General features: G+C 70.0%; 43 protein-coding genes and 3 pseudogenes (2 of these 46 cut by a window edge). 14 read left to right on the forward strand and 32 right to left on the reverse strand.

Translation table 11 applies throughout. The features are described 5' to 3' along the window. The 4 genes and pseudogenes from G6045_RS41070 to G6045_RS00475 all read right to left on the reverse strand — a co-directional run. Window positions 1–269 (reverse strand): annotated as a pseudogene (locus tag G6045_RS41070) (SulP family inorganic anion transporter); its annotated part reaches 121 nt to the left of the window's first position; the annotation flags it as partial. Between the two features lie 118 nt (window positions 270–387). Continuing rightward, window positions 388–1,302, reverse strand: a pseudogene (locus G6045_RS41075) (SulP family inorganic anion transporter); the annotation flags it as partial. Window positions 1,303–1,391: 89 nt separating this feature from the next. After that, window positions 1,392–2,069 carry a GAP family protein gene (locus G6045_RS00470; protein WP_165329687.1) on the reverse strand — a complete coding sequence of 226 codons (678 nt, stop codon included), beginning with the start codon at window positions 2,067–2,069 and terminating at the stop codon, window positions 1,392–1,394. A 191-nt stretch (window positions 2,070–2,260) separates the two neighbouring features. Then, window positions 2,261–2,731 (reverse strand): FxLYD domain-containing protein, encoded by a 471-nt coding sequence (locus G6045_RS00475; RefSeq protein ID WP_328707609.1) that lies wholly within the window; start codon window positions 2,729–2,731, stop codon window positions 2,261–2,263. 314 nt (window positions 2,732–3,045) lie between these two features. On the opposite strand from G6045_RS00475, the gene G6045_RS00480 reads away from it, so the two are divergent. After that, the gene (locus tag G6045_RS00480; RefSeq protein WP_165329689.1) at window positions 3,046–3,471 is read left to right on the forward strand and encodes a hypothetical protein; all 426 of its coding nucleotides are present in this window, start codon (window positions 3,046–3,048) and stop codon (window positions 3,469–3,471) included. Window positions 3,472–3,572: 101 nt separating this feature from the next. Here G6045_RS00480 and G6045_RS00485 read toward each other — a convergent pair whose 3' ends face one another. The 5 genes from G6045_RS00485 to G6045_RS00505 are packed head-to-tail and all read right to left on the reverse strand — an operon-like array spanning window position 3,573 to window position 9,247. After that, window positions 3,573–5,330, reverse strand: coding sequence for an acetyl/propionyl/methylcrotonyl-CoA carboxylase subunit alpha (locus G6045_RS00485; protein ID WP_165329749.1), 1,758 nt, complete (start codon window positions 5,328–5,330; stop codon window positions 3,573–3,575). After that, window positions 5,327–5,791 carry a cobalamin B12-binding domain-containing protein gene (locus G6045_RS00490; protein ID WP_206343124.1) on the reverse strand — a complete coding sequence of 155 codons (465 nt, stop codon included), beginning with the start codon at window positions 5,789–5,791 and terminating at the stop codon, window positions 5,327–5,329. Before G6045_RS00490 ends, G6045_RS00485 begins: the two co-directional genes overlap by 4 nt. 41 nt (window positions 5,792–5,832) lie before the next feature. Then, window positions 5,833–6,042, reverse strand: coding sequence for an acyl-CoA carboxylase epsilon subunit (locus tag G6045_RS00495; protein WP_165329751.1), 210 nt, complete (start codon window positions 6,040–6,042; stop codon window positions 5,833–5,835). Between the two features lie 14 nt (window positions 6,043–6,056). Continuing rightward, complete coding sequence (locus tag G6045_RS00500) at window positions 6,057–7,631, reverse strand: acyl-CoA carboxylase subunit beta (protein WP_165329690.1); 1,575 nt, start codon at window positions 7,629–7,631, stop codon at window positions 6,057–6,059. A 29-nt stretch (window positions 7,632–7,660) separates the two neighbouring features. Further along, a complete protein-coding gene (locus G6045_RS00505; RefSeq protein ID WP_165329691.1) occupies window positions 7,661–9,247 on the reverse strand; it encodes an acyl-CoA mutase large subunit family protein in 1,587 nt (528 codons plus the stop codon). Between the two features lie 100 nt (window positions 9,248–9,347). On the opposite strand from G6045_RS00505, the gene G6045_RS00510 reads away from it, so the two are divergent. Then, window positions 9,348–10,028 carry a TetR family transcriptional regulator gene (locus G6045_RS00510; RefSeq protein WP_165329692.1) on the forward strand — a complete coding sequence of 227 codons (681 nt, stop codon included), beginning with the start codon at window positions 9,348–9,350 and terminating at the stop codon, window positions 10,026–10,028. 154 nt (window positions 10,029–10,182) lie between these two features. Next, window positions 10,183–12,090, forward strand: a complete 1,908-nt coding sequence (locus G6045_RS00515; RefSeq protein ID WP_165329693.1) for an alkyl/aryl-sulfatase — start codon at window positions 10,183–10,185, stop codon at window positions 12,088–12,090. A gap of 318 nt (window positions 12,091–12,408) precedes the next feature. Here the strand turns inward: G6045_RS00515 and G6045_RS00520 are convergent, their stop codons facing one another. The 5 genes and pseudogenes from G6045_RS00520 to G6045_RS42095 all read right to left on the reverse strand — a co-directional run. Then, a complete protein-coding gene (locus tag G6045_RS00520; RefSeq protein WP_165329694.1) occupies window positions 12,409–13,488 on the reverse strand; it encodes a zinc-binding dehydrogenase in 1,080 nt (359 codons plus the stop codon). A 28-nt stretch (window positions 13,489–13,516) separates the two neighbouring features. Next, window positions 13,517–14,974, reverse strand: coding sequence for an aldehyde dehydrogenase (locus tag G6045_RS00525; protein WP_165329695.1), 1,458 nt, complete (start codon window positions 14,972–14,974; stop codon window positions 13,517–13,519). A gap of 179 nt (window positions 14,975–15,153) precedes the next feature. Then, window positions 15,154–16,017, reverse strand: coding sequence for a 3-hydroxybutyryl-CoA dehydrogenase (locus G6045_RS00530; protein WP_165329696.1), 864 nt, complete (start codon window positions 16,015–16,017; stop codon window positions 15,154–15,156). 17 nt (window positions 16,018–16,034) lie between these two features. Further along, window positions 16,035–16,238 (reverse strand): hypothetical protein, encoded by a 204-nt coding sequence (locus tag G6045_RS42090; protein ID WP_328707614.1) that lies wholly within the window; start codon window positions 16,236–16,238, stop codon window positions 16,035–16,037. Window positions 16,239–16,316: 78 nt separating this feature from the next. Continuing rightward, a pseudogene (locus G6045_RS42095) lies at window positions 16,317–16,400 on the reverse strand (zinc ribbon domain-containing protein); the annotation flags it as partial. 198 nt (window positions 16,401–16,598) lie between these two features. Here G6045_RS42095 and G6045_RS00540 point away from each other — a divergent pair. The 5 genes from G6045_RS00540 to G6045_RS00560 all read left to right on the forward strand — a co-directional run bounded on the left by G6045_RS00540 (window position 16,599) and on the right by G6045_RS00560 (window position 22,469). After that, window positions 16,599–17,756: an acyl-CoA dehydrogenase family protein gene (locus G6045_RS00540; protein ID WP_165329698.1), complete on the forward strand. Its 1,158-nt coding sequence runs from the start codon at window positions 16,599–16,601 to the stop codon at window positions 17,754–17,756. Window positions 17,757–17,789: 33 nt separating this feature from the next. Continuing rightward, window positions 17,790–18,956 carry a thiolase family protein gene (locus G6045_RS00545; RefSeq protein ID WP_165329699.1) on the forward strand — a complete coding sequence of 389 codons (1,167 nt, stop codon included), beginning with the start codon at window positions 17,790–17,792 and terminating at the stop codon, window positions 18,954–18,956. A gap of 12 nt (window positions 18,957–18,968) precedes the next feature. Beyond that, complete coding sequence (locus G6045_RS00550; RefSeq protein WP_165329700.1) at window positions 18,969–19,859, forward strand: acyl-CoA thioesterase; 891 nt, start codon at window positions 18,969–18,971, stop codon at window positions 19,857–19,859. 33 nt (window positions 19,860–19,892) lie between these two features. Then, window positions 19,893–20,657 (forward strand): crotonase/enoyl-CoA hydratase family protein, encoded by a 765-nt coding sequence (locus G6045_RS00555; protein ID WP_165329701.1) that lies wholly within the window; start codon window positions 19,893–19,895, stop codon window positions 20,655–20,657. A gap of 120 nt (window positions 20,658–20,777) precedes the next feature. Further along, window positions 20,778–22,469, forward strand: coding sequence for a class I adenylate-forming enzyme family protein (locus tag G6045_RS00560; RefSeq protein ID WP_165329702.1), 1,692 nt, complete (start codon window positions 20,778–20,780; stop codon window positions 22,467–22,469). A 72-nt stretch (window positions 22,470–22,541) separates the two neighbouring features. On the opposite strand, the gene G6045_RS00565 is transcribed toward G6045_RS00560, so the two are convergent. Genes G6045_RS00565 through G6045_RS00580 form a run of 4 tightly spaced genes read right to left on the reverse strand, consistent with a single transcriptional unit; the run spans window position 22,542 to window position 29,174 of the window. Continuing rightward, window positions 22,542–24,176: an allophanate hydrolase gene (locus G6045_RS00565; protein WP_408056284.1), complete on the reverse strand. Its 1,635-nt coding sequence runs from the start codon at window positions 24,174–24,176 to the stop codon at window positions 22,542–22,544. Between the two features lie 47 nt (window positions 24,177–24,223). Then, a complete protein-coding gene (locus G6045_RS00570; RefSeq protein WP_165329703.1) occupies window positions 24,224–27,754 on the reverse strand; it encodes a 5-oxoprolinase/urea amidolyase family protein in 3,531 nt (1,176 codons plus the stop codon). Then, window positions 27,751–28,353 carry an urea amidolyase associated protein UAAP2 gene (locus tag G6045_RS00575; protein WP_165329704.1) on the reverse strand — a complete coding sequence of 201 codons (603 nt, stop codon included), beginning with the start codon at window positions 28,351–28,353 and terminating at the stop codon, window positions 27,751–27,753. The genes G6045_RS00570 and G6045_RS00575 overlap by 4 nt, the downstream gene beginning before the upstream one ends. Next, complete coding sequence (locus G6045_RS00580) at window positions 28,350–29,174, reverse strand: urea amidolyase associated protein UAAP1 (RefSeq protein WP_165329705.1); 825 nt, start codon at window positions 29,172–29,174, stop codon at window positions 28,350–28,352. Before G6045_RS00580 ends, G6045_RS00575 begins: the two co-directional genes overlap by 4 nt. Window positions 29,175–29,361: 187 nt before the next feature. On the opposite strand from G6045_RS00580, the gene G6045_RS00585 reads away from it, so the two are divergent. Then, window positions 29,362–29,997 carry a TetR/AcrR family transcriptional regulator gene (locus tag G6045_RS00585; RefSeq protein ID WP_165329706.1) on the forward strand — a complete coding sequence of 212 codons (636 nt, stop codon included), beginning with the start codon at window positions 29,362–29,364 and terminating at the stop codon, window positions 29,995–29,997. A 62-nt stretch (window positions 29,998–30,059) separates the two neighbouring features. On the opposite strand, the gene G6045_RS00590 is transcribed toward G6045_RS00585, so the two are convergent. From G6045_RS00590 to G6045_RS00625, 9 genes are all read right to left on the reverse strand, one after another. After that, window positions 30,060–31,601 carry an amino acid permease gene (locus G6045_RS00590; RefSeq protein ID WP_165329707.1) on the reverse strand — a complete coding sequence of 514 codons (1,542 nt, stop codon included), beginning with the start codon at window positions 31,599–31,601 and terminating at the stop codon, window positions 30,060–30,062. A gap of 184 nt (window positions 31,602–31,785) precedes the next feature. Next, the gene (locus G6045_RS00595) at window positions 31,786–33,657 is read right to left on the reverse strand and encodes an alkyl/aryl-sulfatase (protein ID WP_165329708.1); all 1,872 of its coding nucleotides are present in this window, start codon (window positions 33,655–33,657) and stop codon (window positions 31,786–31,788) included. 6 nt (window positions 33,658–33,663) lie between these two features. After that, window positions 33,664–34,644, reverse strand: coding sequence for an acyl-CoA dehydrogenase family protein (locus G6045_RS40815; protein ID WP_206343111.1), 981 nt, complete (start codon window positions 34,642–34,644; stop codon window positions 33,664–33,666). Beyond that, complete coding sequence (locus G6045_RS40820) at window positions 34,641–35,762, reverse strand: acyl-CoA dehydrogenase family protein (RefSeq protein ID WP_206343112.1); 1,122 nt, start codon at window positions 35,760–35,762, stop codon at window positions 34,641–34,643. The genes G6045_RS40815 and G6045_RS40820 overlap by 4 nt, the downstream gene beginning before the upstream one ends. 57 nt (window positions 35,763–35,819) lie before the next feature. After that, window positions 35,820–36,602: an enoyl-CoA hydratase/isomerase family protein gene (locus G6045_RS00605; protein WP_165329709.1), complete on the reverse strand. Its 783-nt coding sequence runs from the start codon at window positions 36,600–36,602 to the stop codon at window positions 35,820–35,822. A gap of 23 nt (window positions 36,603–36,625) precedes the next feature. Next, on the reverse strand, window positions 36,626–38,167 hold the full coding sequence (locus G6045_RS00610; RefSeq protein ID WP_165329710.1) for an AMP-binding protein: 1,542 nt from the start codon (window positions 38,165–38,167) through the stop codon (window positions 36,626–36,628). 78 nt (window positions 38,168–38,245) lie between these two features. Beyond that, window positions 38,246–39,013, reverse strand: coding sequence for a 3-oxoacyl-ACP reductase FabG (gene fabG / locus G6045_RS00615; RefSeq protein WP_328707610.1), 768 nt, complete (start codon window positions 39,011–39,013; stop codon window positions 38,246–38,248). 32 nt (window positions 39,014–39,045) lie between these two features. Then, a complete protein-coding gene (locus tag G6045_RS00620) occupies window positions 39,046–39,810 on the reverse strand; it encodes an SDR family NAD(P)-dependent oxidoreductase (protein ID WP_165329712.1) in 765 nt (254 codons plus the stop codon). 38 nt (window positions 39,811–39,848) lie between these two features. Beyond that, the gene (locus tag G6045_RS00625) at window positions 39,849–41,006 is read right to left on the reverse strand and encodes an acyl-CoA dehydrogenase family protein (RefSeq protein ID WP_165329713.1); all 1,158 of its coding nucleotides are present in this window, start codon (window positions 41,004–41,006) and stop codon (window positions 39,849–39,851) included. A gap of 176 nt (window positions 41,007–41,182) precedes the next feature. Between G6045_RS00625 and G6045_RS00630 the strand changes: the two genes are divergently transcribed. After that, on the forward strand, window positions 41,183–42,358 hold the full coding sequence (locus G6045_RS00630; RefSeq protein ID WP_165329714.1) for a thiolase family protein: 1,176 nt from the start codon (window positions 41,183–41,185) through the stop codon (window positions 42,356–42,358). Between the two features lie 84 nt (window positions 42,359–42,442). On the opposite strand, the gene G6045_RS00635 is transcribed toward G6045_RS00630, so the two are convergent. The 3 genes from G6045_RS00635 to G6045_RS00645 form a co-directional block, all read right to left on the reverse strand. After that, complete coding sequence (locus G6045_RS00635) at window positions 42,443–43,576, reverse strand: CaiB/BaiF CoA transferase family protein (protein ID WP_165329715.1); 1,134 nt, start codon at window positions 43,574–43,576, stop codon at window positions 42,443–42,445. Between the two features lie 129 nt (window positions 43,577–43,705). Further along, window positions 43,706–44,863: an acyl-CoA dehydrogenase family protein gene (locus G6045_RS00640; protein ID WP_165329716.1), complete on the reverse strand. Its 1,158-nt coding sequence runs from the start codon at window positions 44,861–44,863 to the stop codon at window positions 43,706–43,708. A 129-nt stretch (window positions 44,864–44,992) separates the two neighbouring features. Then, window positions 44,993–46,255 carry an MFS transporter gene (locus G6045_RS00645; RefSeq protein ID WP_165329717.1) on the reverse strand — a complete coding sequence of 421 codons (1,263 nt, stop codon included), beginning with the start codon at window positions 46,253–46,255 and terminating at the stop codon, window positions 44,993–44,995. Between the two features lie 420 nt (window positions 46,256–46,675). Between G6045_RS00645 and G6045_RS00650 the strand changes: the two genes are divergently transcribed. Further along, on the forward strand, window positions 46,676–47,899 hold the full coding sequence (locus G6045_RS00650; protein WP_165329718.1) for a TetR/AcrR family transcriptional regulator: 1,224 nt from the start codon (window positions 46,676–46,678) through the stop codon (window positions 47,897–47,899). A gap of 14 nt (window positions 47,900–47,913) precedes the next feature. Here G6045_RS00650 and G6045_RS00655 read toward each other — a convergent pair whose 3' ends face one another. Then, window positions 47,914–49,818, reverse strand: a complete 1,905-nt coding sequence (locus G6045_RS00655) for an alkyl/aryl-sulfatase (RefSeq protein ID WP_328707611.1) — start codon at window positions 49,816–49,818, stop codon at window positions 47,914–47,916. Between the two features lie 291 nt (window positions 49,819–50,109). Here G6045_RS00655 and G6045_RS00660 point away from each other — a divergent pair, with 291 nt between their 5' ends. Both G6045_RS00660 and G6045_RS00665 read left to right on the forward strand, forming a co-directional pair. Further along, window positions 50,110–53,028, forward strand: a complete 2,919-nt coding sequence (locus tag G6045_RS00660) for an FG-GAP repeat domain-containing protein (RefSeq protein WP_165329719.1) — start codon at window positions 50,110–50,112, stop codon at window positions 53,026–53,028. 208 nt (window positions 53,029–53,236) lie between these two features. Then, window positions 53,237–56,491: an ATP-binding protein gene (locus G6045_RS00665; RefSeq protein WP_165329720.1), complete on the forward strand. Its 3,255-nt coding sequence runs from the start codon at window positions 53,237–53,239 to the stop codon at window positions 56,489–56,491. Between the two features lie 133 nt (window positions 56,492–56,624). On the opposite strand, the gene G6045_RS00670 is transcribed toward G6045_RS00665, so the two are convergent. Next, complete coding sequence (locus tag G6045_RS00670; RefSeq protein WP_165329721.1) at window positions 56,625–57,056, reverse strand: hypothetical protein; 432 nt, start codon at window positions 57,054–57,056, stop codon at window positions 56,625–56,627. Window positions 57,057–57,326: 270 nt separating this feature from the next. Between G6045_RS00670 and G6045_RS00675 the strand changes: the two genes are divergently transcribed. Continuing rightward, a protein-coding gene (locus tag G6045_RS00675; RefSeq protein WP_165329722.1) for a DUF389 domain-containing protein crosses the window boundary here: on the forward strand, window positions 57,327–57,671 show its 5' portion. It continues 606 nt past the right edge of the window; 345 of the gene's 951 nt are visible here — the first part of the coding sequence; the start codon lies at window positions 57,327–57,329; its stop codon lies off the right edge, out of view.

The following is a 57,671-nucleotide window of genomic DNA, read 5'->3' on the forward strand; positions in this document are numbered from 1 at the left end:
GCGTCGCGGGTGTCGGGCCACTGCTCGTCGAGCCGGGGCGCCTCCGCGAACAGGGACGTGCCGCCGTAGTACAGGACCGTGACGGTGCCGGGCTCGATGCGGGCGGGGACCGACGTGACCCGCCACCTCCCGTCGTTGGTCTCGACCAGGGCGTGCAGATCGCTCTGGCGGGCCGCCTGCACGCAGTAAAGGACCAGGGAGAGCACCGCGCCGATCACGATGGCTTGCTGGAGCGGTAGTTGGGTGGTGGCGAGGAAGGTCACGGCCATCGCGGTTGCCGACAGCCAGGACGTCCGCAGGACGAAGACGATGTTCCGGGATGCGGCCGATGATCAGTTCGCAGCCGATAACGATGATCAGGCCGCCGATCACCGGCATCGGGATGCGTTCGGCGAGCGAGCCGAGCGTGAGAACGAGCAGGGCCAGCCACAGGCCGGCGAAGATACCGGTCCAGCGGGTGCGGGCCCCGGCGCTGACCGCGATGCCGGTGCGGGACATCGACCCGCCGGCCGGCAGCGCCCCGAACAGGCCGCCGCCGATGTTGCCGAGGCCCTGTGCGACGAAGTCGCCGTTCACGGAGGACTTGCGGCCGTCGGGATTGGGCACGGTCGGCCCGATGGAGGCGGCCTGGGCGAGACCGACCAACGCGACCGCGAAGGCGCCGGGAAGCAGGGTGGCGACGGCGGAGAGATCGGGGGCGGTGAACGAGGGCAGCGCGGCGGGGATATGCGCGATGTCGCGGGCCAGCTCCACGTGTGTGCCGAGGATGCCGACGCCCACGCTGACCAGGAGCAGGGCGATCAGGATCGCCACCGGCTTCAGCCTTCCCATCATCCGTACGAGGGCCCAGACGGCGACCGCGGCCAGGGCGGTGAGGGTGGCGGCGGGCTTCCAGTCGCCCAAGTGCCAGAGCCAGCCGGTGAGTTGGGTGAGCTTGTTATGGCCGACCGGTTTGTAGCCGGTGGCGTCCTTGAGCGACCCGGTGATGATCTGGAGGGCGATCCCGACGGAGAAACCGGTCATGACCGCGTTCGACACGAAGGACATGACGACACCGAGCCGCACCACCCCGAGGAGCACCATCACCGCCCCGGCCAGCACCGCGAGCGTGGCGACGTTACCCGCGTCGGTGCCGTCGAGGCCGGCCTCCGCGAGCACGCTCTGGGAGGTGAGGGCGATGGCGGAGGTGAGGGTGGTGACCATCAGGACCGTACGGGCGAAGAGCGAGCTCAGGATGGTCGGCACGACGCCCGCGTAGATGCCGGCCACCGGGTTGAAGCCGCCGATCGCCGCGTAAGCCATGCCCTCCGGGATGGAGAACAGGCCCGTCACGAGACCGGCGGACACATCCGACGGCTTCGGCCTGCCAAGACGCGGGCGCGGCAGCCCCACTAGGAGGCCAGTCCGCTGATCGCGTCTCCGACGTACTTGGCGCCCAGCACCACCAGAACGACTGTCATGATCGCCCCGTTGTGTGCCCCCATCCACCCCTTCCAGCTCTCCAGCACGCGCTCCGCCTTGGCTCCCCCGAAGACGTACACGAGCAGCGGGAGCAGCACGCACAGCGAGCCGATCAGGACGAACAGGACGCCCGCCACGGCCTTGCCGCCGCCACTGGCCGGACTGCTCGCGATGGAGGCCGCTCCGCCGACGGCCAGCACCAGGTTCTTCGGGTTGGCGCCGGACAACAGGGCGGCGAGCCCGGCCGCCTTACCGGGGGTGAAGGTGTCGATCGCCCGCATCCACCCGGGCAGTTGATGCTCCTCGCCCTCCTTCGGCCGCCCCTTCCACTGCTTGACGCCCATGAGGAGGAAGAGGACGCCGAGAGCGAGCTTGAGCCAGTACGTCCAGGAGGCGGGCGTTCCTCCGTCATCGGCTCCGGCTCCCGACCCCACCAGGACCACCACCGTGGTGATCGCCCCGAGCGTGACCAGCCAACCCACCGCGAACGCGGTGCCGTTCACCTTGCCGCGTGGGGTCGCCAGCATCAGCACCACGGCGATCAGCGGCACGGGGCTGATGGCGATACCGACCGCCGACGCCAGCATCTGTCCGATGGCATCGCCCATCAGAAGCCTCCTAGTCCGAACGGTGAGCGCGGGCAGCGGCCAGTTGCCGTCCAGGACGGGAGCTTGTGGCCCGTACAGGCGGATGACCACCGAGAAGGGCCCCGTCGGGCGTGGGCAGCCAGTTCGCCGCCCGCTCCGGTTCAGCGGGCGGGTGAAGTGCGGGCGCCGACTGAGTACCGGCGGGTGCTCTCTCAGTACCGCAGTGCAGTGGCGACCTCGGCCTTCACTTCGCCGCTCAGCTTGTGGGTGCTGCGCGCGGTGGCGTCCGCGGACTCGCCGCCGGCCACGTCCGGAACAGTGGTCACGACGGTGTCGAGCAGGTTGCCGCCGTCGTCCTTGAAGCTGACCTGGACGGCGAAGGACTTCGCCGAGTCCGCGGTGTTGTCGACCGTCACCTTCACGGTGGTCCGGCCCTCCGAGTCCGTCGCCTGATCGGACAGCTCCACCTGGGCCTTCGCGTCGGCCCCGCCCTTGATCTCGTCCAGCTTCTGCTGTGCGGCCGCGGTCGCCGATGCGACGGCCTCGGATGCCTGTGAGGCAGCCGAGGAAGCTGCGTCGCGCGCTTCGGCGCCCACGGAAGAGGCCGCCGAAGCGGCTCGGGAGGCGGTATCGGACGCACTGCCGTCACCGGAGCAGCCCGCCACACCTACGGCTACCAGCACCGCGACCGCCCCGCCTGAAACTCGCCGTATCCAACGTCCACGCATGTCGGAGCCTCCTTGGCCTTGCAGTTCGGGTGTCTGTTCCAGGGAAGGGTCAGAGGAGGACGGCCGAGTCGCTTGCGCAGTTCCGCGGCCTTGTGCGGGCCGCGCTCCTTCGCCACCTCGACCCATGCCTAGAGAGTGCTGGCGTGAGCCGCAGCCCGCGATCGGCGTGGGCCATTCCAGTGACCGGTTTCCACGGGTGCGCGATTCACTCCCTTATGCGATCTTTAGCACCGTATAGGCCGGTTGGCGGCCTTGAGAGGACAGGTTCCATGAAACGCCTGCTCATTTCGGCCGCCGCATGTGCTGCGCTGGCTCTCACCGTGACGTCCTGCTCGGATGACGAGTCCCCCAAGGACGAGGCCACCCAAGCGGCGAGCGAACTCTGCAGCGACCTGTCCGAGCTCAAGGCGGACAACGCCAAGTTGAAGGCACTGGACGCCTCGGCCACCAAAGAACAGTTCCAGGACGCCTACAACGACGTCGTCGACGACTGGGACGACGTGTCGGAGCACCTGAACGAACTGGATTCCGCGAAGAAGGACGCCGTGCAGGGCGCCGCCGACGACCTCAAGCAGGCCTACGGCGACCTCCCGGGCGACACGACGGGCGCGCAGGGGGTGGCGAAGCTGAAGCCGCAGATCGAAAAGCTCGACGAGACAGTTGCCGCTGCTTCGACCGGCCTCAAGTGCCCCTGACCTTCACCCTCATGTTCCGCACGGCCCAGGATCCGACGCGAAGCGCCCGCTGAACCATCTGTTGTCCAACGGGCGCTTCATGTCGGAGGTCGGGGCCGGAATCAGTCCTTGATCTCGCAGATCAGCGCACCCGAGGTGAGCGAGGCGCCGACCTCGGCGGCCAGGCCCTTGATGGTGCCGGCGCGGTGGGCGTTGATGGGCTGTTCCATCTTCATGGCTTCCAGGACCACGATCAGATCGCCCTCGGCGACCTCCTGGCCCTCCTCGACGGCGACCTTGACGATGGTGCCCTGCATCGGCGAGGCGAGAGAGTCGCCGGAGACCGCCGGGCCTGACTTCTTCGCCGCGCGGCGCTTCGGCTTGGCGCCGGCCGCGAGGCCCGTGCGGGCGAGCGTCATGCCGAGCGACGAGGGCAGCGAGACCTCCAGGCGCTTGCCGCCGACCTCGACGACGATCGTTTCGCGGCCCGCCTCGTCCTCGTCCTCGGACGCGTCCGGGGTGAGCGTGAAGGGCTTGATCTCGTTGACGAACTCGGTCTCGATCCAGCGGGTGTGGACCGTGAACGGCGAGGCGGTGAACGCCTCGTCGACCACGACCGCCTGGTGGAACGGGATGGCCGTGGCCATGCCCTCGACCTTGAACTCCGCCAGCGCACGCGCCGCGCGCTGCAGCGCCTGCTCACGGGTCGCACCGGTCACGATCAGCTTGGCGAGCAGCGAGTCCCAGGCCGGGCCGATCACGCTGCCGGACTCGACGCCCGCGTCCAGGCGGACACCGGGGCCGGTCGGCGGCGCAAACAAGGTCACGGTGCCGGGCGCGGGCAGGAAGTTGCGCCCCGGGTCCTCGCCGTTGATACGGAACTCGAAGGAGTGGCCGCGGATCTCCGGGTCCCCGTAGCCGAGCTCCTCCCCGTCCGCGATACGGAACATCTCGCGCACCAGGTCGATGCCGGTGACCTCTTCGGTGACCGGGTGCTCCACCTGGAGGCGGGTGTTGACCTCGAGGAAGGAGATCGTGCCGTCGGCGCCGACGAGGAACTCGACGGTGCCGGCGCCGACGTAGCCGGCCTCCTTGAGGATCGCCTTGGAGGCCGCGTACAGCTGCTTGTTCTGCTCCTCGGTCAGGAACGGCGCGGGCGCCTCCTCGACGAGCTTTTGGTGGCGGCGCTGCAGCGAGCAGTCACGGGTGGAGACGACGACCACATTGCCGTGGGAGTCGGCCAGGCACTGGGTCTCCACATGGCGCGGCTTGTCCAGGTAGCGCTCGACGAAGCACTCGCCGCGGCCGAAGGCGGCGACCGCCTCGCGCACGGCCGAGTCGTAGAGCTCCGGGACCTCTTCGAGGGTGCGGGCGACCTTCAGACCACGGCCGCCGCCACCGAAGGCGGCCTTGATCGCGATCGGCAGACCGTGCTCCTCGGCGAACGCCACCACCTCGTCCGCGCCCGACACCGGATCCGGCGTACCGGCCACCAGCGGGGCACCCGCGCGCTGCGCGATATGCCGCGCGGCAACCTTGTCACCCAGGTCGCGGATCGCCTGCGGCGGCGGGCCGATCCAGATCAGACCCGCGTCCAGGACCGCAGCCGCGAACTCGGCGTTCTCGGACAGGAAGCCATACCCGGGGTGAACGGCGTCCGCGCCGGACTCACGGGCGGCCTTGAGGACCTTGTCCATGTCCAGGTAGCTGGTCGCCGGGGTGTCACCGCCCAGGGCGAACGCCTCGTCCGCGGCCCGCACATGCAGAGCGTCCCGGTCCGGATCGGCGTAGACGGCTACGCTCGCGATCCCCGCGTCCCGGCACGCCCGGGCCACACGGACAGCAATTTCGCCACGGTTGGCGATCAGGACTTTGGTCAGCATGCAGGCTCCAGCGCATCGTTCAGGTGAGTGGTGAGACGGTGGACCGTCTCGACGATCCCCGCGATCCCGGCTCCGGGGGTGAAGACGGCATCGACGCCCATCGCCTCGAGCGCCCGGACGTCGGCATCGGGGATGATCCCGCCGACCAGCAGCTTCGTGTCCGCGGCGTCCTGCCGCTCCAGCAGCGCCAACACCCGCTCCACAATGGACAGATGGGCGCCTGACAGCACCGACAGGCCGAGCAGCGGCGCGTCCTCCGCGATGACGGTGGCGACGATCTGCTCCGGCGTCTGGTGCAGGCCGGTATAGATGACCTCGTATCCGGCGTCGCGCAGTGCGCGGGCAATGACCTTGGCGCCCCGGTCATGGCCGTCGAGGCCGGGCTTGGCGATCACCACGCGGGCACGCGGCGCGATCGCGCCACCTGGACCCGGCAGCTTCTGGTGCGGGGAATTCATGTTCTCTCCGATCGAAAGTTCAGCAGGCACCGGTGGGCGGCTCAACACGGCCAGCAGGATGTACGCCACGACGTCGGTCCTGGTACGGGCAGCCGGTGTGGCACCCCTGGGCGCACGGCGCGTACCCATGCGTTTGCCACAGCCGCCTGCTCCGGGGCTGGCCTGGCACCGGCCGCGGCGCGCGCCTGGACCACCGCCAGGGCGGCGGCGAGCTCCTCCGGGGTCGGGTTGCCCCGGACGACCTTGATCATCATCGGCGGACCTCCTAGAGGGGGATGTTGCCGTGCTTCTTCGGGGGCAACGACTCGCGCTTCGTACGCAGTTGACGCAGCCCGCGGACGACCTGGCGGCGGGTCTCCGAAGGCATCACCACGGCGTCGATGTAGCCGCGCTCGGCCGCCGTATACGGGTTGAGGAGCGTGTCCTCGTACTCCTGGATCAGCCGGGCCCGCGTGGCCTCCACATCATCGGCGGCGGCGAGGGTCTTGCGGTGCAGGATGTTGACCGCACCCTGCGCGCCCATGACGGCGATCTGGGAGGTCGGCCAGGCCAAGTTGAGGTCGGCGCCCAGGTGCTTGGAGCCCATCACGTCATACGCGCCGCCGAACGCCTTGCGCGTGATGATCGTGATCAGCGGGACCGTGGCCTCCGCATACGCGTAGATCAGCTTGGCGCCGCGCCGGATGATGCCGCCGTACTCCTGGTCCACACCCGGCAAAAAGCCCGGCACGTCCACGAAGGTCAGGACCGGCACATTGAACGCGTCACAGGTGCGCACGAACCGCGCCGCCTTCTCCGAGGCGTTGATGTCCAGACAGCCCGCGAACTGCAGCGGCTGGTTGGCGACAATGCCGACCGGACGGCCCTCGACCCGGCCGAAGCCGGTGAGGATGTTCGGCGCGAACATCGACTGCGTCTCGAAGAACTCACCGTCGTCCAGCACATGCTCGATCACGGTGTGCATGTCGTACGGCTGGTTCGCGCTGTCCGGGATCAGCGAGTCCAACTCGCGGTCCTCATCCGACAGTTCGAGATCCGCCTCCTCCGGGAAGGCCGGCGGCTCGGACAGGTTGTTCGACGGCAGGTAGGACAGCAGCGACTTGACGTACTCGATCGCGTCCTTCTCATCACCCGCCATGTGATGCGCCACACCCGAGGTGGAGTTGTGGGTGCGCGCGCCGCCCAGCTCCTCGAAGCCGACGTCCTCGCCGGTGACCGTCTTGATGACGTCCGGGCCCGTGATGAACATGTGCGAGGTCTGATCCACCATCACCGTGAAATCGGTGATCGCCGGCGAATACACCGCGCCGCCCGCACACGGGCCGACGACCAGCGAGATCTGCGGGATCACACCCGACGCGTGGGTGTTGCGGCGGAAGATCTCGCCGTACATCCCGAGCGCCATCACACCCTCCTGGATGCGCGCGCCGCCCGAGTCGTTGATCCCGATCACCGGACAGCCCGTCTTGAGGGCGAAGTCCATCACCTTCATGATCTTCTGCCCGAAGACCTCGCCGAGCGCCCCGCCGAAGACCGTGAAGTCCTGCGAGAACACCGCCACCGGACGCCCGTCGACGGTCCCGTACCCGGTGACGACACCATCGCCGTACGGCTTGTTGGCATCGAGCCCGAAGTCGGTCGAGCGGTGCCGGGCGAACTCGTCCAGCTCCACGAACGAACCCTCGTCCATGAGCAGCTCGATCCGCTCACGAGCCGTCAACTTGCCCTTCGCGTGCTGCTTTTCCACCGCGCGCGCCGAACCGGCATGGGTCGCTTCATCGATACGGCGCTGCAGATCGGCGATTTTCCCCGCCGTCGTATGGATGTCGATGTCTTCCATGTGGTTGTGCTCCTGCCGTTTCCAGAGAGTCAGAACGTGTCGACGGGGACATGCGCGCCCCATACATCGCGCAGCGCATGGGCGACTTCGCCGCCCGTCGCACGGTGCCGCAGCGCCTCCCGCATCGGGAACAGCACGTTGTCGCTGCCCCGGGCTGCGGTGCGCAGGTCGTCGAGCGCCCGCTCGACCGCATCGCCGTCCCGCTCCTTGCGCAGGAGGGCCAGCCGCTCGCACTGCTCGGCCTCGATCCTCGGATCGACGCGCAGCGGCTCGTAGGGCTCCTCCTCGTCGAGGGCGTACTTGTTCACGCCGACGACGGTCCGCTCCTGATGGTCGATCTCCAGCGCGACGCGGTACGCGGACCGTTCGATCTCGGACTTCTGGAAGCCCTGTTCGATCGCGGCGACGGCGCCGCCGCGGTCCTCCACCGCCTGGATCAACTCCATGGCCGCCGCCTCGATGTCGTCGGTCATCGACTCCACGACGTAGGACCCGGCGAACGGGTCGACGGTGCGCGTGACGTCGGTCTCGTACGCGATGACCTGCTGGGTGCGCAGGGCAAGCCGTGCCGCCTTCTGCGTGGGCAGCGCGATGGCCTCGTCGTAGGAATTGGTGTGCAGGGACTGCGTGCCGCCGAGCACCGCACCGAGTCCTTGCAGCGCGACGCGGACGAGGTTCACCTCGGGCTGCTGCGCGGTGAGCTGCACGCCCGCCGTCTGGGTGTGGAAGCGCAGCATCTGCGACTTGGGGTTCTTCGCTCCGAACTCGTCGCGCATGATGCGCGCCCACATGCGGCGTGCGGCCCGGAACTTGGCGACTTCCTCCAGCAGGGTCGTCCTCGCGACGAAGAAGAACGAAAGGCGCGGCGCGAAGTCGTCCACGTCCAAGCCGGCGGCGATCGCCGTCCGTACGTATTCCTTCGCATTGGCGAGGGTGAACGCGATCTCCTGCACGGGCGTGGCCCCGGCCTCCGCCATGTGATAGCCGGAGATCGAGATGGTGTTCCAGCGCGGCAGCTCGCGGTGGCAGTAGGCGAAAATGTCGCTGATCAGCCGCAGCGACTGCTTCGGCGGGAAGATGTACGTGCCGCGGGCGATGTACTCCTTGAGCACATCGTTCTGGATCGTGCCGGTCAGCCGGCTGCCGCTCACACCCTGTTCGGCCGCGACCAGCTGGTACATCAGGAGCAGGGTCGACGCAGGCGCGTTGATCGTCATCGACGTGGAGACCTTGTCCAGCGGCAGGCCCTGGAACAGGGTGCGCATGTCGTCGAGCGAGTCGATGGCGACACCGACCTTGCCGACCTCGCCCTGCGCCACCGCCTCGTCCGAGTCGTGCCCCATCTGCGTCGGCAGATCGAATGCCACGCTCAGGCCGCCGGTACCGGCATTGACCAGCTCGTGATAGCGCTCGTTGGACTCCTTCGCCGTGCCGAACCCGGCGTACTGGCGCATCGTCCAGGGCCGCCCCGTGTACATCGTGGGATAGACGCCGCGGGTGAACGGATACCGGCCGGGCGCTCCGAGGCGGGCGTCGGCGTCGAATTCCGCCAGGTCCCAGCCGTCGTAGAGCGGCTTGATGGGCAGGCCGGACTCACTGCGCGCAACGGGTTCCACGACAATCTCCCTTGGTACTCGATATCGTCAAGACGGTACTCAGTACCATTCCGGGAGGCAAGTGGCCCTCACATGCCGGGACGAGGAAGGATGGGCGATCATGAGCAAGCCACCTGTGCGGACCCGTCTCGCCGACGCCGCGTTCGCCCTCTTCGACGAGCGCGGGTACGAGCAGACCACCGTCGACGACATCGCCGAACGCGCCGAGGTCGGACGCTCGACGTTCTTCCGGTACTACCGGTCCAAGGAAGAAGTGATCTTCCCGGACCACGACCGGCTCCTCGACCTGATCAGGGACCGGCTGAACACGTCGAGCAGCGGCACCGCCCTGGTCGCCGTCTCCGACGCCGTCCGCCTCGTACTGCTGCACTACTTGGAGGAGGGCGACCTCGCCCGCCGCCGCTACCGCCTCACGAGCAAGGTCTCCGCGCTGCGCGACCGCGAGATCGCGAGCGTGGCCCGTTATCAGCGTCTGTTCCGCGAGTTCATCGCGGACTGGATGGGTGATCCGACCGAAGCAGCGTCTCTGCGCGCCGAGTTGATGGCGGCGAACGTGGTCGCGGCCCACAACCACGTACTGCGCCGATGGCTGCGCGGGGAGTCCTCCGACCCTGCGGCGGAGGTGGACGAGGCGATGCGCGAGGTGCTGGCTCTCTTCCCCGCGCGTTCGTCCGAGTCCGGATCCCTTGGTGACGGCACCACCGTCGTGGCGTTCCGGACCGGCCAGGACCTCGAAGCCCTCCTCCCCCAGTTGCGGCGTCTTGTCGAGGAAGGGCCCTGAGGACATCCACCGAGGCGGTCGGCTAACCCGGGCGAGCGTCCGGCGACCGCGCTCCGCCGTTTGGTCCAGTTGCGGGCCGACATGGCGCGTGTGACGTTTTCCGGAGGGCTACGGAGCGCGTCCGATCGCGCTCGCCCCGGCGACCGGAGGAACCATGTCGTACACGCCGAAGGCCGCCAGTGCGGCCACCGCCGCAGTGAACCGGGCCGCCGTGGCCCTGTATGACTTCGCGGACCGTGAGGACTTCGAGACCTCACGGCGCGGCCTGGTCGCTCCGATCCCCGACGGGAAGATCCCCCTCGCCGACGGCTCCCTCCTCTTCGACGCGAGCAGCACAGCGTTCCTGAACGGGGACGCCGAAGCACCCGACACGGTCAATCCGAGCCTGTGGCGCCAGTCGCAGATCATTCACGAGCCCGGCCTCTACAAAGTCGTGGACCGCCTCTACCAGGTACGGAACACCGACACCGGCAACCTGACGATCGTGGAGGGCGACGACGGGCTGATCGTCATCGACTGCGCCACCTCCGTCGAGGCCGCGAGCGCGGCCATGGCGCTCTTCCGCGAGCACGTGGCCGACAAGCCGGTGGCGGCCGTGATCTACACGCACACACACATCGACCACTACGGCGGGGTCAAGGGCGTCGTGGACGAGGCGGACGTCGCCTCCGGAAAGGTGCCGATCATCGCACCCGGCACGATCGCCTCGTTCGACAAGTACGCGATCGGCGAGAACGTCGTCGCGGGAAACGCCATGTCCCGCCGAGGAAGCTACGCCTTCGGAGTGCTCCTCGACTTCGATCCGCACCAGGTCTGCTCCTGCGGGATCGCGATCGCGAACCCGGGCAAGAAGACCATCACGTACATCTCACCGACCGATCCGATCACCGAGACCGGCCAGCGCCGCACGATCGCCGGGCTCACCTTCGAGTTCCTCTACGCGCCCGACACCGAGGCACCGGAGGAGATGCACATCTGGATCCCCGAGCTGAAGGCCCTGACCTGCGCGGAGAACGCCAACCACTCGCTGCACAACATCCAGACTCTGCGCGGCGCGCGCACCCGCGATGCCCGCAACTTCGCCCGCTACCTCGACGAGACCATCGAGCGCTGGGGCGCGGACGTGGAGGTCCACTACGGACCGCACACCTGGCCGGTGTGGGGAAACTCCAAGGTCGTCGCCTTCCTGGAGTCACAGCGCGACACCTACAAGTACATCCACGACCAGGCGCTGCGGCTCGCCAACCAGGGCTACACCCCGCTGGAGGCCGCCGAAGTCATCCGCCTTCCCGAGGTCCTCGGCCGCAAGTGGTTCAACCGTGACTATCACGGCACGCTCCACCACGACGTGCGGGCGGTGTTCACCAAGGAGCTGGGCATGTGGGACGGGGACCCCGTCTCGTTGCATCCGCTGCCGCCGGTCGAATCCGCCACGAAGTGGGTCCAGTTGGTCGGCGCGGACGCGCTCATCGCCGAGGGCCGGCGCGCGGTCGAGGCCGGTGAGTATCGGTGGGCGGTCGAGGTACTGCACACCGTGGTCTTCGCCGACCCGGAGAACCAGGACGCCAAGGAGCTGCAGGCCGACGCGTACGAGCAGATGGGCTACCAGGTCGAGGGCCCGCAGTGGCGGCACATCTTCCTCACCGCGGCCAAGGAACTGCGTCAGGGCGTCACGCCCGCACGGTTCGCCTCGGCAAGCCCGGACACCGTCCTCGCCATGCCGCTGGACATCCTCTTCGACTACGCGGCCATTCACGTGATCGGCGAGAAGGCGGCCGAGGTGGACGTACGTATCAACTACGCGTTCACCGACCTCGACGAGACCTGGAACATGTGGGTGACCAACGGGGTCCTCAACGCCCGTCGAGGTGCCTCCCCCGATGCGCAGCTCACGGTCACCGGACCAAAGCGCGCACTGGTCGGCGCCGTACTCCAGCCGTCCACGGCAGCGAAGCTCGCAGAGGCCGGCCAGATCAAGCTGGAAGGCGAAGCCGCCGCCCTGGATGCCTATGCGGGGGTGCTCGACGTGTTCGACACCGACTTCGCCATCGTCACGCCGTAGCGGAGCGAATCTCGAGCAGCGTCTGCCACACATGCGGCACTCACTCAGCACCTCCATCGAACCGAACTGACCTGCAGTCGTTCGTCTGTCCAGGAGGTCCCTACACGGGCCCGAGACTGGAGCCCGGTCATGGGTGATGCGATCGGCCAGATGCTGGCCTCGGCCATCGGAATCGCCATCAGCCCTGTTCGACTGCCAGCCGCGCTCCTCGTGAGCGTCCCGGGCCGCGAGACTGGTGGGCCGTTCCGGCGAACGGCAAGGTCCGTCGGCGGGGGTGCCGTGGCGGTCGGACGCGACCGCCATGGCACCCCCGCGGTGTCACTCGGCGATGTCGATGATGGTGCGCAGCGCCTCGCCGGTGTGCATCTGACGGATCGCCTCGTTGATGTCCGTCAGCGGTACGTGGTGGGTGATCATCGACTCCAGGTCGATGCGGCCCGCGCGCCACAGGTCGATAATCGTGGCGTAGGTGCGGCGGATGTCGGCGCCGCCGTAGAACGAGGGCAGGATCGCCTTCTCGTTGAGGACCAGTTCGGCCATGCTGATGTCGGTCATGTCGGTGCGTGCACCGGCGCCGACGAGACAGACCGTGCCGCCGAGCCGGGTGGCGTCGTACGCGGCGCGCAGGGTGCCGGCCTTGCCGACGGCCTCGAAGGCGTAGTCGAAGCCGAAGCCTCCGGTCAGCCGCTTGACGGTGTCCGGCAGTTCCTCGGGGGCGATGGCCTCGGTGGCGCCGAACTCGAGCGCCCACTCACGGCGGTTGGGCGTCGGGTCCACGGCAATGATCCGCGCCGCGCCCGCGACCTTGGCGCCCTGCAGGATGCTGATGCCGACGCCGCCGAGACCGATCACGACGACCGACGAACCCGGCTTCACCTTGGCGGTGTTGAGAGCCGCTCCGATGCCGGTGGTGACACCGCAGCCGATGAGGGCGGCGATGTCGTACGGCACGTCGTCGGGGATCGGTATCGCCGCATAGGCCGCGATGACGGTCTCCTCGGCGAAGGTGCCGGCACCGAGCATGCCGGGGACGATCGCCTCCCCGCTGCGGAAGTTGGGGTTGGCGAGATTGCGGTGACCGCTGCGGCAGAGATGTCCGTCGCCCGCCTTGCAGGAGGGACACGCGTCGCACGGCGGCATCCAGCAGACGATGACGCGGTCGCCGGGCTTGACGTGCGTGACACCCTCGCCGACCTCGGTTACCTCGCCCGCGCCCTCGTGGCCGGGGACGAACGGCGCGGGGTGCGCGAGCACACCGCTCATGGCCGACAGGTCGGAGTGGCAGAGCCCGGCCTTGTGCATCTTGACCCGGACCCGGCCGGGGCCGAAGGAAACCGGCTCGACGTCGACGACGTCCAGCGTGTCGTCACCGGTCTTGTGCAGTACTGCTGCGTGCATGATGTGCTCCTCGTGGGTGGGACGGGGGTCAGGCCCGGGCCGGGGCGGGCAGGTGGACGGTCTTGGTCTCCTGGTACGCCGCGAAGCCCTCGGGGCCGAACTCACGCCCGATCCCGGAGTTCTTGAAGCCGCCGAACGGACCGGCGACGTCGAAGCGCTGGCAGTTGACGGAGTAGGTGCCAGTACGGATCTGCCGAGCGATCTCGATACCGTGCTCGTCCGTGCCCGCCCAGACGGTGCCGGCCAGGCCGTACGGGGAGTCGTTGGCGATCCGTACGGCGTCGGCCTCGTCCTCGTAGCGGATCAGGCAGATGACGGGGCCGAAGATCTCCTCCTGGGCGATCCGCATCCCGTTGTCGACGTCGCCGAACAGGGTGGGCTCCAGATACCAGCCGGTGTCGAGGCCCTCGGGGATACCGCCGCCGGTGAGGAGCTTGGCGCCTTCTGCCTGTCCGATCGCGATGTAGTCGAGGTTCCGCTGCCGCTGCCGCTCGGTGACCATCGGGCCGATCATCGTGGCCGGGTCCGACGGGTCGCCGACCTTGAGCGAGGAGACGGCCGCCGTGAGTTTCGCGGCGATCTCGTCGTAGCGGCTCGCCGGGGCGAGGATGCGGGTGAGCGCGACGCATGCCTGGCCGCTGTTCGCGAAGGCGCCCATGACGAGGTTCGGCAGGGCGGCGTCGAGGTCCGCGTCCTCCAGGAGGATCGCCGCGGACTTGCCGCCGAGCTCCAGCGTGACGCGGGTGAGGTTCTGGGCGGCGGCGGCCATGATCTGCTTGCCCGCGCCGACCGAGCCCGTGAAGGCGACCTTGTCGACGTCCGGGTGGGCGACCAGGTACGCGCTGGTCTCCCGATCCGCCGGCAGAACGCTGAGCACTCCTTCCGGCAGCCCGGCGGCCTCGCACACCTCGGCCAGGAGGTAGGCGTCCAGGGGCGTTTCCGGGGAGGGCTTGAGGACCACGGTGCAGCCGGCGAGCAGCGCGGGCGCGAGCTTGCCCGCGATGGTCAGCTGGGGCACGTTCCACGGGGTGACGGCGGCGACCACGCCGACCGGCTCACGGCGGATCAGGAGGGGGCCGGTCAGGCCGGTCCGCTCCTCCTCCGCCGGGAGGCCGGCCGCGACGGCAAGGGTGGTGCCGAAGGCGGCGACGGCACTGAGCGCCTGCGCCCGTACGGAGAAGGTGATGGGGCTGCCGTTCTGGAGGGTGATCAGCTCGGCGAGCTCCTGATGGCGGTCGAGGAGACCGTCCTTGATCCGCGTGACGATCTCGATGCGCTCGGCGGGCGTCATCCGGGGCCACGGGCCGTGGTCGAACGCTTCGCGGGCGGCGGCGACCGCGCGGTCCACGTCCTCGGGTGCGGCATGCGGAACGCGTCCGACGACCTGCTCGGTCGCAGGCGAGACCACCTCGATGGTGTCGCGGCCGGCGGGCTCGACCCACCGCCCGCCGATGAAGAGCGTGCGCCGTTCCAGGATGTCGGTCATGTGCGGGGTCCTCGCTGTGGTTGCGCAGGCAGGGCGATGCCGGACGACGGTCCGCCAAGCGATCGGGAGGGTCTGTCGAAGTGAATGGGAGATGCTCAGTGAGTGTCACAGGAACCGCCGTAGAGCGGCCCGATGCAGCCATAAGTTAATTCACACTAACGCGCCTGTCCACAGCGAAGTCAGTTCGCGTAGACGTGGAAGCCGCGCCCCGCCTTTCGGCCCACGGCACCGGCCGCCACCATGCGCCGCAGCAGCGGCGGCGGGGCATACAGCGGCTCCTTGAACTCCTCGTACATCGATTCGGCGATCGACAGCGCCGTGTCGAGACCGATGAGGTCGAGCAGCCGGAGCGGCCCCATCGGGTGGGCGCAGCCGAGCACCATGCCCGCGTCGATGTCCTCGGCCGAGGCCACCCCGGACTCGAGCATCCGCACGGCGGAGACGAGATAGGGAACGAGCAGCGCGTTGACCACGAAGCCTGCGCGGTCCTTGGCCCGGATGACCGTCTTGCCGAGCCTCCGCTCGGCGAAGGCCGCCACCTGGTCCGCGATCTCGGGCGCGGTGAGCTGGGTGGGGATGACCTCGACCAGCCGCTGCACCGGCACGGGGTTGAAGAAGTGGACACCGACGACGTTCTGCGGCCGCGCCGTGACGGCGGCCAGATCGACGATCGGGATCGACGAGGTGTTGGAGGCGATGACCGCGTCACCGTCGGCGAGCACCCGGTCGAGCCGCTCGAACACGAGGGCCTTGGCGTCGCGTCGCTCGGCGACCGCCTCGATGACCAGATCGCGGTCGGCGAAGTCGCCCAGGTCGGAGGTGAAGGCGAGCCTCCGGAGCGTCTCGGCACGCCCTTCCTCGGTGAGCTTGCCGCCGCGCATGCCGCGGTCGAGCGAGGCGACCAGCCGGGACCGGCCTGCGGCCAGCGCCTCCGCGTCGCGCTCGGCGACCACCACGTCGAGGCCGGCGCGTGCGCAGACCTGGGCTATTCCGGAGCCCATGAGGCCGCAGCCCACGACCCCGACTCGTCGGAATTCACGCATGTTTGGGATGTCCTCTCTCACTGTCGCCCGCGCCACCGTTCACGCTCGTCGGTGTCGCGCACTCCGCACACTTCGACGACGAGGTCGCCGACGGCGTCCTGGTCGCTCCCCGTCGCCGGACGCACCGGGGTTCCCTCGCGTACGAGATGCGGCGGGACGCCGATCACCCGGCAGCGGAGCGTGAAGCCCTCGGGGAACCGGACGACCGACTCGCTCCGCATCGTTCTTCGGTAGCGACTCAGCACGTTCGTCCGGACGACGACGCCCCGGCCATCGCTCCGGTGGGAGTCGAGATCGCTCGACGCGCACGCCGGGCACAGCAGCCTCCGGAAAGAGGCCGTGCCGCACCACCGGCAGCGCTGGTAGATGAGTTCCGCTGCCATCGGATCGGTTCCGCCTCTCGCTCGTCGATGCAACTTAGCGTCTGTCACTAACCGGCAAGCGACACATCACATAGGAAGCCATGAAGTCGAATGTTTCCAGGGGGTTGAGCACACCAGCTCTGGACGCACAGGTTATTGCAGATTAACTTATGCGTGTCCGACGGATGCGTCGGACGTGCCAGGAAGGATTGGCTGACCGTGCGTCGTAGCGTGTTCACCGAGGACCACGAGGCTTTCCGGGCGACCGTCCGGGCGTTCATCGCCGAAGAGGTCGTCCCCCACTACGCGGACTGGGAGCGGCAGGGCCACGTGCCCCGCGAGCTGTACCGCAAGCTCGGCGCCCTGGGCGTCCTGGGCATCAACGTGCCGGAGGAGTACGGCGGGGCGGGCGTCACCGACTTCACCTATCAGGCCGTGCTCCGGGAGGAGTGCGGGCGCGCGGGCGTCGGGTTCGGTGCCGAATCGGTGCACACCTGCCTGGTGTTGCCGTACCTCCTCGAGTTCGGTAGCGAGGAGCAGAAGAAGCGCTGGCTGCCCGGCTTCCTGTCCGGCGAGATCATGACGGCCATCGCCATGACCGAGCCCGGTACCGGCTCCGATCTGGCGGGCATCACCACCCGGGCCCGGCTCTCGGGCGACGGCAGCCACTATGTGCTCGACGGCGCCAAGACCTTCATCACCGGCGGCGCGCAGGCCGACCTTGTCCTCGTGGTCTGCCGGACCGCTCCGTACGATCCCGCGGACCGTCGCGGCGGGCTGTCGATCCTGTGCGTGGACACGTCGTCCGAGGGCTTCGCGGTGGGACGCAAGCTCGACAAGATCGGGCTGCGTGCGCAGGACACCGCCGAGTTGTCCTTCACCGGAGTCCGGGTCCCGGCCGAAAACCTCCTCGGGACGCAGGGCGCGGCGTTCACCTACCTCACCCACAACCTGGTGGTGGAGCGTCTCGGCGCGGCGATCAACGCCTATGCCAACGCGGCCGGCGCGATCGGCTTCGCGTCCGCGTACGTGCGTGAGCGAGAGGTCTTCGGCAAGCCGGTGGCCGCGTTCCAGAACACCAAGTTCGTCCTCGCCGAATGCGCCACCGAGGTCGCCGCCGCCCAGGCATTCGTCGACCGCGCGCTCCTCGAGCACGCCGCGGGCGAGCTGACGGCCGCCGACGCCGCCAAGGCCAAGCTCTTCTGCACCGAGGTCGCGGGCCGCGTCATCGACAAGTGCCTGCAGCTGCACGGGGGTTACGGCTACATGCTCGAGTACCCCATCGCCCGGCTCTACGCCGACACCCGCGTCAACCGGATCTACGCCGGGACCAGCGAGGTCATGAAAACGATCATCGCCAAAGATCTCGGGCTCTGAGCCCTCCCCCACCCCTTTTCTCCAGGAGCACCTATGCGCGACGCAGTGATCGTCGATGCTGTCCGTACCGCCGTGGGCAAGCGCGGCGGCTCGCTCTCGCGGCTGCACTCCGCCTCGCTCTCCGCCCATGTGCTGAACGCCCTGGTCGAGCGCAACCATCTCGACCCGGCCCTCGTCGACGACGTGATCTGGGGCTGTGCCTCGGCGGTCGGGATGCAGGCCGGATGCGTCGGCCGGGCCGCCGTCCTCGCGGCCGGCTGGCCCGAGTCCGTGCCCGGCCTGACGATCGACCGCCAGTGCGGCTCCTCGCAGCAGGCCGTCCACCAGGCCGCGGCGGGTGTGATCGCCGGCCAGTACGACGTCGCCGTCGCCGGCGGCGTGGAGATCATGAGCCGGCTCCCACTGGGCACCACGCGGGGCGACGGCACCTTCGGCGAACCCTTCGGCCCGGACGTCTTCGCCCGCTACGACGGCATCCGGTTCAACCAGGGCACCGGCGCCCAGATGATCGCCGACGAGTACGGCATCACCCGCACCGAGATGGACCAGCACGGCCTCGACTCCCACGCCCGCGCTGCCCGCGCCATCGACGAGGGCCGCTTCAAGGATCAGATCGCCCCGATCACGGTCACCGACGAGGACGGCACCACCCGGGTCTTCGACACCGACGAGGGTGTACGCCGCGGCTCCACTCTGGAGAAACTCGCCGCGCTCAAGCCTGCCTTCACCGACGACGGGAGCATCACGGCGGGCAATGCCTCGCAGGTGTCCGACGGCACGGGCGCGCTCCTGGTCACGTCGAGCGAGTTCGCCCGCTCCCAGGGCTGGACCCCGATGGCCCGGATCCACACCGCCGTGGTCACCGGCACCGACCCCGTCACCATGCTCAAGGGCCCGATCCCGGCCACCGCCAAGGCGCTCAAGAAGGCCGGACTGTCGATCGACGACATCGGCACCTTCGAGATCAACGAGGCCTTCGCCTCCGTCACCCTGGCCTGGCTGCGCGAGACAGGCGCGGAGTACGAGCGGATGAACCCGCTCGGCGGGGCCATGGCCCTGGGACATCCCATCGGCGGCTCCGGCGCCCGCATCATGACCACCCTCGTCCACCACATGCGGGACAACGGCATCCGCTACGGCCTGCAGTCCATGTGCGAAGGCGGCGGCATGGCCAACGCCACCATCCTCGAACTCCTGTGAGGACGACCCTCGATGACCGCACCGCCCGCCACTGAACCGGGCCTGGGCAAGGACTTCGCCGGGATCCTGGGCGTGGAGCGCATTGACCGCGACCTGTTCCGCGGCTGGTGCCACGACGGCATCCCCGCACGGGCCTTCGGCGGCCAGGTCGCGGCCCAAGCACTCGCTGCCGCCGGGCGCACGGTGCCCGAGGACCGCGCCGTGCATTCGCTGCACGGCCACTTCCTGCGCCCGGGCGACACCGCCCGCCCCTTCGAGTACGCCGTGAACCGGATCCGCAACGGCTCCTCCTACCTGTCACGGCAGGTCACCGCCGTCCAGGACGGCGTGCCCGTGTTCTCGCTCACCGCGTCGTTCAAACGGCCGGAGTCCGCCCTGGACCGCCAGCCCGCAATGCCGCGGACCGCCGGACCCCGCGCGCTTCCCGACCTGTACGAGACCTGGGCGAGGACCAACCCGGAGGACTTCGCGCAGGCGGAGTTCTGCCGCTTCCTCGACATGCGTTACGTGTCCGGGCCTGCCGAGCCGACCACTCCCGGTCTGACGGAGCAGAAACTCTGGATCCGCGCGAGCGAACGGCTGCCCGACGACCCGGCGTTGCACACCCTCGCCCTGACGTACGCCTCCGACCTCTTCCTCGCTCCGGCCACAGCGCTGGCACACCAGCAACCACGAATGCTGCGCGACGAGCCGTCGTCGGTGTTCCTCACCTCCCTCGACCACGCCGTCTGGTTCCACCGGCCGTTCCGCGCCGACGAGTGGATGCTGTTCGCCCAGCGGAGCCCGACCCTCGCGGATGGCCGCGGCCTCGCGTTCGCGGACGTCTGGAGCATCGACGGCACCCTGATCGCCCATGTGGTGCAGGAGACCGTGGTGCGGCCGGCGCGGGCCCACAAGCCCTGATCCCCCTGTCTACGTCCCACCGGAGGAACTCCTATGTCCGATCTGGTCCTCACCTCGTTCGATGACGGCATCGCCATCGTGACGATCAACCGCCCCGAAGCCCGTAACGCGGTCAACCGGGCCGTGGCGGACGCCGTCGCCGAGGCCATCGACGAGCTCGACGCCCGCGACGACCTCGTCGTCGGGGTGATCACGGGTGCCGGCGGCACCTTCTGCGCCGGCGCCGACCTCAAGGCCCTGGCCGCCGGCGAGCGTTCCGGTATCCCCGGCCGCGGGTTCTGCGGGGTCACGGAGACGCCGCCGGTCAAGCCGCTGATCGCCGCGGTCGAGGGCTACGCACTCGGCGGCGGCACGGAACTGGCGCTGGCCTGCGACATGGTCGTCGCCGCCAGGACCGCGAAGTTCGGCCTCCCGGAGACCAAGCGCGGCCTCATCGCAGCAGGCGGCGGCCTCGTCCGTCTGCCGAGAAAAATCCCGTACAACGTGGCGATGCAGTACGCGCTGACGGGTGCCCTCCTCGGAGCCGAACGCGGCTACGAGCTCGGACTGGTCAACGAGTTGACCGCGCAGGGCGAGGCGCTCGCGGGCGCGATGGCCCTCGCCAAGGAGATCGCCGCCAACGGCCCGCTGGCCGTACGGGCCAGCAAGGGGATCGTCGTGGACTCGGCCGACTGGTCGTCCGACGAGGCGTGGGACCGCAACCGAGCGGCCTGCGCCCCGGTGTTCGCCTCGGCCGACGCCAAGGAGGGCGCGCGGGCCTTCGCCGAGAAGCGGGCCCCCGTCTGGGGCAGTTGCTGACGGCTCCGCCACCGTTCCACGCCCCGGTGCGCCGCACCGTCGAGCCGCACGGCGCCGAGGTGATCCACAGCTACAGTCCCGAGGCAATGCTCGGGCATGACCGGACAAAGGAGTTCCGCCATGACCACCCTCTGGCCGCAGGGGCTGCCCCGCACGCTCGGCTGTCCCGACGGCACGATCGCCGATCTGCTCGCCGGGTCCGCCCACGCCTTCCCCGACCGGGCGGCGCTGATCGACGGCGAAGTGCGGCTCACCTTCGCCGAACTGCACGAGCGGGCCCTGCGGGTGGCCCAGGGACTGCGTGAGCAGGGCATCGTCCCCGGCGAGGCCGTCGCCCTGCACATGCCCAACTCGATCTGGTTCACGGTCGCCTATTACGGCATCCTCCTCTCCGGCGCCGCGGTGGTGCCGGTGAACCCGACGCAGCCGGCCCTCGCCCTGCGCCGTCAGCTCGACGACTCGGGCGCCGTCGCGGCGTTCACCCACCCGGCCGTCGCGGCGCAGATGTCCGAGGCACTGGTGGGATCCGAGTCGGTCCGCCGCATCTGCCTCGCACCGGCGACGGCAGCGGCACCGGCCGGTGACGGGGCGCCGGTCGCGTTCCCCATCGCCACCGTCGCGTTCGACGACCTCATGAAGGCGGAGGCGGCACCGGCCACGGCGGTAAACGGGGACGCGGTCGCCCACCTGGCCTTCACCGGTGGGACGACGGGCGTGCCCAAGGCGGTGCGGGTCCTGCACCGCAATCTCTTCATCAACGTGCTCCAGGTGGGGTGTTGGCGCAGCGCCGCCCTCCCCCACACGGACGAGCAGGGCCGCATCACCCTGCGCCATGTGCCCGAGGCCCGGACCGCACACCACATCCCGATCGGCACCGCGACCGGTATCTCCATCGCCCCGCTCTTCCACGGCATGGGCATGGTCAGCCAGAGCGTGTTCGTCGCCGCCGGGCTGACCGTCGTCGTGTTCGGCCGCTTCGACGCGGTCCGGTACCTGGACACCATCGAGCGGCTCGGCGTCCACGCCATCACCGGCTCCCCCGCGCTGTGCCACGCGATCCTCGCGGTGCCGGACGTGCGGGAGCGCGACCTGTCCTGCGTACGCCTGGTCAGCAGCGGCTCCGCACCCATCAACCCGGCCGCGACCGCCGAACTCGCCGAGATCTTCCCGAACGCGGTGGTCAGCGACGGTTACGGACTGACGGAGGCGACGATGGGCGTCGCGATCAGCCCACTCGACCGCTCGATGCCACGCCCGGAGGGCAGTACCGGTCTGATCCTCTTCGACACCGAGGTGGAGATCCGGGAGTTGGACGGAGTCACACCGGTGGCCACCGGCGGGCGCGGTGAAGTGTGGGTCAAGGGTCCGCAGGTCACCGATGGGTACCACGGGCACCCCGAACTCACTGCCGATCAGTTTGTCGACGGCTGGCTGCGCACCGGCGACCTCGGCACGCTCGACTCCGACGGCTGGCTGTCGCTCGTCGGCCGGGCGAAGGACATGCTGATCTACAAGGGGTACAACGTGTACCCGGGCCCGCTGGAGAACCTCCTGCGCGAGCATCCCGCGGTCGCCCAGGCATCGGTCGTGGGCCGGCCGCACCCCGAGAACGGCGAGATCCCGGTGGCCTTCGTCTCGCTGAAGACCGAGGAGGGCCTGTCCGCTACAGCGGAGGAGCTCATCGCGTACGTGGCCGCGCGCGTCGCCCCGTATCAGCGGGTCCGGGATGTGGTGATCGTGGACGAACTGCCGCTGTCGGCGACGGGGAAGATCCTCAAGACGGAACTGCGGCGGCGGGCGGCGAACGACTGAGTCATTGTCTTGAGGGGTGCTTGCGGCAGACCTGGACGGAGACGACTCTCCGTCCAGGTCTGCCGTTCTGGTTCATTCGCCCTGCGCTGCAAGGTGGGCGCGCCAGCCTCCGGTCGCCGTGATGTCGGCGGCACCGTGAAGTGCGTCCGGTTCGCAGAGGAAGCCGGGTGCCGCGGTCCCGTCGGCGAGGGCGACGCTGCCGATCGTCATCGGGCGCGGGAGCGCGGCGACCAGTGCCCCCAGTCCCTCGGGCGGCAGTTCCCACACCTCCGCTTCGATCGCGGCTCCTCCGTCGCGGGTGTGCACTAGGCCCGGCTTGGGCGGGTCGGTGCGGAGCGCGTGCAGGCGGTACTCGGGCGCGGTGGTCGTGGCTCGTACGAATCTGCCGCCCAGCGCCAGGAGTTGGGCGTTCAGCGGCTGCCCGGTGAGGTGCGCCCCGACCACGGCGAGCGGGACGCGCGGGGTGAGGAGTTCCGCGAGCTGCGCCAGGCGCTCGTCCGTGCCCGCCGGGCCGATCAGCATCGCCCCGAACGGGAGGCCGCCGACCGTGCCCGCCGGGACGGCGACGGCCGCCAGGCCGAAGAGGTTCGTGGAGTTGGTGAACCGGCCGAGGCGCGCGTTCGAACCCAGCGGGTCGGCTGCGACCTCGGCGAGCGTGGGGTGGCCGGGCGTGGTGGGTAGCAGCAGGGCGTCCGCGTCGCCGAGGGCATCAAGGGCCTTTGCCTTCAGGCTGTCCAGGTGTCGCTGGTCGGAGTAGAGGCGGTGTGCCGGGATGTCGCGTGCCCGGGTGATGATTGCCGCGACGGTCGGGTCCAGATCGTCGGTCTGTTTGTCGATGAAGGTGCCCACCGCGGCGTACCGCTCGGCGACGAAGGCGCCCTCGTAGAGCATGGCGGCGGCTTCGAGGAAGGGCGCCGGGTCGATGCTCTGCAGCTCGGCGCCCGCCACCGCGAGCCGGGCCGTCGCCGCTTCGTATGCCTCGCGCCAGCCCGGGTCCATCTCGCCGAGCCCGTCCGGTGTCACGATGGCGATACGCCAGGGACCGGGCTCGCGCCGGGGCGGACGCACCGTCGCGGTGGCCATGTGGGTGAACGCCTCGCGTGCTTCGGGGAGCGTCCGCGCGAAGACCGTCACGCAGTCCAGGCTCGCGCACGCCGGCACCACGCCTTCCGTCGGTACGAGGCCCGGTGTCGGCTTCAGACCGACGATGCCGTTGAATGCCGCCGGTACCCGTCCTGATCCCGCCGTGTCCGTGCCGAGGGCGAGGTCGGCGATGCCCAGCGCCACCGCGACCGCCGAGCCGGAGCTCGAACCCCCCGCTACCCGCGCCGGATCGGCGACGCTGTGCACCGCGCCGTACGGCGAGCGGGTGCCGACCAGGCCGGTAGCGAACTGGTCCAGGTTGGTCGTGCCGAGCACGATCGCGCCGGCCGCACGCAGCGCGGCGACGACGGGGGCGTCGCGCTCCGGTTCGTAGGCGTACGAGGGGCAGCCTGCCGTGGTCGGCAGACCGGCCACGTCGATGTTGCCCTTGACCGCGAGGAGCCGCCCGGCGAGCGGCAGCTGCGGGTCCAACGCCGCTGCCTCGGCCTCCACTTCGGCACGCGGACGCAGGCTGATCCAGATCTCGGGGCGGTCGGTCGCCTGAATGCGGTCGTACGCGGCCCGTACGCGGTGTACGGCGAGTGGCAGGTCGGAAGCGGTCACGTATGGCTCCTCGGATCGGGGGTTCTGCTCTGGCAGGCGTCGGCGGTTCATGCCGTCGGGGCGAGGACGATCAGCGGTGTACCCGCCTGCACCTGATCGCCCGGCTTCGCCAGCACGGAGACGACCACGCCGTCGCGCGGGGCGTGGACGGGCGACTCCATCTTCATCGCCTCCAGCGCGATCAGCTGTTGCCCGGCTCGCACCACGTCTCCTCGGCCGACGTTCACCTGCCATACACAGGCGGCGAGTTCGGCCTCGATCAGATGGCCCCCCGCAGGCACCTCGATGTCCTCGGCGATCGGCGCCGGCTCCGTGATCGCCTCGGCGCGGGCGAACTCGCCGGCCTCCTCCCACGCCTGACGCTCCGCCCCGAACGCCGCGGCCTGACGCTCCCGGAACGCCTCGATCGACTCCGCGTGCTCGTCAAGGAACCGCAAGTGGTCCGCAAGCGAGAACGTGCCCTCCTCCACCCGTGGCGCGAAGCGTCCGGCCGTCATGTCGGCGCGCAGCTCCAGGAGTTCGTCGGCCTCGACCGGATACCACTTGATGCGGTCGAAGAACCGCAGCAGCCACGGCTTGCCCGGCTCATAGCCGCCCCGCTGCTGCCACGGTGACCAGACCTGCGTCGTACGGCCCACGAACTGGTAGCCGCCGGGCCCCTCCATCCCGTAGATGCAGAGGTACGCGCCGCCGATGCCCACGGAGTTCTCCGCCGTCCAGGTGCGGGCGGGGTTGTACTTGGTGGTCACCAGGCGATGGCGCGGGTCGAGCGGTGTGGCGACGGGGGCGCCGAGGTAGACGTCGCCCAGGCCAAGGACCAGGTACTCGGCGTCGAAGACCGTGCGGTAGACGTCCTCCACCGAGTCGAGGCCGTTGACGCGGCGTATGAACTCGATGTTCCACGGACACCACGGCGCGTCGTCGCGCACCCCCGCCATGTAGCGGGCGATGGCCTCGCGGGTCGCCGGATCGTCCCAGGACAGCGGCAGATGCACGGTGCGGGAGGAGACGCGCAGATCGCCGGTGGCGGGCAGCGCGCGGGCGATCCGGCATACCACCGAGAGGAGAGCGGCCTGGGTGAGCCGCGCCGGATCGAATTTGATCTGCAGCGAGCGGATGCCGGGCGTGAGGTCGGTGACGGCGTCCAGTTCGGCCGAGGCGACCGCTTCCATGAGCGCGTGCACCCGCATCCGCAGCGCCAAGTCGAGCTGCATCGGACCGAATTCGACGAGCAGATTGTCGTCACCACTGCGCCGGTACGTCACATCGTCGTCCTGCGCGAGGATCCCCCCGTCCACGAACTCCGGGCGTCCGGCGTTCTCGACGGTCACCGGGAGGAAGCGCACAGTGTCGCCCGGCCGCAGCTGGCCGAGCTTCCAGCGCTCGGAGCTCAGTACGGTCGCCGGGCAGACGAACCCGCCGAGGGAGGGTCCGTCCGGTCCGAGGAGGACCGGCATGTCTCCGGTGTAGTCGACGGCGCCCACCGAGTACGGCGTGTCGTGGATGTTGGACGGATGCAGCCCTGCCTCGCCCCCGTCGGTACGGGCCCAGCGCGGCTTGGGGCCGACGAGCCGTACACCGGTACGGGCCGAGTTGAAGTGGACCTTCCAGTCGGCGGCGTAGAAGTCGCGGATGTCGTCACCGGTGAAGAACTCCGGGCCGGCGTGCGGGCCTTCAACTGCCGCAATGTGCCACGTGGTCGCGAAGGCCGGACGTTCCTCGTACGGGACCGGCGTGCCGGTCGCGACACCCGAGCCGTGCAGCACATCGCCGGTACGCAACGCCCGCCCGCCGTGCCCTCCGAACCCGCCCAGCGTGAACGTCGCCGCGCTGCCGAGGAACGCCGGCACATCGAGGCCACCGCCCGCGAACAGCACGTACGTGCGCAGGCCTGCCCCGTCCGGCGCCCCCACATCCAGCGTCGACCCGCCCGGCACCGTCACCGGCGCCCACTGCGGCACCGGCTCACCGTCCACGGTGACCGGGGTCGGCGCCCCCGTCACACACACCGTCGCCGGATGCGAGAACCTCAGAGACGGACCTTGCAGCGTGCACTCGAGACCCGGCGCGCCCTCGGCATTGCCCAGCGCCCGGTTGCCGAGGCGGAAGGACAGGTCGTCCATCGGTCCGGACGGTGGCACACCGACCTGCCAGTGACCGGTGCGACCCGGCCAGTCCTGGACGGTGGTGAGCGTGCCGCCCGCGCTCACCTCGATGCGCGGCGTCGTATCGGTGATCTGCGCGAGGGTGGCCGTCGAGTGGGTGGCCGCCTGTACGGACGGCTCGGCGAGTGCGGCCCGTACGAGCCCCAGGTTCGTCTCGATGCCGTCGATCCGCGTCAGCGCGAGCGCCGCGTCCAGCTTGGCCAGCGCCTCGGCCCGATCGACCCCGTACGCGATCACCTTGGCCAGCATGGGGTCGTACGCCGTCGTCACCTCCGTCCCCGTCTCCACCCAGCCGTCCACCCGCACCCCGCCGGGGTACGCGACCCGCGTCAGCCGCCCGGCGCTCGGCCGGTGGTCGCGTGAGGGGTCCTCGGCGTACACCCGCGCCTCGACCGCGTGGCCGCGCGGCGCACCGGGATCGCGTACCACCGTCGTGTCGCCCTGGGCCAGGCGCAGCATCCACTCGACGAGGTCGACGCCGTAGATCTCCTCGGTGACCGGATGCTCCACCTGGAGCCGGGTGTTGACCTCCAGGAAGTACGCCTCCTCGCGCGCCGCGTCGTAGACGAACTCGACCGTGCCCGCCGAGCGGTAGCCGACCTGCGCGCACAACTTCTGGGCGGCCGAGGCGAGATGGGCGCGGACGCCAGGCGGCAGTCCGGGCGCCGGCGCCTCCTCAAGGACCTTCTGGTTGCGGCGCTGCAGCGAGCAGTCGCGGTCTCCGAAGGTGACGATCTTGCCCTGCCCGTCACCGAAGACCTGCACCTCCACGTGCCGGGCACGCTCCACCAGCCGCTCCAGGAACACCCCGGCGGAGGAGAACGAGGCCGCCGCCACGCGCTGCACCCGTTCCCAGGCATCGGAGAGCTCCTCGGGCGTGCGGCAGGCGCTCATGCCGATGCCGCCGCCACCGCCCGTCGCCTTCAGCATCACCGGGTAGCCGATCCGCCCGGCCGCCGTCAGCGCTTCGGCCAGGTCGGGCAGCAGTCCGGTGCCGGGTGCGAGGGGCACACCGGCGGCTTCGGCGGCGGCCCGTGCCGTGTGCTTGGCGCCGAACAGCTCCAGCTGCTCGGCGGTCGGCCCGACGAAGACGATGCCCGCGTCGGCGCATCGCCGTGCGAAGTCCGCGTCCTCGGACAGGAATCCGTAGCCGGGATGGATCGCGCCCGCGCCGGTGTCCTTGGCGGCCGCGAGCACCAGATCGGCATCGAGGTAGGACTCCTTGGCGGCCGCGGGCCCGAGCCGTACCGCCTCGTCGGCCAGGCGCACGTGCCGGGCCGAGCGGTCCGGGTCGGAGAAGACGGCCACCGTGCGCAGGCCGAGTTGCCGGGCGGTGCGGATGATGCGGGCGGCGATCTCGCCCCGGTTGGCGACAAGGAGGGTGTCGAAGGCAGGGGGTGTGGTGCTGTTCATCGGGCGGCCTCGGTGATCGTCGTGCGTACGGCGGTCGGCTCGAAGCCGTTGCAGGGGTTGTTGATCTGCGGGCAGTTGGAGATCAGGACGAGGACGTCACGCTCCGCGCGCAGGGTGACGCGCAGGCCGGGGGCGGAGATGCCGTCGACGATGCCGAGGGTGCCGTCCTTCTCCACGGGGACGTTCATGTACCAGTTGATGTTGGACACCAGATCGCGTTTGCCGAGTCCGTGACGGGCGCCCTCGGCGAGGAAGTTGTCGACGCAGGCGTGCTGCCCGTAGGTGTGGTGCCCGTAGCGCAGGGTGTTGGACTCCTTGGAGCAGGCGCCGCCGACGGTGTCGTGGCGCCCGCAGGTGTCCTCGGTGACGGTCATCAGCGGGGTGTGCTCGTTGGAGAGCAGCACGCTGCCGGTTGTGAGGAAGATGCCGCCCTGGGCGTGGATCGTGTCCGGGGCGCTGTAGCGGACGGCGGTGTCGTGGGCGTCGTAGACGAGGAAGTCCACGGCCTGGTTGCCGTGCAGGTCGGTGAGGGTGAGCTGCTCGCCCTCGCGGACGACGGCGGACCAGGCGGCACGGGCGGGTATGTCGAAGCTGGTCATGCGAGCCCCCTGGCGGCGAGGTGTTCGGCGGTGTTGAGGAAGGCGCGCCGGCCTTCGGGGGTGGCGTCCCACAGCGGGTCGCCCCGGCGGGTGGGCGCGGCCCGCCAGGCGAGGACCTCCAGCGGGCTGCTGGTGTAGTCGGTCCGCGGGTCGAGCGGGTGCGGCACGTTGGCGATCAGTACGGTCAGGTCCTGCTCGGCGCGCAGGGTGACGCTGGTGCCGGGGCCCGCGGAGCCGGTGAAGTCCAGGGCGCCGTCCTCGTCGACGGACACGCCCTGGAAGAAGGAGAGCGAGGGCGGCAGATCGCGCGGTTCGAGGCCGTTCTTGAGGGCCGCCAGCTTCAGCAGCTCGCGCCCGGCGGGCGAAGCGGACTGCGGGCTTCCGTCGCCGTACCGCTCGGTGTTGCGTACGAGGGTGGAGGTGCCGCACAGCGCGTCGTGCCGCCCGGAGGTGTCCGTGACGACGGACGCCAGGACGCGCCCCTGGTCGGAGAGGAGCAACCGGCCCTCCCCCAGGTAGGCGTTCCACTGCACCTTCACCGTGTCGGCGGTGTTCAGGCGCTCCCACGGCCGGTCGGCGACGTGCAGCAGCAGATGGGCGCAGGCGTCGCCCCGCAGGTCCGTCAGGCGCAGTTCGGTGCCCCGGGCGAGGACCTTGTGCGTGTAGTTGCCGCCCGCCACGGTCTCCGCCCACACCAGATGGCCTGCTTCACAGGGCGGGGCGGGCCAGTCGGCGGCGGGGACGACGGGCATGGCCTCGGCCCGGGTGCCCTCCTGTGCGCGGGCGTGGGCGCGGGCACCGTGGGTGGTTGCTGTCGCCATGGCGATTCGGCCTCCGGGGTGAGGACTTGACGGCTCGGACATGATTTCTGTCGTCCGACAGAAATTAGGTCCCGACCAGGTCGGCCGGATTGCCCCCGCGTTGCCACCGCGTTACCGCATGCTCACCGCGCACGAGGCCCGGATCGGGCCCGCCGCCCCGCCGGACGGATGTGCGACGATCAGCGACATGAGCACCGCTGCGAGACGAGTCGGCCGGCCGCGCGCCACAACGCGACCGGCCAGCGGCCTGCCGGCGCGCGAGGAACTGCTCGCCGCCGCGGCCGAGTTGTTCACCGAGCACGGCTACGCCGCCACGACCACCCGCGCCGTCGCCGAACGCGCCGGCATGCGACAGGCGACGATGTACCACTACTTCGCGGGCAAGGAAGACCTGCTCGTCGAGCTCCTCGAGGGAACGGTCACCCCGTCGCTCGTCCTGGCCCGCACCCTCCTCGCCGACGACAACTCACCCGCCGAGGAACGCCTTTGGCTACTGTGCCGCGCAGACGTAGAACTCCTCTGCTCCGGCCCGCACAACCTCGGCGCGCTGTATCTCCTGCCGGAGGTCCGCGGCGACCGCTTCGCCGGCTTCCACGCCACCCGCGACGAACTCAAGCAGTTGTACGGCCGGTTGCTCGCCGCCACCGACGCCTGCGCCGCACTCGACGAGAGCGAGCTGGCCCTCCGTACCGACCTGGTCTTCGGCCTGGTCGAGAGCGTGCTGCTGATCCGCCGCTCCGATCCCGCCCGCCCCGCGGCGTCCTTCGCGACGGCGACCGCCGACGCGGCACTCAGGGTCGCGGGTACGGTCGGGCGCGGCTGAAACGCCGAGGCCCGCCCCAGCCGTGGAGAGACGACAGCTGAAGCGGGCCGGGGCTGAACAGATCAAGCGGTTGCCACGGGCGCCGCGGCCCACCGCCGCGCCCGCCACAACCGGTACACAACCCCGACCAGGACCGTGGCCAGCAGGAAGAGCGCGGTGAACCACTGGAAGTACCAGTGCCCGCCCGCCGGGTCATACACCGCCGCACGCGGCCACGCCAGGTTGACGGTCATCGCGAGCCCGTACACCAGCGCCACCACGTTGACGGGCAGCCCCCAACGGCCCAGCGAGAACAGCGGCTTGCCCAGCTCGTCCACGTCCTGACTGCCGCCGATCCCGCCGCGCAGCCGACGTACGAGCATGGGCCCGGTGACCATGGCGTACGCGAGATAGAGCATCGCGATGCACGTCGTACCGATCGCCAGGAAGGCCTCCGGGGAGGCGAGGTTGAGCAGGCCGAGCAGCGCGGCGGCCACCCCGACGACGATCGCGGTGAGGCCCGGCATCCCAGTGCGCGGGGAGACCTTCGCCAGCGCGCGGGAGAACGGCAGCACCCCGTCGCGCGCCATGGAGAACAGCATGCGCGAGCCGGCCGTCTGGATGGCGAGCGTCGCCACCGCGATCGCGATCACCACGACAGCGAGCAGTGCCTTGCCGATTCCGTCGCCGAGGCTGCTGGTCAGCACGTACGAGAGGCCCTCCGTAGCGAGCCGGCCGTCGGTCAGGCTCGGGGCGGCAAGCAGCCCGCCGAGTACGAGCAGTCCGCCGATGACGCCGGCGGAGGCCAGGGCGAGGAGGATCGTGCGGGGCGCCGTACGGCGCGGGGAACGCGTTTCCTCGCTCAACTCCCCCGCGCTGTCGAAGCCGATGAGGACGTAGGCGGCCGTGAACGAGCCGACGAGCAGCGCCCCGATCGCGCCGCCCTGGCCGCCGGTGTGCAGGGTAACGCCCGTGCCGCGCTCGGAGTGCGTGAAGAGGAGCACCACGATCAGTACGGCGCCGATGATCTCGGCGGTGACGCCGACCCGGTTGATCGCCGACATGACCCGGTTGTCCAGGAGGTTCACCGCTGTGGTGAAGGCCAGCAGCACGACGGCCAGGAGCGCCGCATTGGCGGCGCCGGTCGGCGTCGTGGGTGCCGGGTCGCCGCCGAAGAGCTGGAAGCCGGACCAGATGGCGGGCAGAACGACCTGCAGGGCGAGCGCGGCGGCAGCGACCACCACCACTTGGCCGATCACCATGATCCAGCCGGCGAACCACCCGAAGGCCGGGGTGCTCAGCCGCGTCGACCACTGGTAGATGGCGCCCGACAGCGGGTAGCGGGCGGCGAGTTCGGCGAAGCAGCACGCCACGAGCAGCTGGCCGATGAGCACGGCGGGCCAGGTCCAGAAGAACGCGGCGCCACCGAAGGAGTAGCCGAAGGCGAAGAACTGGAAGACCGTCGTGAGGACCGAGATGAACGAGAACCCGGCAGCGAACGACGCGTACCGCCCCATGCTGCGATGCAGCTCCTGCCGGTATCCGAACCGGGTCAGCGAGGCATCGTCGGCCCCCGGGGACTCCGGCGGGTCGGGACGTACATCCGTGGGTGCGGTGGCAGTCATGGCGGGCCCCTGTCATGAATTCCTGTCGGATGACAGAAAGTAGGGACCGGCTGTTTCGGTGCCGTGTCGCGGTGATGTCCACATCGCGCCTAACCCCTCACCTCGACGGCGAGCGAGGCGGGTGACCAACTCGGCGCCAGGACCCGCGTGTTGTGGGTCCCGGCGCCGGGCTGGAAGCCTGCGGCTACGGCAGGACGATCGGGAAGTTGCGCGCGGGCTTCTCCAGCAGGCCGTAGAAGGTCGACAGGACGGTGACGTCGCCCGCCACGGTGACTTCACTCGAACCGATCGCATCGGGGAAGGAGGTGTGCTGCGCCAGGATCCGGTCGAGCGTGGCGCGCCGCAGGCCGAGGGTCAGGTGCGGAGCCTCCCCGCCGGGTGCGTCGCCACGCATCGGGGTGAGGACGCCGTTGCCGACCAGGAGCGTCCACACCTCGTCGGTGTCGGTGAACTCCCAGCGCAGCAGCAGCCGGTGGGCCGCCGCCCGCGGGCCGTCCAGCCGTACGGCCATCGACTCGAAGATCTGCCCGGTGCCCAGCGCCGCCAGCATGTCGACGCTCTCCTTGCCGGGGGCGCCGCTCCGCCGGACCTCCTGACCGGCCTCGCGCAGCTCCTTGGCGCCGGTGAGGTAGATGTTGCGCCAAGTGCCGTTCTCCTGGGCGAAGCCCAGCGTCTCGTATGTCTGCGCCTGCAGTTCCCTGGCCTCGGCGTGCTCGGGCTCGGCGAACAGGACGTGGTTGAGCAGCTCCGCGGCCCAGCGCAGATCGCCGGACGCGAACGCCTCGCGGGCCGAGGTGACGGTGGCGTCCGCGCCGCCGATCGCAGCCACATAGCGCTTGGCCTGCTCGACGGGCGGGTGCTGCCACAGATGCGCCGGGTTGCCGTCGTACCAGCCCATGTAACGCTGGTACACCGCCTTGACGTTGTGGCTGATCGAGCCGTAGTAGCCGCGTGCGTTCCAGGCCGCGCCGAGCTCGCCGGGGAAGGCCTGGATCTCCTCGGCGATCTCGGGGCCGGTCAGGCCCTGGTTCATCAGACGTACGGTCTGGTCGTGCAGGTACGCGTACGCGTCGCGCTGCTGGGTGAGGATGCGCTGTACCGCGTCGCGACCCCACGTCGGCCAGTTGTGGGAGCCGATGAGGATGTCGGTCTCGTCGAAGAGCTGGATCGACTCGGTGATGTACGAGGCCCAGGCGTGGGCGTCGCGGACCTGGGCGCCGCGCAGCGTGAGGACGTTGTGCAGCGAGTGGTTGACGTTCTCGGCGATGAGCAGGACACGGTGGTCCGGCAGGTAGAAGTTCATCTCCGCGGGGGCCTCGGTGTCCGGGGTCAGCTGGAAGACCAGCCGTACTCCGTCCAGGACCAGCTCCTGCCCCGTGGCAGTGATGCTCCGTGTCGGTGCAATCAGGCCGACGGTTCCGGTGGACAGGGCCTGACCGAGGCCGAAGCCGACGGATGCCTCGGGGCCGACGGGCAGCGAGCGGCCGTACATGTAGACGGCGCGGCGCAGCATCGCCGGTCCCGCGAAGACGTTCTCGCTGACGGCGTGGTCCATGAACGCGTCGGGCGCGATGACCGCGCACTCTCCGGCCCCGACCGCCTCGTTGGTGGTGACCCCGAGGACGCCGCCGAAGTGGTCACCGTGGCTGTGCGTGTAGATCACGGCCTTGACCGGGCGCTCACCGCGGTTGCGGGCGTACAGCCCGAGGCCCGCTGCGGCGACCTCCTTGGACGTCAGGGGGTCGACGACGACCACGCCGGTGTCGCCCTCGATGATCGTCATGTTGGATACGTCGAGGCCGCGGACCTGGTAGATGCCGGGCGCGACCTCGAACAGGCCCTGTGCGGTGTTGAGCCGGCTCTGGCGCCACAGGCTCGGGTGCACGGTGTCGGGGCAGTCGTCCTTGGTCAGGAAGTCCCAGCGGTCGTTGTCCCAGACGACCCGGCCCGCCTCATTGCGTACGACGCAGGGCTCCAGCTTGTCGATCAGGCCGCGGGTGGCGTTGGCCTGGTCTGTGGTGTCGTTCCAGTCGAGCGCGTCCGTGGTGGCAGCCATGGAAGGTCATCCCTCTGTGTGGGTGGCGGTTATCCGGGTCCAGACGCCGCTCTCGCCCGCGTCGGCGGCGCGGCGGCCGAGGCTTTCGGCCCAGCGGCGCTCGGAGGCGACGGCGTCGCGCCAGGACCACAGGCGGCGGGTGAGGCGGTGCAGCGGGTACTCCTCGGTGATGCCCATGGCGCCGTGCAACTGGTGGGCGATCTGGGCGATTTCGGTGGCCGCGGCGGCTGTGGTGATACGGGCGATGTCGACCGCGCCGCCCTCGCGGGCCAGCGCCAGCGCGGCGTCGGCCTGGACGAGCTGGACGCGCATGCGGGCGAGGTTCCCGGCGACGGCCGGGATCTTCAGGAGCGGGGCGCCGAACTGCTCGCGCTCGGAGACGTAGGTGCGGGTCAGCCGGTAGGCGCCGTGCGCGGCGCCAAGGACGGCCGCCGACCACAGGAGCGCGAGCCGCTCCCGAACCTCGGCGTATGCGGGCGCGCCCTCGACGGAGGTGACCGGGGTGGCGGTCAGGACCACGGTGTCGCGGGGCTCCCCAGCGATGTTGTCGACGTTCCGTACGGTCACCGAGACATCGCCCAAGTCGACCTGCAGCGGCGCCACTCCGGGCGCGCACAGCACGAGGCGGGCGGCGTCGCGGGCCCACGGCACCGAGGTCAGCTCGGCGGTGAGAGTGCCGGACGCGACGTCGGGCGCCTCGTCGAGCAGCACGACCGTGGCGAGGCCGTCGGCAAGGTCCCCGGCGCGGCTGACGACCCAGTCCGCGGTGGACGCCTCGACGATCGGTACGCCGATGCCGTGACCGGCAAGTGACTCCACGACCACGAGCAGGTCGTACAGGGACCCGCCGGGGCCACCCCGTTCCTCGTCGATGCCGATACGGGGCAGGTCGAGGTCGACCAGGCTGTCCCACAGGTCGGGGCTGCCGGCCGCGGCGAGGCCGTCGACCAGGCTCCGCAGTTCCTCTGCGAACTGGCTGCGGCTCATGAACGGGCCTCCTGACGGGCGATGAGGGAGAGCAGGACCTCGGCCGCGCCGCCGCGCAGGCTGAACGCGGGCGAGGCGAGCAGCGCCTGGCCGAATGCGCCGTCGAAGGACGGCTCCTGGCACAGGTCGGTGCGGCGCAGCGCTTCGATGACGTCGTGCTCGAAGGCGTTGCCGAGGTACTTGAGCGCCGCGGCCTGCTGAACGGGGGCCTCGCCCGCGTCCATGGCCCGGGCGACCTCGAAGCACAGCCGGCGCAGGACGGCCAGGCGGGCCACCAACGAACCGAGCAGCGCGTGCAGTTCGCGGTCGTCGCCCTGCCGGGCGGTCTCGGTGATCAGCTCGATGAGGACGGGATAGCTGGACAGCGACCGCTCGGCGCCACCGCGCTCGAAGGACAGCTGCTCGACGACCTGTTTCCAGCCCTTGCCGACCTCGCCGATGACGCGATGCGCGGGAACGAAGACGTTCTCGAAACGGACCTCGTTGAAGTGGTGTTCACCGGCCAGGTCCACGATCGGCGTGACGGAGACACCCTCGGCGTCCATGTCGACGACGAACTCGGTCAGCCCTTCGTGCTTGCGCTCACCGCGCAAGGTGCGGGCAAGCAGATAGGCGTGGGTGGCGTGGTGAGCCTGAGTGGTCCAGATCTTGTGGCCGTTGACCAGCCATCCGCCGTCCACGGGCTCCGCCGACGTGCGCACGGACGCCAGGTCCGAGCCCGCCTCGGGCTCGCTCATCCCGAGGCAGAAGACCGCCTCGCCGGAGGCGATCCGCGGCACGATCTCCTCCTGTAGTTGACGCGTACCGTGTCGCAGGATCGCCGGTCCGATCTGCCGGTCGCCGATCCAGTGAGCGGCCACCGGGGCGCCGGCGCGCAGCAACTCCTCGGTCACAGCGAGCCGTTCGACGTTGGTGCGCCCGGCGCCGCCGAACTCCTTCGGGTACGTCATCGCGATCAGCCCGCGCGCGGCGAGCTCCTTGCTGAACTCGAGGTCGAAGGAGCGCAGCCAGGAGTCGCTGCGCGGCGTGTAGCGTCCGGCGTCGCGCCATTCGGCGGTCAACTCGCGGACTTGTGCGCGCAGTTCGGCGCAGGAGTCCGGTCCTGGTGTGTGGTCCATGGTGGCCTTTCGGGCGGTACGAGGCGGGTCGGCGGCCGACTGTCGGCGTCCAGTTCGTCAGCGGCCGGTGAAGACGCCGGGGCGCTTCTCCTGGAAGGCCGCGAACGCCTCCTGCGAGTCCTGCGTGGAGGTGATGACCGCCATGTGCGAGGAGATGAGGTCCAGCGCGGTCCGCAGATCGTGGCGGGCGCCCTGGCGGACGGCGCGCTTGATGGTGCGGATGGCGACCGGCGGCCGCTCGGCGAGCCGGGCGGCGTACGCGTACACCGCGTCCATCAGGTCCTCGTCCTCGTGCACTTCGTCCGCCAGGCCGATGCGCAGGGCCTCGTCGGCGCCGACGAAGTCACCGGTCCACAGCATCCGCAGCGCGGTGGAGGTGCCGACGGCGCGGGGCAGCAGCCAGCAGCCGCCGTCGCCGGGGACCAGGCCGACCTTGATGTAGCCCTCGGAGAAGCGCGCGCTGCGGCCGACGAAGCGCAGGTCGCACAGGAGCGCCATGTCCATTCCGGCCCCCACGGCGGGACCGGCGACGGCGGCGATCACAGGCTTGTCCACGTCCTCGAGGGCGAGCGCCACGCGGTGCACGTTCTTCGTGAGAAGTTCCTTCTCCCCCAGTGGCGGCCGGTGTTCGCCCTTGAAGGCGGAGAGGTCGACACCGGAGCAGAACGAGCCGCCGGCACCAGTCACGACGATCACCCGCACCTCAGGATCGCTCTGGGCCTCGATCAGCTTGTCGGCCCAGTCGTTCACCATGTCGATGGTGAAGGCGTTCTTACGCTCGGGGCGGTTGAGCAGGATGGTCGCGATCCCGTCGCGGACCGAGTATTCGAGATCGGCCATCGCCGTCCCTTTCTGTGGTGGATCTAATGGATGCCGGCCCGAAGCTCGCGCTTGAGGACCTTGCCGTTGGGGTTGCGAGGCAATGCGTCGACGAAGTGCACGCGGCGGGGCTTCTTGTACGAGGCGATCCTGTCCCGGGTGAAGTCGATGAGCTCCTGCCCGGTCGGAGCCTCGGCACCCTGGCGCAGGACGACGACGGCTGTGACGGCCTCGCCCCACACCTCGTCGGGAAGGCCGACGACCGCGACCTCGGACACCGCCGGGTGCTCCGCGAGCGCGGACTCGACTTCGGTGGGGTACACGTTCTCGCCACCGCTCACGATCATGTCCTTGATGCGGTCGGTGAGGAACAGATATCCGTCCGGGTCGAGATAGCCGCCGTCCCCCGTACACAGCAGACCCTCGGCGTCGTACAACGCGGCAGTCTCATCAGGCCTGTTCCAGTAGCCCGGCGTGTTGTGGCGGGAGCGGATCCGGATCTCGCCGGGCGTCCCGGCCGCGACCGGCTTGCCCGTGTCGGGGTCGGCGATCACCACGTCCACCCCGCGCCGCGGCCTGCCGACCGACCGCAGCAGGTACTGCCCGGGCCCGTCGGCATCGTGGTCCTCGGGCGGCAGTTGAGTGACCGTGCCACCGCCCTCGGTCAGCCCGTACTTGCCCATGAAGTGGCAGCCGAACAGCGCCATCGAGCGACGCAGCAGTACGGGCGTGATGGGCGCGGAGCCGTACGTGATGAGCGTCAGGCGGGAGAAGTCGCGCTGCTCGATGCCTGGCAGCTCGGTGAGCATGTGCAGCACCGAGGGGACGAGGAACGCGTGGGTGACGCCCTCGCGTTCGATCGTCTCGGCCGCCGCCTCGGGCGTGAAGGCCGGGAACATCAGGCTGTTGGCGCCCGCCGTGAGCGCCACGCGCAGCCAGCCGAGCCCGCCGATGTGGAACATCGGCAGCGCGTTGAGCGCGACCGACTCCGGCTCCCACAGGTACTCCGCCAACTCCGTACTGTCGGCGTAGAAGTTGCCGTGGGTGAGGAGCACGCCCTTGGGGACGCCCGTGGTACCGGAGGTGTAGATCTGCAGGAACACCTCGTCGGCGTCCGAGCCGGTGCCCCGGCCGGGGTCGTCGTCGGGGTGTGCGGCGAGCCACTGCTCGTATGCGGGTACGTCCGCTTCGGCGGAGGGGCCGATGACGATCAGCCGCAGTCCGGGTATCGCCGCGCACACGGCGTCGGCGGCGGCCCGGAACTCGGGTTCGGTCAGCAGGACCGTCAGGCCGGCGTCCTGGGCCACGGCCGTCAACTCGGCCACGGCCAAGCGCCAGTTGAGCGGCACGGTGACCAGTCCGGCTTTGGCCGCGCCGACCAGGATCTCGCCTGCTTCATTACGGGTGCGGGCGAGGAACCCGATCCGCGACCCGGCGGGCGTGTCGGCGAGCAGCGCGCGGGCGATCCGGTTGCTGCGGGAGTCCAGGTCTGCGTAGCTGACGGTGGCGCCCGCGCAGCTGAGCGCGGTGGAGGTGCCGCGCTCGGCGGCGTGCAGGCGGATGGCGTCGGGCAGATGCAGGCCCATGAGGGTGTCCCTCCATCGTCGTTGGCAGAGGATGCGGCGGTACGGGGTGTGACCGGCCCGGCCGGCGCGGCAGAACCGTCAGCCCTTGGGGCCGCCCGCGACGTACAGGATCTGGCCGTTGACGAACCCGGCCTCCTCGCGGACGAAGAAGGAGACCGCCTGGGCGATGTCCTCGGGCCGTCCACCCCGGCGGACCGGGATGGCCTTGGCGTAGCGCTCGGTGAACTCCTCGAAGGAGATGCCCATGCGCTCGGCCGTGGCCTCGGTCATCTCGGTGGCGATGAAGCCCGGGGCGACGCAGTTGACGGTCACTCCGAACGGCCCGAGCTCGATCGCCAGAGTCTTGGTCAGACCCATCAGGCCGGCCTTCGCGGACGAGTAGTTCGACTGGCCCCGGTTGCCGAGAGCGGCGGACGAGGACAGGTTGACGATGCGGCCCCAGCCGGCGGCGGTCTGATGGCGCTGCACGGCGCGCGCCATCAGGAAGGCGCCGCGCAGATGGACGCCGATGACCGAGTCGAAGTCCTGGTCGGTCATCTTGAAGACGAGGTTGTCGCGGATGATGCCGGCGTTGTTCACCAGCACGGTGGGGGCGCCGAGTTCGGTCGCGACGCGGGCGACGCCCGCGTCGACCTGCGCGGAGTCCGAGACGTCGCAGCCGACGGCGAGGGCGCGGCCGCCCTCCTTCTCGACAGCCTCGACGGTCTTGGCACAGGCGGCCTCGTCGAGGTCGAGGACCGCGACGGCGAAGCCGTCACGGGCGAGGCGGGCGGATATCGCCGCGCCGATGCCCCGGGCGGCGCCCGTGACGATGGCGACCTTCGAGACGGGGTGGGTGGTGGACACCATTGCTCCCTGTGGCACGTGGTGGGGACGGTCTACTTCGGGGCCATGCGGATCGCGCCGTCGAGGCGGATCGTCTCGCCGTTGAGCATGGGGTTCTCGATGATCGAGGTCGCCAGGTGGGCGTACTCGGACGGATCCCCGAGGCGGGAAGGGTGCGGGACCTGGGCGCCGAGCGCGTCGAGGAAACTCTGCGGCTTCCTGTTCAGCAGCGGGGTGGAGAAGAGGCCGGGGGCGATGGTGACCACGCGGATCTTCGCCGCGGCGAGGTCTCGGGCGATCGGCAGGGTCATACCGACGATGCCGCCCTTGGAAGCGGAGTAGGCGCACTGGCCGATCTGGCCCTCGAACGCGGCGGCGGAGGCGGTGTTGATGATGACGCCGCGCTCGCCGTCGACCTCGTCGGTCTTCGCCATCTCGGCGGCCGCGAGGCGCAGCACGTTGAAGGTTCCGATCAGGTTGACGCCGACGACGAACTCGAAGTCCTCCAGGGCGTACGCCGTGCCGTCGCGGCCGACGGTACGGCCGCCCTTCCCGAGGCCTGCGCAGTTGACCGTGATACGCAGCGGCGCCTGGGCTGCCGCGGTGGCGACGGCGCGGGCGGCGTCATCGGCGCTGCGGACGTCACCGGCAACGAAGTGGGCGCGCTCGCCGAGCTCCTTGGCGATCTGTTCGCCCTGGGAGGTGGGCAGGTCGAGCAGGACGACGTGCGCGCCCTGGTCGAGCAGGCGCATGGCGGTGGCGAGGCCGAGGCCCGATGCGCCGCCGGTGATGACGGCCGAGACTCCGTTGATCTGCATGCTGAGGTTCCGTTCTTGGACAGGCTGAAAGGGTCGGCTCAGAGGCCGATGGACTTGGCGATGATGGTCTTCATGACCTCGCTGGTGCCGCCGTAGATCCGCATGACGCGGGTGTCGGCGTACAGACGGGCGATCGGGTACTCGAGCATGTAGCCGTAACCGCCGTGCAGTTGCAGGCACTTGTCGATGACGCGGCTCGCGGTCTCGGTGCACAGCAGCTTCGCCATGGCCGCGTAGTCGGCGGACAGCTCGCCCCGCGCGTCGCGCTCCAGGGCCTCGTACGCCATGAGTCTGGCGGCCTCGACCTCGGTGGCGCACTCGGCGAGCGCGAACTTGGTGTTCTGGAAGGAGGCCACGGGCTTGCCGAAGACCTCACGGTCCTGGGTGTACTCCTTGGCGAAGGCCACCGCGGCGTCGGCGGCGGCGGCCGCCTGGACGGCGATGACGAGGCGCTCGCGGGCGAGGTTGCGGCCGAGGTAGAAGAAGCCCTCGTCCTGCTCGCCGAGCAGGTTCTCCACCGGCACCTGCACGTCGGTGAAGGAGAGTTCGGCGGTGTCGGAGGCGTGCAGGCCGATCTTGTCCAGGCTGCGGCCGACGGCGAACCCTTCGCTCCGGGCGTCGACGACGAGGATCGACAGGCCCTTGCGGCGGTTGTCCGCCGGCGCGGGCGACGTACGGCACACCACCAGGACCAGGTCGCACTGGGTGCCGCCGGTGATGAAGGTCTTGGCGCCGTTGAGGACGTAGTGGGTGCCGTCCTCGGAGAGGACGGCCTTCGTCTGGATGCCGGCGAGGTCGGAGCCGGTACCGGGCTCGGTCATCGCGATGGAGAGCATGAGGTCGCCGGAGACGCAGCCGGGCACCCACCGCCGCTTCTGCTCCTCGGTCCCGAAGTGCAGCAGGTACGGCAGGATGATGTTGGAGTGCGTCATCGCGGTGCCGATGGTGGCTCCGGCCCGGGCGACTTCCTCGGCGAGGACGGCACCGAAGTGGTGCCCCCTCTGGGCGCCGCCGCCGTACTCCTCGGGAACCTCCATGCCGAGCAGGCCCAGTTCGCCGAGCTTGCGGTAGAAGTCGCGGGAGACGGCCTTCGCCTCGACCCAGTCCTGCAGATGCGGAACCGCTTCCTTGGCGAGGAAGTCCCGGACCATCTGCCGGAACGCCTCGTGCTCCTCGTTGAATACCGTGCGCGGCATGGCTGCCTCTCTTTTGCTCTCGGGTTAGCCCGTTTTCACTTTTATGCCTCACGGAGCCCCTGTCAAGGCATTCTTTACGCGATCTCGACCCTGGACAGCATGGTTAGTCTCAAATAACTTAAGATGGCTCACGGCCGTACGTGAGCGCGTCTTCCACCCTCTTCCAGGAGCAGCCCATGCGTGACGCAGTGATCGTGGACGCCGTGCGAACCCCCGTGGGGAAGCGGGGAGGTTCCCTGTCCGGCATGCACGCCGTCGACCTCTCGGCCCATGCCCTGACCGCGCTTGCCGAGCGCACCGGTCTCGACCCGGCCGCCGTCGACGACGTCGTCTGGGGCACCGTCTCCCAGGTCGGCGAGCAGGCCGGCGTCGTCGGACGCTTCGCGGCCCTCGCGGCGGGCTGGCCCGAGTCCGTGCCCGGCGTCTCCGTCTCGCGCGCCTGCGGTTCCTCGCAGCAGTCCGTGCACTTCGCCGCGGGCCTGGTCATCGCCGGTCAGTACGACATCGCCGTGGCCGGCGGCGTGGAGTCGATGAGCCGCGTCCCGATGGGCTCGGCCCGCTCCGTCCCGGGCGCCGGCAGCGCGTACGGGCCGCTCGTGCTCGACCGCTACTTCCCGGACGGCAAGGGCGAGTTCGACCAGGGCGTCGGCGCCGAACTGATCGCCGAGCGCTACGGGTTCACCCGCACCCAGCTCGACCAGCACGCCCTGGACTCGCACGAGCGGGCCGCCCGCGCCGTCGACGAGGGCCGCTTCACCGCCCAGATCACCCCGGTCATCGTCACCGACGCGGACGGCTCCGCACGCGTCTTCGACACCGACGAAGGCATACGGCGCGGTTCGACCCTGGAGAAGCTCGGCGGTCTGAAGACCCCGTTCAAGGACGACGGTGTGGTGAGCGCCGCCAACTCCTCGCAGATCTCCGACGGCGCCGCCGCGCTGCTCATCACCACCAGCGAGATCGCCCGCCGCAACGGCTGGACCCCGCTCGCCCGCGTCCACACCGCGGTCCTCGCGGGCGCGGACCCGGTCACCATGGCACTCGGTCCGGCCCCCGCCACCGCCAAGGCGCTCAAGCGCTCCGGCCTTTCCATCGGTGACATCGGCGCGTTCGAGATCAACGAGGCGTTCGCCCCGGTCACGTTGGCCTGGCTGAAGGAGACCGGCGCGGACTACGAACTGATGAACCCGCTCGGTGGTGCGATGGCCATCGGCCACCCGCTCGGCGGCTCCGGCGCGCGCCTGATGACCACGCTGGTGCACCACATGCGCGACAACGGAATCCGTTACGGCCTGCAGGCGATGTGCGAGGCGGGCGGCATGGCCAACGCGACGATCCTCGAACTCCTCTGACGCATCGGACGATTCTGAAGAACCGGCTCATACGGAGAGGGGTGCTGCCGCCGGGCAGCACCCCCTCTCCGCACGCTGGTCACGTCACCGCACGACGCCGGCCTCCGCCAGGACCTCCCTGGTGTGCGCACCGACCACTGGAGCCGGCCGCGGGGTGCCCGCCGGTGTCCCCTGAAAGCGCGGGGCGGGGGCGGGCTGGAGCACGCCGCCCTCGGTGTAGTACGTGCCACGCGCCACGTTGTGCGGATGGGCGGCGGCCTCTGTAAGCCCGTACACCGGCGTGACGCAGGACTCTGTTCCTTCGAAGAGTGCGGTCCACTCCTCGCGGGTCCGACTGGCAAATACCTCCTCCAGGCGTACGCGCATGGCGGGCCAACTGCCGCGGTCGTGCTGCTTGGCGAACAGGGGATCGTCCGTCAGGCCGAGGACCCGCAGCAGGACGTCGTAGAACTGTGGCTCGACGCTGCCGACTGCCATGTGGCCGCCGTCGGCGGTGCGGTAGGTCCGGTAGAAGGGGGCGCCGCCGTCGAAGAGGTTGACGCCGCGCGCGTCATCCCAGCGGCCCACCGCAAGGAGGCCGTGGACAAGGGCGAGTTGGACCGCTGTGCCATCGGTCATGGCGGCGTCGACGACCTGGCCCTCGCCGGTGCGCTGCGCGCTGACCAGAGCCGTGGTGATGCCGAGGGCGAGCAGCATGCCGCCGCCGCCCATGTCGCCGACGAGGTTCAGCGGGACGGGCGGATTCTCGTCCGCGCCGCCCATCGCCCCGAGCGCGCCCGCGACGGCGATGTAGTTGATGTCGTGGCCGGGTGCCTGGGCGAGCGGGCCGTCCTGGCCCCAGCCGGTCATCCGGCCGTAGACGAGCCTCGGATTGCGGGCCAGGCAGACATCGGGACCGAGGCCCAGGCGCTCGGCGACGCCGGGCCGGAACCCTTCGATGAGCGCGTCGGCGGTGTCGACGAGCGCGAGGACAGCCTCGACGTCCGAGGCGTCCTTCAGGTCGACCGCTACGGAGCGGCGACCCCGGTGCAGGATCGGATGCTTCGAAGCGGTGCCTGCCTCGGCGGGCCGGTCGATGCGGATGACCTCGGCGCCCTGGTCGGCCAGGAGCATGCCGGCAAAGGGGGCGGGGCCGATGCCGCCGAGTTCGATGACGCGGATGCCGGCCAGCGGGCCGGCGGCAGTGGAGGGGCCGGTGGCAGTGGATGCGGTGCTCACGCGGAGGGTCGGCTCTTTCCGTGCGAAGGGAGATGTCACCGGCCGCCCCGCCCGGGGGAGGCGAGGCGGCCGGGGTGCCAGGGAGCAGCCCGCCAGGAGAGCGGGTGACCCTGACACGTACGGGCGGACCTACAGGCCCAGGTCCTTGGCGATGATCGTCTTCATGACCTCGCTGGTACCGCCGTAGATCCGCGAGACCCGGGTATCCGCGTAGAGGCGGGCGATCGGGTACTCCAGCATGTAGCCGTAACCACCGTGCAGCTGAAGGCACTTGTCGATGACACGCCCCGCGACCTCGGTGCCGAACAGCTTGATCTTCGCGGCATCGGCGCCGGTCAGCTCGCCGGCGTCGTCGAGTTCGATGCCCTTGTCGACGAGCGCCTGGAGTGCTTCGACCTCGGCGGCGCACTCAGCAAGGACGAACTTGGTGTTCTGGAAAGCGGCCACCGGCTTGCCGAAGACCTGGCGCTCCAGGACGTACTCCTTGGCGAACTCGATCGCTGCCGTGGCCGTGGCGACGGCGCCCACACCGATGGAGAGGCGCTCGCGGGGCAGGTTCCGGCCGAGATAGGAGAAGCCCTTGTCCTGCTCGCCGAGCAGGTTCCCGACCGGCACCTTCACGTCGGTGAAGGAGAGTTCGGAGGTGTCGGAGGAACGCAGCCCGATCTTGTCCAGCTTGCGGCCGTACTCGAAGCCCGCACTGTCGGTCGGGACGACCAGCAGGCTGAGCCCGTGGCGGCGGTCTTCGGGGGTGGCCGGGGCGGTCCGGGCCGCGACAACGCACAGTTCGGAGTTGCGGGCACCGGTGATGAAGGTCTTGGACCCGTTCAGGACGTAGTGCGTGCCGTCCTCGGACAGTTTGGCGCTCGTACGGATCCCCGCGAGGTCCGAGCCGGTACCCGGCTCAGTCATCGCGATACAGAGCATGATGTCGCCGGAGGCGACGCCCGGGAGCCAGCGCTTCTTCTGCTCCTCGTTCGCGAGGTCGAGCAGGTACGGCAGGACGATGCCGGTGGACACGCCGTAATGGCCGAAGGAGACGGCGGCGCGAGCGCACTCCTCGTTGATGACGACCTGGTACTTGTAGCTGGTCTCGCCGGCTCCGCCGAGCTCCTCGGGGATGTCGAAGCCCATCACACCGAGCGCGCCGAGCTTGCGGAAGATCTCGCGGTCGACGAGGTTGTCCCGCTCCCACTGCTCGAAGTGGGGCTTCACCTCCTTGGCGATGAACTCCCGGATCATCGCCCGGAAGTCCTCGTGCTCCTGCGTGTAGAGCGTGCGCTTCATGTGTCGGTCCTGTCCTTGCCTGCCGAAGCCGCCATCATCACCACAAGCTCAGTTATGGCAGATTCACTTTCTGCTGCATACTCCCTGGTGTCAATAGGCGCATGCAGAGGTAGGGGCGATTTCAAGGATTCACTCTGCAGCGAGCTTCGCGGCATCGCGCGCCGGGTTGACCAGGACCAGTGCGGCGATCGCCCCGGCGATCATCGTCACGCCGAGGACCATGAAGCCGTCCCCGTAGCCGAGCGCGACGGACTCCCCGCCGGCCACGAGCCGACCGACGACCAGCGGGGCCACGACGCCGCCGAGGCTGTAGATCCCGGTGACGATCCCGAAGACGGCGCCGCGCTGCTTTGCCGGCACCACGTCGGCGAGCCCGGCGAAGGCGACCCCGTAACCCGCGGAGTTCAGACAGGAAGCGAGCACGAGCAGCACCATCTGCAACGTGCCGCGGTCCAGCGAGGAGAACGCGATGGTGCACACACCGGAAGCCAGGACCATCGCCCCGGGCAGAACGCCCCGGGTCATGCGGCTCCCCACACCCCTGCGGGTCAGCACCGCGGAGAGCACGCCGACGGCGATCACCGCGATCGCCGAGCCGAGGTACGGGAGCGCGACCAGGTTTCCGGCCGTGGTGGCGTCGTAGCCGAGCCCTTCACGAAGGTAGAGCGGCAGCCAGCTGACCTTGACCGAGGTGTTGGCGTAGGCGACGAAGAACAGCAGGCACATTCCGATGAGCGTCCCGGTCGAGAAGAGCCGACGCAGCGGCACGCGCTCGGGAAGCGCCGGGCCGGTCGCCACTCCGCCATGGCCACCACCCGCACCCTCCGGACCCGAATCACCGCCGAGCAGCCAGAGCACGGTGATCACGGCGCCGAACACCGCAAGCACACCGAACGCCGCGTGCCAGGAGTACGTGACGATGACCCAGGTAAGAACGGGCGCGGCGATCAGCGGCCCGATGCCCGCACCGGCGACGACGATCGAGCTGGGGACCGCCCGCCGGTGCGCCGGGAACCACGAGTGCGCCACCTGCATTGCGAGCGCCGTGGTCGGCCCTTCGGCGAAGCCGAGCAGGACGCGGCACGCGACGATGGTGGTGAAGCCGACCTGGGCGGCCATCGGCGCGAGACTCAGCGCCCACAGGGCCGCAATTCCGGCGAGGAGCCAGCGGGCCCGTACCTTGCCGCCGAGCCAGCCGCCGAGGACGGAGCCCACGGCGAAGAGCCAGAAGAAACTGCTCTGGATGACACCGAACTCGGCGTCGTCGAGGCCGAGATCCTCCTTCATACCGACCCCGGCGAGACCGACGACGACCTTGTCGGCGTAGTTGACGAGCATCAGACAGACCAGCAGCGCGAGAACGATCCACGCCCTGCGTCGCACGGGGGTCATGCTGCGCGTGCTCCCGGAATCGGGGGCGGACACTTCCTGCTGTTCGACGGCCACGACGGCACTCCTTTGTCCAGCGGGGCGAATGTGGCCCGAAGTGAATCACCCCTAACCCATGTGGGCAAGGTCTCAAACTGAAATGTCCTGGCTCTGGACGCAAGAGTGATTTCTCTCTAACTTGATACGCCCTTGAGCGCCGCCGCGAGAATGTGGTGGCGCCGACGGAGACACCCCTCCCGCGCCCCACTCGTGGGCGGAATGGCCGAACCGGGCCGCACGCCCGAGTCCGGCGTGGCAGGGCACTCAACGAGTGAGCGGGCATTCACTTTTGTGCACACTTCCGCGCTCTCGCAAAGCCTCGGCGTGGGTCGGACAGGGTGAGTCAGCGATCACTGCTCCGCCCTGGTGTTGTACTTTGCCCAGATGACCGACAGTGAGGGACGAGCGGCAACGCAGACCGAGGGGACGCGTAGGAAGACCGCGCGCCGGCCCCCCGACCGCAAGGCCCGGATCGTCTCCGCCGCGGCCGAGCTGTTCCGTGACCGCGGCTACCACAACGTCTCGCTGGCCGATGTGGCGACCGCGGTCGGGATCACCGCCCCGGCCCTCTACCGGCACTTCCGCGGCAAGCCTGACCTGCTGCTCCACGTCGTGGACTCGACCGTCGCCGCGGTCGCCACGTCCGTCGCGGCCGCTCCCGACCTCGATGCCTATCTCCGGGCGTCGGCATCCGAGACTCAGGACCGCCGCGGGTCGGCGGTCCTGTGGCAGCGCGAAGCACGCCACCTGCCGGATGACCGCCGCAAGGAACAGCGTCATGCGCTGAACGGCGTCGCCGAGCGGATCGGCGGGCTGATCCACACCGCGCGCCCCGAACTGGACCACGCCGACCGGCAGTTGCTGGCCTGGGCCATCCTTGCCGTGTACGGCTCCGTCTCCTGGCACCGCGCCTCGCTCCCCCGCCGCCGCTTCGAGGATCTGCTGTACCGGCTCGCGTACGCCGCGGCGCACTGCCAGCTCGGAACCAGCACGGCCCCAGAGTCCGAGCCGCTCTCAGGCGGGTATGCCGGGCTCGCCGTGTCACGGCGCGAGGCGATCCTCGTCGAGGCGATCCGGCTCTTCGACGAGCGGGGCTTCCAGTCGGTGAGCACCGACGACATCGGGGAGGCCACCGGTACGACGGGGCCGAGCATCTACAAGCACTTCCCCACCAAGACCGACCTGCTGGTCGCCGCCGTGGTGCGGGGCGGCGAGCAGCGCAGGGCCGGCACGGCACAGGCACTGTCACGGCCCGGGACTCCGCGCGAGACGCTGCAGCGACTGCTGCGGTCGTACGTCGAATTCGCCGTGGACCAGAGCCATTTGATCGGCCTGCTGATCGGCGAGCTCGACCAGTTGCCGGACAAGGAGCGCAAGGCGGCACGCCAGACACAGCGCGAGTACCTCGGCCTGTGGGTGCAGCTCCTTGACGAGGTGCGCCCGGGACTCGATCCGGCCGAGGCCAGGATCACCGTCGGCGCGGTCCTCACCATCATCGACAACGCCGCCCGGACAGGCGCGGCCGGCGATCGCCCGGATCTGGCCGACCGGCTGACCGAGATCGGCGCCGCCGTGCTGCTCGCGGGAAGCCCGGGCGAGCCGGCGTAAGGTCCGCGGGCCCGTTACGGGGTCGCGATGGGGAAGTGCGGGTCGAATGTCTCGACCACGGCCGCAAGCGCGGTGAGCACCGCCATGTCGCCCTCGGTCACCAGGCCGTGCCGCTCGACGGCTTCAGCAGCCCGGCCGGGGGCCAAGAGCAGCCCGGCGAGCGCGCCCTTGGGGCCCTTCACCGTCAGCTGTGCGTCCTCTGCGTGGCCGGGGCGGGCGTTGAGTACGCCGTTGCGTACCCACATGGTCCAATCCCCGCCGGAGTCGGCGAAGGTGAAGTCGATGCGGATGTCGACGTCCGCGGCCTTGGCGCCGTCGACGTGGACCCCTACGAAGTCGAAGAGCAGATCGACGGGCATGGCCAGGATGGTGTCGAGGCTGTCGGTGTGGATGCCGCCCTCGGTCCGCACGCCCTCGCGGAGCTCCTGCGCGGCGGTGAGGAAGATGGCCCGGTACTGCGGGACTTCGGCCTGGTAGCCGAGCTGTTCATACGCGTCGGCCTGAAGGTTCTTGCCTTCGGTGTCCTCCCGGTCGGCGAAGACGAGGTGGTGCAGGACCTGGACGGCCCACCGGTAGTCGCCGCCTTCGATCGCGGCGCGCCCTTCCTGGAGGATCCTGTCGCGGCCGATGAGGTCGACGTGCCGCCTGGCATGGTCCTCGGGCAGCAACGGCATGATGGTTGCCGGATCCCCGTCCCAGAAGCCGAGTTCCTTGTGGAAGACGGCGCGGACGTTGTGGTGCAGGCCGCCGTGGTAGTAGCGGTTGAACCACTTCTTTCCCAGCGCGTCGGGCAGTTCGACGATCTCGGCGGCCTCCAGCGGCGTCAGGCCCTGGTTGGCCAGCCGCAGTGCCTGGTCGTGGATGTACTTGTACAGGTCGCGCTGGGACTCCAGGAAGGCCACGACGCTCTCGTTGCCCCACACCGGCCAGGTGTGGGGCCCGTAGTGGACCTCGGCCTCCTCGCCCCAGCGAACCAGGGTCTCGTCCAGGTAGCGGGCGAAGTTCCTGGCGTCGCGGGTACGGGCGCCCCGGATGGTCTGGATGTTGTGCATGGTGTGGTTGGCGTTCTCCGCACAGGTGAGTGCCTTGATCGCGGGGATCCAGATGTGCATCTCCTCCGGCGCCTCGGTGTCCGGGGCGTAGAGGAACTCGAATGTCCAGCCGCCGAGCGTGCGCGTCTCGCCCGTCCGGGTAATGGGGTCGGTGGGCGGGATGTAGCTGAACTTCGTTCGGAAGCCGTCGTCCTCGGACCCGATGCCGCCGGTGACCACTCCGCAGTCGCAGTGCGGGAGCAGCAGCCCGAAGGTGTAAGCCATCCGCCGGGACATCGCGTTGCCCGTGATGACGTTCTCGCCGATCGCATGCTTGTTGAACGACTCGACCGTGCCCGGCGCGATGATCGGGATCTTGCCGGAGGCGACATCGGCCTCGTCGACGATGCCCTTGATGCCGCCGTAGTGGTCGAAGTGCGTGTGGGTGTAGATCGCGGCCACCACAGGCTTGTCGTTCCCGGTCTCACGCCGGAACAGCTCGAGACCGGCCTTCGCGAGCCCGACGTCGGTGCCGAAGTCGATCACGACAAGCCCGTCCGGGGCGTCGACGATCGTGATGTTCGCGCTCAGCCGTACCTGATAGAGGCCTTCGACGACCTTGTACAGGCCCTCCCGCTTGATCAGCTGGGACTGCCGCCACAGGCTCGGGTTCACCGAGTCGGGAGCCGGTGTGTCGTCGGCAACGTAGTCGAGCATCCGCGCGTCTCGCAGCAGGTCACCCTCGTCGCTGTAAAGCTTCTCGGGGAAGGCGGCGACGAACCCGCGGTCCACGTCGGCGAAGTCCGCGCGGTCCTCCATCGCGTAGGAAGCCAGCGCCGCCTTGTTGATGTCTGCGGTGAAGGACGACGCCTGTTGTGAACCGGCCACCACGGCCTCCACTCTGCCCGACGGCGGGGCAAGAAGTTACATATGCGACACGGTACTGCGCAAATTGGTCCGCAGCCATTCAGGTGGGGTCGCGACCGAGCGACCGAGATCCACTGCGCGCTATTCCGCACCAGGGTCTTCGAGCAGCCGACTTCCACCGCAGGCTCAACTGGCTGTAACAAGCGAGTAATCAGCGCTGATCTAACGTGCGTCGCGCCAGGTCTCCCGTACTGCTTCCGCCTTCGAGGCGCACCGGGACCACTCCCCCGACTTCTCCCCGAAGGGTGCATGATGAGCGCCGTCAACCACCGAGGCCTGCGCCTCGCCACCGCCCTGGTCGCGGCCGGGCTGGCCATCACTGCCGCACCGCCGGCGCTGGCCGCCGACGACAACGGCCCGCTCACCCTCACCGAGGCCCAAGCCGACCGGCTGTCGCGCCACGCGCAACTCGACGCCTACGGCGACGGGGCGAGCACCGATCCGCTGAAGTCCGCCGCCCAGGCCGAAGAGGCAGCGCCCGCGGACGCCGCATCCGAAGCGACCGGCGCCACCACCGACGCGGCCAAGTGGAAGCTCACCGAACGCTCAGCGCTGGAAGGCGTGCAGGGCATGGCCGCCACCGTCCCGGTCACCGGCACGGACGGCGACTACTTCGCCCTCCACTCGCTCGGCACTGTGCAGCGCCGCAGCTCGGACGGCAAGCAAGCGTGGATGCGCGACACCGCCTCCCTCTACCGGGACTGGAAGGTCAGCCCGCTGCGGGTGTACCAGCGGGAGCCCTACCCCGCGCGCATCGTCATGGGCTTCAACGCGGTCAGCCCGTTCAGCGCCACGTCCGACCAGGGCTGGGACACCGGTGACCTGACCGGCGACGGCGTGGCCGACATGGTCTTCACCGCAAGAGTGGGAGACCTCCCGTACCGTCCCTTCACCTCACCCGGCTCGTCGCTGCCCACCGGAACCTTCGTCACCGTGCTCGACGGAGCGACCGGCCGGACGCTGTGGTCGAAGCTGTACGCGGGCGCCTTCCAGGTCAAGCTCGTCGACGGAACGCTGATCGTTGCCGACTCGGCGTTCTACAACCTCAACTCGCCGGCCGACTCGAAGACCACGCTCCACGGGATCCGCTTCGCCTACGCCGACGGCAACCTGGCGCCCAGTCAGACCTGGACGCACGACGCCGGCACCTACACCGGAGTCTCATGGGGCAGCCTGGAACCGCTCGGCGACGGCCTGCTTGCCGCCTCCTGGAACCAGTCCCGGAGCTACAGCCCCGACAAGGAGGCGAGCGGCCACACCCTCGTAGTCGACACCCGCGACGGCAGCGTCAAGTGGTCGTCCAGCAACCGCCTCTACTCACGCCAGCTGCACTGGGACTCCGCCCGCGGCCGTCTCGTCGCTCTGGAGCAGTCGGACCCGGCCGACGGTGTCACGTACGAAATAACCTCCTACGCCCCGGCCGACGGCACCCGCACGGTCCTGGACACCCGTACCAACGCGCTGCCCCTCGCGATGACCTTGGGCACCATCAAGGGTGACTCCCGACCCGAGTACGTCGTCAGCGAGTCCACGCTGGACACCAGCGCCCGGCTCTCCATGAACACCAACACGGTGCGCGCCCTGGACGGAGACCGCGCCGAACCTCTGTGGTCCCGCACCGTCAAGCGCGACGCGGACTCCACCAGTGACGTCGGCGCGGCCTGGGGTCTGCGGATCGCGGACGGCAAGGTCATCGCCTCGTACGTCGACGACCGGGGAAGCACTACCGCCGACAATCGCGCTGCCACCCGGTACGCACGGCTCGCCGTGCTCGCCGGCAACAGCGGCGCCGTCAAGTGGGAGCAGCGCGGCCTTGTCGCCTCGCAGGCCTTCGCGCAGCCGTACCGTCAGGGCGAGGACTGGTACCTGCGCACTGTGGACAGCAACCAGAACGTGCACGCGTACAGCATCGGCAGCGGCAAGCAGCACAAGCCGCTTCCCTTGCAAGGCCAGCTCTTCGCCGCGGCGTCGACCGACATCAACGGCGACAAGAAGCAGGATCTGGTGGCCGGCGGCACCTCCGACGGACTCTTCGCCTATGACGGCCCGTCCCTGGTCGACGGAACACCGAAGCTCCTGTGGACCGCCGTGCTCCCCGGCCAGATCCACCAGGTGGTCAAGGCCGACACCAACGGCGACGGCCGCGACGAACTGATCGTCGCCGCCGACAGCGCCGCAGCCGTGGTCGACGCCCGCACCGGCAAGGTCCTCACCACCATCGACGGCATGGGCCAGTTCGTACGCAATGTCGCCGCAGCGGACCTTGACGGTGACGGCAGAGCCGAGATCGTCGTGGCCACGGACAAGGTGCGGGTCTACCGGGGCACCGGGCAGCTGCTGTGGGAGTACGCCGCACCGGCCGAAGTGGGCGACGCGGTCTTCGCCGACGTCTCCGTCTCGGGCGGCAAGGTCCATGCCCAGTACCAGACCCGTGGCAAGTCCGCATCGTCCGCCGTCCCGGTCGGTGGCGTGGCACTGAACGGCAAGGACGGCTCGGTGGCCTGGTCCTTCGTCCCGGAACCGGGCACGGGTACGGACGGGAAGGTCTACGGCGTACCCCTGCGAGCGGGCACGTACGCCTCGCCCGGCATCCCGTACGCCGACGGACACGCGGTGGTGTACACGTACCTGACGCGGCGGGCCGACGGCACCGTGTACAACGGCCAGTTCGCGACGATGATCCAGATCCGCGACGGCCGGACCGGTGAGCTGCTGCACGAGGCGATGGCCGGTGGCTTCGGGACGGCTTGGAAGTGGTTCACCGGGCCGCAGGGCCTGGTCCTGGCCGGCAACGCCAACTTCCGCACCTTCGCGGCGAACGGCCAGGACCACATCGTGTACACCTACGCCGACATCCGCAGCGGAGCCATCGCGGCGGGTCCGGACCAGCGGAGCGTCCTGGTCGCCGGCGGCGTTCAGACCGTCGACCCGTTCGACCCCTCGCTGCTCACCGACGGACCCAACTACCCGGTGCCCTCCGGCGGCGCGGTCATCGCCGGCGCCCAGGAGCTGTTCACCGGTGACCTCGACGGAGACGGCGTGGACGAGGTCGTCTCGCTCAACTTCGACGACTACGGCACCGACCGCACGTACGCACTCGTCGGTGGCTCCTACTCGCAGCCGTTCACCGCGATGCGCCGCCTGGTGACGCTGACCATCGACAAGCCGTGAGCCCAGCGGATCGCTGAGCGGGGGTCCCTGAGTGTCGCCTTGGCGCGGTACACGGGGACCCCCGCTTACCTGCATGCTGCACACAGTTACAGTGACTGCCCACATGACCAGGGAAGACACCCCACCAGAAAGCCACGCCGCCACTCCGCCTCTGCTTCGACTGCAGCTTCTGGGCGGATTCAGGGCCTCGCGCGAGGGTGGTCCTCCCGTGCCCGAACGCTGGCCGCGGCCCAGTGCACGCACCCTGGTGAAGCTGCTCGCCGTCGCCCCCGGCCACCGGCTGCACCGGGTGCAGGTGATGGACGTCTGCTGGCCGGACGCCGACCGCCACTCCGCGCTCCGCAGCCTTCGGGTGGCCCTGCACGCCGCCCGCCGGGCCTTGGAGCCGGAACTCGCGGCGCGCACGGCCTCCTCGTATCTGACGACCGACGGCCCGCTGCTGTGGCTGGAGCCGGACACCGTACGGGTCGACGTGGATGAGACGGAAAGACTTGCCGTCGCTGCCTTGGCGGACGGCGGCATCGAGCAACTGCCCCAGGCGCTGGCCGCCTTCACCGGCGAGCTGCTGCCCGAGGACCAGTACGCTCCCTGGGCCCGGCAGCGCAGAAGGCAGCTCGTCGAACTGCGCACCCGATTGCGGCTGGCCACTGCCTCGGCGCAGCTCGCCGACGGTCTGGCCGAGGACGCAGCCGCGATGGCGCAGGCCGTCCTCGACGACGCTCCCGCGGACGAACGGGCCCATCAGCTGCTGATGAACGCCTACCTGCTCCAGGGCCTGCCCCGGCAGGCAGTCCGCCAGTTCCACCGGTGCCGGGAACAGCTCGACGCGGAGCTGGGCATACGTCCGGGTCCGGACACCGAGCGACTCCATCTCCTGGCCCTCGGCGCTCCCGGCGGAGGCAGTGTCCCCTCCCCCGGCTCCGCCCTGCCTCCCGCGCTCCGCGTCCCCCCGTCCGTGCCGCTGCACGGCCGCGACAAGGTGCTCGCCGAACTCCTCGGCCCCGACGCGCCGCCCGTCCAACTGCTCGGCGGCGAAGCCGGTCTGGGCAAGACACGGCTGGTGACGGAGGTGGCTCGGCGGGCGGCGGCCGAGGGCGCCCTGGTGCTGTGGGGCGCCGGCCACGATGCCGAAGGACGTACGCCATACGGCGCCTTCGTGGAAGCACTTGACGGCTGGCTGGCCGACCGCCCGGCCTCCGACCGGGCCCGGATCGGCGCCGAGTACCCGGAATTGTCGGCGCTGCTGCCGTCCCTTGGCCGAGCGAACACGGACGCGGCGCGCAGTCCCGAGGAGGAGCGGGACCGGCTGTTCGCCGCGACCGCCGCGCTGTTGCGCGATCTCGCGGCGACGGCCCCCGTACTGCTGGTTCTCGACGATCTGCACGCAGCCGACGCCGGCTCCTTCCAACTGCTCAGCCATCTCGCGCGGCGCGCCGCCGCACTCCGTCCCGACCGGTGCCGCGTACTGGTCACCTACCGCACCGATGAGCTCGGCGAGGACGACCCTCGACGGGCCACCTTCCCCACACTGGAGCGCGCGGAGCTGGCCCGGCACGTGCCCCTCGAGCGGCTCGACCGAGCCGCATGCCTGGCGCTTGCAGCCTCAGTGCTGGACCTGCCCGCCGGGACGGCGACCTTGCAGCAGATCTGGGAACTTTCGCTGGGCAATCCCCTGTTCACCTTGGAACTCGCCAGGGAACTCGGCGAGCAAGGCACGCATGACAAGAGCTTCCAAACGCCGCGCGGCGTGCGGCAGTTGGTGGCGGCACGGCTCGCACGGCTGGCGCCGGCCGCGCGCCGGGTGGTGGAGGTGGTGGCCGTAACCGGCGGCCACGCCGCTCTGTTCGAGGTGCTGGACGTGGCGGCGTCGACTGCGAGCCCGCGCACATCGATCGCGGAGATCACGGCCGGAGCGGATGCCGCCGTCGCCGCATCCGTGCTCGCCGAGCGAGCGGTCGTGGTCGACGGTCGCGCCGTGCCCGGGCTCGCCTTCCGCCACCCGCTCGTCAGGTTGACCTGCTACGAACAGCTCTCCACCGCCCGGCGCCGGTTGCTGCATTCCGCATACGCCGATGCGGTACGGCGTCGCAGCCCGGACGCGATCGACACGCTCGCCGCCCATCTGGGGCGCGCCTCCGACCCACGCGCAACCGGCTATCTGCGCCAGGCCGCCGAGCGCGCCGCCGCCCTGTGCGCGAACGACACCGCCGACCAGTACTACGCCGAACTCACGTCTCTGCTCGACGGACTGGCCGCGGACGCCGCCTGGGCCCGTATCGACCGCAGCGCCGTGCTGCAGCGCATGGGCCGCTATGAGGATGCAGCCCGCATACTGCGGGAGGCGATGGAGGACCTGCGGCGACGCAGCGACGCAGACGGTCTGGTGCTGGCGGCCGGCCGCCTCGCTGACGTACTGGCCGATACGCGCGGCGCGCAGCAGGCACTGGCTCTGCTCGAGGAGCATCCGCCGCACCCCGACACCTCCCCGCGGGCCGTGACAACCCATCACACCAGCCGTGCCTTGAACTGCCTTGTCGTCGGCCGCTATCCGGAGGCCGTCGCCGCGGCCCGGTCGGCGGCTGCGACGGCCGAGCATGTCACCGGGGTTCAGCGCCTGGGTCTCCTGGCACGCGCCCTGACCCTGCAGGCGATCGGGCTCGCCCTGGACGGCAGGTTCGCCGAGGCGGGCCGCACGGCCGATGAGGCGCTGCCGCACGCGACAGCCTTCGGCGAACCCCGCCTGCTGGGCGCAGCACTCTCCGTCCAGCGCGAGCAGGCACGTCGGTCCGGACGCCTGCGGGAAGCCGTCGAGACCGGCTACCGGGCCCTGGCGCTGGCCGAACGCGCCGGTGCCCCGGCAGGGATCGCCTTCGAACGTGCCAACCTCGCCGAACTCCACCTTCTGCTCGAGGAACAGGACAAGGCGTCGGAGCACGCTCGGCTCGCGATGCGGTCGGCGGCTGCGGAGGCCGACTGGTCTCTGCCGTATGCCCTGCTCGCACAGGCACGGGTGACGATGCGTACGCGCGGAGGTGATCCGGACGAACTCCTTGAGGACGCGTTGCGGGCCGCACGGGAACACATCGACAGCCAGGCCCAGCACGAGGTGCTCACCGCGCGAGCCGAGTGGCAGATACGGGCGGGTCGGCCGGAGGCGGCCCTCGCGCTGCTGGACGAGATCGCCGGTGGCGGTGCGGCGCACATCGTCGCCTGGGCCCACCTCGCCGCGGGACGAGCACACCTGGCCGCCGAACTGGCGGCGAACGAGGCAGCCCGCGCCGAGGCAGCGGGCGAACGCCTCACGGAGGTCGGGGCCCGTACGGTGCAAGGCGCGGCTCTGGCGGCACTGCGCAATACCCCGGAATCGGCGCGGTGCTTCGCGGCGGCCAGCACGCAAGCCGCCCTGCTGCCCTATCCCGCCGGGCTGCGCGACATCGAGCTCGCCCAGTCACGGACCTGGTGACACCCGCGCGGTCAGGATGCAAACGGCCCTCCCGCGCAAGGTGAGTTGCGGGAGGGCCATTCGGCACAGGCGGCCCGCAGGCGTGGGCGCCGGCGCCCTGTCCCCTGTCCGTTTCACGAGCCGACGTGAAGCGCTACGGGCACTTCAGTTCAGTGGACGCCGCCGCCGTGGTCTCGGCGAGCTTGTCGATCTGCGGCTTCAGCTCGGTGAGCGCGTCCTTGCCGGTGGCGTCGCCCGGCACGTCCTCGTACGCGGACTTGAGGTCGTCCGCGGCGCCCTTCACGGCATCCCGCTTGGCGGAGGTGAGGTCGCCGAGGCTGTCCTTCACCTTGTCCCAGTCGTCCTGGACCTTCTGGTTGGCTTCCTTCAGCTGGTCCTTGGTGGCGGACGCGGCGTCGAGGTTCTTCAGGGCGGCAGTGTCGGACTTGAGCGCCGCGAGATTCGTGCAGGTCTCACCGGCCGCCTTCGTGGCCTCGTCCTTCGGAGAGCTGTCGTCATCGGAGCACGCGACGAGGGAGAAAGCCAGGGCGGCCACGACCGCGCCGGTCGTCAGGAGACGCTTCATGAAGTGGTGCCTTTCCGTGAACGCCCGCGCCAACGGTCGGGACGTATGCGAGCAAACTTTCACAAACTGGGGTAGATCGCATCCAGGGCGGAAACGGCTCCACTGCCATGCCCTCCCGCACGCCCGGTTGAGGGTGCACAGACGAAGTCCCGGTTGCACAGGCGATATGGCGACCGGATAGTTGCGGCATCCGGAGGATCTCGTTCCGCAGGGGTGGACATGGCTCGTACAACCGCTTCCCCCGCACTCGGACGGCGGTGACCCGACGTCATGGAGATGCTCCGCGTACGCCTGGCCGGCCCCCCGGAGCTCGTCGGCCGACTGGCCGAGACGCTGCACGACGACCCCTACGCCTTCGACTTGGCTGTTCAGCGCGCCACGGGGGCGACTCAGACGGACGACGTCGTCGAGTGTCATGTCCTCGCCGGTGCGGCGAACCAACTGCTGCGCGAGCTGCGAGCGCTGGGCGCCGGCGACCGGGTCTCCCTCACCGTGGAGCCGGTGGCGCTCGCCTCCTCGGCCACCGCGGAGCAGGCGGAGCGGCGGCTGCTCGGGCCTCTGGCCAGAGCACCGGTCTGGGAGCTGGTCCGGGCCCGGATCCACGCCGACGGCATC

Source organism: Streptomyces mesophilus, from assembly GCF_011044995.1.
Taxonomy (GTDB): Bacteria; Actinomycetota; Actinomycetes; order Streptomycetales; family Streptomycetaceae; genus Streptomyces; species Streptomyces mesophilus.

Bases quoted from the DNA above. Each gene is read 5' to 3' on its own strand.
- G6045_RS00470 (WP_165329687.1), bottom strand. From the start codon at position 2,069: ATGGGCGATGCCATCGGACAGATGCTGGCGTCGGCGGTCGGTATCGCC.
- G6045_RS00480 (WP_165329689.1), top strand. From the start codon at position 3,046: ATGAAACGCCTGCTCATTTCGGCCGCCGCATGTGCTGCGCTGGCTCTC.
- G6045_RS00490 (WP_206343124.1), bottom strand. From the start codon at position 5,791: ATGAATTCCCCGCACCAGAAGCTGCCGGGTCCAGGTGGCGCGATCGCG.
- G6045_RS00495 (WP_165329751.1), bottom strand. From the start codon at position 6,042: ATGATCAAGGTCGTCCGGGGCAACCCGACCCCGGAGGAGCTCGCCGCC.
- G6045_RS00500 (WP_165329690.1), bottom strand. From the start codon at position 7,631: ATGGAAGACATCGACATCCATACGACGGCGGGGAAAATCGCCGATCTG.
- G6045_RS00510 (WP_165329692.1), top strand. From the start codon at position 9,348: ATGAGCAAGCCACCTGTGCGGACCCGTCTCGCCGACGCCGCGTTCGCC.
- G6045_RS00515 (WP_165329693.1), top strand. From the start codon at position 10,183: ATGTCGTACACGCCGAAGGCCGCCAGTGCGGCCACCGCCGCAGTGAAC.
- G6045_RS00520 (WP_165329694.1), bottom strand. From the start codon at position 13,488: ATGCACGCAGCAGTACTGCACAAGACCGGTGACGACACGCTGGACGTC.
- G6045_RS00525 (WP_165329695.1), bottom strand. From the start codon at position 14,974: ATGACCGACATCCTGGAACGGCGCACGCTCTTCATCGGCGGGCGGTGG.
- G6045_RS00530 (WP_165329696.1), bottom strand. From the start codon at position 16,017: ATGCGTGAATTCCGACGAGTCGGGGTCGTGGGCTGCGGCCTCATGGGC.
- G6045_RS42090 (WP_328707614.1), bottom strand. From the start codon at position 16,238: ATGCGGAGCGAGTCGGTCGTCCGGTTCCCCGAGGGCTTCACGCTCCGC.
- G6045_RS00545 (WP_165329699.1), top strand. From the start codon at position 17,790: ATGCGCGACGCAGTGATCGTCGATGCTGTCCGTACCGCCGTGGGCAAG.
- G6045_RS00550 (WP_165329700.1), top strand. From the start codon at position 18,969: ATGACCGCACCGCCCGCCACTGAACCGGGCCTGGGCAAGGACTTCGCC.
- G6045_RS00555 (WP_165329701.1), top strand. From the start codon at position 19,893: ATGTCCGATCTGGTCCTCACCTCGTTCGATGACGGCATCGCCATCGTG.
- G6045_RS00560 (WP_165329702.1), top strand. From the start codon at position 20,778: ATGACCACCCTCTGGCCGCAGGGGCTGCCCCGCACGCTCGGCTGTCCC.
- G6045_RS00570 (WP_165329703.1), bottom strand. From the start codon at position 27,754: ATGAACAGCACCACACCCCCTGCCTTCGACACCCTCCTTGTCGCCAAC.
- G6045_RS00575 (WP_165329704.1), bottom strand. From the start codon at position 28,353: ATGACCAGCTTCGACATACCCGCCCGTGCCGCCTGGTCCGCCGTCGTC.
- G6045_RS00580 (WP_165329705.1), bottom strand. From the start codon at position 29,174: ATGGCGACAGCAACCACCCACGGTGCCCGCGCCCACGCCCGCGCACAG.
- G6045_RS00585 (WP_165329706.1), top strand. From the start codon at position 29,362: ATGAGCACCGCTGCGAGACGAGTCGGCCGGCCGCGCGCCACAACGCGA.
- G6045_RS00590 (WP_165329707.1), bottom strand. From the start codon at position 31,601: ATGACTGCCACCGCACCCACGGATGTACGTCCCGACCCGCCGGAGTCC.
- G6045_RS00595 (WP_165329708.1), bottom strand. From the start codon at position 33,657: ATGGCTGCCACCACGGACGCGCTCGACTGGAACGACACCACAGACCAG.
- G6045_RS40815 (WP_206343111.1), bottom strand. From the start codon at position 34,644: ATGAGCCGCAGCCAGTTCGCAGAGGAACTGCGGAGCCTGGTCGACGGC.
- G6045_RS40820 (WP_206343112.1), bottom strand. From the start codon at position 35,762: ATGGACCACACACCAGGACCGGACTCCTGCGCCGAACTGCGCGCACAA.
- G6045_RS00605 (WP_165329709.1), bottom strand. From the start codon at position 36,602: ATGGCCGATCTCGAATACTCGGTCCGCGACGGGATCGCGACCATCCTG.
- G6045_RS00610 (WP_165329710.1), bottom strand. From the start codon at position 38,167: ATGGGCCTGCATCTGCCCGACGCCATCCGCCTGCACGCCGCCGAGCGC.
- G6045_RS00620 (WP_165329712.1), bottom strand. From the start codon at position 39,810: ATGCAGATCAACGGAGTCTCGGCCGTCATCACCGGCGGCGCATCGGGC.
- G6045_RS00625 (WP_165329713.1), bottom strand. From the start codon at position 41,006: ATGCCGCGCACGGTATTCAACGAGGAGCACGAGGCGTTCCGGCAGATG.
- G6045_RS00630 (WP_165329714.1), top strand. From the start codon at position 41,183: ATGCGTGACGCAGTGATCGTGGACGCCGTGCGAACCCCCGTGGGGAAG.
- G6045_RS00640 (WP_165329716.1), bottom strand. From the start codon at position 44,863: ATGAAGCGCACGCTCTACACGCAGGAGCACGAGGACTTCCGGGCGATG.
- G6045_RS00645 (WP_165329717.1), bottom strand. From the start codon at position 46,255: ATGACCCCCGTGCGACGCAGGGCGTGGATCGTTCTCGCGCTGCTGGTC.
- G6045_RS00650 (WP_165329718.1), top strand. From the start codon at position 46,676: ATGACCGACAGTGAGGGACGAGCGGCAACGCAGACCGAGGGGACGCGT.
- G6045_RS00660 (WP_165329719.1), top strand. From the start codon at position 50,110: ATGAGCGCCGTCAACCACCGAGGCCTGCGCCTCGCCACCGCCCTGGTC.
- G6045_RS00670 (WP_165329721.1), bottom strand. From the start codon at position 57,056: ATGAAGCGTCTCCTGACGACCGGCGCGGTCGTGGCCGCCCTGGCTTTC.